The organism is Streptomyces sp. NPDC052910 (genome assembly GCF_055585605.1).
The window spans coordinates 1-43,150 of sequence record NZ_JBVJJR010000001.1 but is presented as its reverse complement, the minus strand read 5'-3'; the positions used below and the strand labels follow the sequence as shown (position 1 = coordinate 43,150).

Genomic DNA, 43,150 nt, shown 5'->3' with positions numbered 1-43,150 from the left:
TGGGGGGGGCGGGGCTTTGCCGCGGGGTGTTTGGGGGTCCCCGCGGCGGGGGCCCCCGCGGCCCCCCGGGGGGGGGGGGGGGGGGGCCCCCCCCCCCCCCCCCCCACGACCCCCCTCCCTGCATCTCTATCCATCTGATACGCACGATTCACCCCAACGGGCAGGCGCTCGGAGTGAACCACGGGGGTGCAAGGGGGCGCGTTCGGCTCGCGATCTGTCCCGCCGATCATCGGCTGCCTACCTTCGGAACGTACGGGCGTACGCACGTACGGTCACGCGGGGAGGTTCGGCGGATGAGCGGTCGGCGGACCGATGCGGACGAGTCCTTGGTGCGCATCAGGGATCTCGCCGGACGGCGGCGCGGCACGGGCTTCCCGGTCGACGACAGGTCGACCCTGATCACCAGCCACGAGGCGGTCGACGGCCTCGCCTGCCTGGTGCTGCACGCGGCGGGCGACCGGACGGTGGTGGTCGGCGCGGACGCCGTCACCCCGCTGCCCGACTGCGACCTGGCCCTGGTCAGGACCGAGGGCCTGGACCTGCCGCCGCTCGCCGTCGGCGCGGCGGAGCACATCGGCGGCGGCACCGAGGTCCGGCTGCGGGCCGGCCGCTGGCACGACGCCTCGATCGTCGGCGAACCCCTGGTGACGTACACCGCCACGGACCGCTTCCACCTGCTGCGCACCGCCCTGGAGCTCTCCCTGCCCGAGCGGACGCCGCTGCGGCTGGGGGAGGAGGCCACCGGCGGCCCGGTGCTGGACGCGCACACCGGAGCCGTGCTCGCCGTCCTCGGTACCGCGCTGCACGCCGAGCGCCGGGCGGGCGGCTACGCGATCCCGCTCCGGGCCACGGCCGCCGCCGACCCGGACGGACCGCTGGCCGCGCTCCTGGAGCGCAACGCGGCGACCGTCCCCGCCTACGGCGACGACCTCAACCTCGCCGGCGCCCTCCAGCTCACCGGCACCGCCCTCGGCTCGGTGGTCACCCCCCGCACCTGGCGGGACCCCGTCGAGCGGCCGGAGACGGTCCGCGAGTTCACCTGCTTCCTGTCCGGCGGGGCGCCCGGCGGGCGGGCCCTGACCCGGGCCGGCGGGGACGGCCCCGGCGGCCCGTACGTCCTCGGGCTGGTCGGCGAGCCGGGCACCGGCCGCACCACCGAGCTGGGCGCCCTCGCCGCCCGCCGCTCGCGCGGCGCCGAGCCCGCGCCGACGCTCTGGCTGCGCGGCGCGGACCTCCGCGCCGACGACGTAAGCCTGCGGGACGCCATCGCCCGCGCCCTGGCGGCCGCCGGGCGCATCGTCACCGCCTCGGCGGGCGCCCAGGGCACCGTCGGCGACACCTCCACCGCCACGCCGGAGGCCGTGGCCCAGCTCGCCCACCGGGTCGGCCGGCCGCTGCTCGTCCTCCTCGACGGCCCCGAGGAGATGCCGCCCCTGCTGGCCCACGCGCTGCCCGCCTGGACCGCGGCCACCGCCCACTGGCTGGAGCGGACCGGCACCCGGCTCGTCGTCGCCTGCCGCCCCGAGCACTGGGAGACGGCCGGCGCCCTCTTCCCGCCGCACGCCCTGCACTCCCCGGCCACCGCCCTCGGCACCGGCGCCCCCGCCCTCAGCGTCACGCCGCCGCCCTCGATGCCCGCCTGCGTCCGGCTCGCCGACCTCACCCCCGAGCTCGCGGACCGGGCCCGCGGTTCGTACGGCGTCCCGGCCGGCGCGCTCGCCCCCGCGGACGCCGGGCATCCGCTCGCCCTCCGCCTGCTCGCCGAGGTGCACGCCGCGCTCCCGGACGGCGCGGACCGGCCGGAGGGCGCCCCGGCGCCGGACCGGTGGGACGTCTTCGCCGCCCACCTCGACCTCGTCTGCCTGCGGATCGCCGTACGCCTGGCCGCCGCCCGCCGGCCCCCGCTGCGCGGCACGGCCGTCCGCCGGCTGGCCGCCAAGGTGGCCGGGCAGGTGCACGAGGCCGCCCGGCAGTGCCTCGGCCCCGGCCAGGGCGAGCTGGAGCGCGAGACGTTCGAGCAGCTCTTCCCGTGGCGCACCGGCTGGGCCTCCGCCGTGCTCACCGAGGGGCTGCTGGTCCCGGCGGGCAGCGGCTACCGCTTCGCCCACGAGGAGTTCGCCGACTGGCTGCACGGCACCCACCTCGACCTGGACGCCGCCCTGCACGCCCTCGTCCACCGCTGGTACGAGCCGGAGGGCCCGCCCGCCGAGGCCGCCGTCCGGCTGCCCTCCCGCCGGGGCGGCGGCCCGGCCCGGGCGCCCGAGGGGCACGTACCGCCGCCGCCCGGCTCCCGGCCCCCGACCAGACGCCGGGGCCGGCGCGGCGGTGACCGGCAGGAGCGGCCCACGCTGCTGCCCGTCCCACGGCACCGCATCGGCCCCGTCCTCCAGGCCCTCCTGCTGCTCGGCCGCCGCTCGGGCCCCACCGAGCTCTCCCGGCGGCTGACCGCGCTGGTCCACGCCGTGGAGACGCTCTCCGGCCGGGAGGGCGCTCCCGCCCCGGCGGACGGGGACGCGGTCGGCGACGCGGCCGGGGACGTGGTCGGGGACGCGGGCGACGACGGTACGGGGGACGCGTCCGGGGGCGCGCCCGGGGCCCCTCTCGAGGACGCGGAAGGCGCCGGGGGCCGTCCGCCCGTCCTCACCGACCCCGCCTGGTGGGCGGCCCACCTGCTCGCCGAGACACTCCTGCGGCTCCCCGACGCCACCCCGTACCTGGGCGTACTCCGGCTGCTCGCCGAGCGGGTCGCCACCTGCTCCCGCGCGGTCGGCGGCTTCGACGCCTCCGCGACCGGGACGCTCGGCGGGCTGACCCGGTTCGGCCCGCCGTTCTGGCTCCGGCTGCGGCTCGGCCTCGGTGACCGGCTCGACCTGCTCCGGATCCTCGTCCCCGCCGACGCCCCGCCGCCCGGCGCGGCCGCCGGGGCGCCCCAGCCGCCCGCCGCCGACCGCTTCCTCCCGGCCGCGGCCGCGCTGCTCGGCGACGAACCGTGCGCCGCCCAGGCGCACGTCTGCCGCTGGTTCGACGACGACCGTCCGCTGCTGACCGCGCCGGGCGACGACGGCGAGTTCGCCACGCCCACCGTCGCCACGGCCGCCCAGGCCCTGCTCCACACACACCGCAAACGCGCCCTCGACGACCTCACCGACGCGCTGGTCCGCGCCGCGCACCCGAGGGCCGACGAGCTGCTGGCCGCCCTCGCCGAGGACGAGCCGTCCGCCGTCTGCCGGGCCGTCGACCGCTGGGCGCACGACGACCGGGTGGAGCTGCACGTGGCCGCCGCCGCGTACGGGCCGAAGGCCGTGCCGTACGTCACCACCGAGGCCGACCGCGAACTGCTGCGCTACTCCGCGCTGGCCCTGCTCGCCCGGCCCGCCGAGGGCGCGCTGCACGGGTCGGCGCTGGCCGTCCTGGTCCGCGACCCGCTGACCCGTGCCAAGCACCTGCCGGAGGCCGTCGCCCGGTTCTCCGCCGGCGATCCGCAGGTTCCGGCCGCCGCCCTCGCCGCCGCGCTCACCACCCACCCCGAGCCGGTGCTCGGTGCCTTCCGCGCCCGCCTCTATCAGCCGGGGGACGGTCCGGCGGACGTCCTGCGGATCCTCGCCGAGGTCTGCGACCCCGCGCTGGCCCGCCGCGCGGCCTCGCTGGTCCGCGAGCACATCGAACACCGTCCGGACAGTGCCCCGCACGTGGCCGCCTTCATCGACCGGCGGCTGGAGGACGGTCCGTCCGCCCGCGCCGTCCTCTTCCCTCTCGTCACCCACCTGCTGCGCACCCGCCCCGCCCCCGTCCGCGGTGCCCTCGCCCCCGTCCTCGCCGCGCCCGGCACCGCCGCCTCCCGGGCACTGCGGCGGGAGCTGCTGGAGGTGCTGCTGGAACGAGAGGGCCAGGAGCCGTACGAGCGGGGCGGTGCCGTCCTCGACGCGCTGCTGCGGGCGGCGGCCGAAGGCGCCTCCGACCGCGCGGAGGCGCGCACCCGCGAGCTCGTGTACCGGGTCGGGGAGCTGCTGGCCCGCACCCCCGAGGGCGCGGCCCGCTGCGACCGCCGGCTGGTCCAGTTGGCCGGCGAGGTCCCGGCCTTCGGCGCCCGGCTGCGCCGCTGGCTGCGGACCGCGCCCGCGCAGTGGGCGCCGGTGGTCGGGCCGGGGGCCCGGATCCGGCTGACGGCGGGCGGCGGGGGCGACGCGCCCGGTGCGGGCGATGCGGGCGCCCCGGCCGATGCGGACCGCCGCCAACCGGCATGGCACTCTTAGACCTGCGTAATCGACAGAGACAAGAGTTCGGGTTCGGGCGAGGAGCGGGCACAGTGCAACGCTGGCGTGGCTTGGAGGACATCCCCCAGGACTGGGGGCGCAGCGTCGTCACCATCGGCTCGTACGACGGTGTCCACCGCGGACACCAACTGATCATCGGCCGTGCGGTGGAGCGGGCGCGCGAACTGGGGGTGCCGTCGGTCGTGGTGACCTTCGACCCGCACCCCAGCGAGGTCGTACGGCCGGGCAGCCACCCGCCGCTGCTGGCACCGCACCACCGGCGCGCGGAGCTGATCGCCGAGCTCGGCGTGGACGCGGTGCTGGTCCTCCCCTTCACGGCGGAGTTCTCCAAGCTGTCGCCGGCCGACTTCGTGGTGAAGGTCCTCGTCGACAAGCTGCACGCGAAGCTCGTCGTGGAGGGCCCCAACTTCCGCTTCGGCCACCGCGCTGCGGGCACGGTCGCACTCCTGGAGGAGCTCGGGGCGACCTACGACTTCGGCGTCGAGGTCAACGACCTCAAGCTCACCGGCAAGGCCGGCGGCGGCCTCCCGTTCTCCTCCACCCTCACCCGCCGCCTGGTCGCCGAGGGTGACGTGACCGGCGCCATGGAGATCCTCGGTCACCCCCACCGCGTCGAAGGCGTCGTCGTCCGCGGCGCCCAGCGCGGCCGCGAACTGGGCTTCCCCACCGCCAACATCGAGACCCTCCCGCACACCGCCATCCCCGCCGACGGCGTCTACGCCGGCTGGCTCGTCATCGAGGGCGAATCCATGCCCGCCGCCATCTCCGTCGGCACGAACGTGCAGTTCGACGCGACGGAACGGACGGTGGAGGCGTACGCGATCGACCGGGTCGACCTGGACCTGTACGGGATGCACGCGGCGGTCGACTTCCTCGCCTACCTGCGGGGGATGGAGAAGTTCGAGACGCTCGACGCGCTCTTGGAGCGCATGGGGGACGACGTGAAGCGGGCGCGGGAGTTGGTGGCGGCGGCTCGGTGAGGAGGCCCCGGCCCCCCTTGTCGCGGCTTCGCCGCTCGCCCTCAAGCGCCGGACAGGCTGATCTCAGCCCGTCCGGCGCTTGAGGACAACCGCGCGGAGCGCGGTTTCGGGGGCGCGGGGGCTTGCCCCCGCAAGAAACGGTGAAAGGGCGGGACCGGGGCAGCCCCCCGGCCCCGCCGGACCTCACTGCTGCTGCGGCCACCCCCCGGGCGCGGGGTACTGAGGCGCGGGCTGAGCGGGCGCCTGCCCGAGCTGCTGCGGCGGCTGGCCACTCGTCCCCCACAACCCCTGCTGCTGCTGAGCCCGGACGAAGTCCTCCGCCACCATCGCGGACAGAGTGAAGTACGCCTCCCGCGTCTTCGGCCGCATCATCTCCAGGTCCAGCTCCGCGCCCGCCGCGAGATGCTCGTCGAAGGGCACGACCACGACGCCCCGGCAGCGCGTCTCGAAGTGGGACACGATGTCCTCGACCTTGATCATCTTCCCGGTCTCGCGGACCCCCGAGATGACGGTGATGCTGCGCCCGACGAGCTCGCCGTATCCGTGCGCCGCCAGCCAGTCCAGCGTGGTGCTGGCGCTGCTCGCGCCGTCGACGGACGGGGTGGAGACGATGATCAACTGGTCCGCGAGGTCGAGCACGCCGCGCATGGCGCTGTAGAGCAGACCGGTGCCCGAGTCGGTGAGGATGATCGGGTACTGCCGGCCCAGGACGTCTATCGCCCGCCGGTAGTCCTCGTCGTTGAAGGTCGTCGAGACCGCCGGGTCCACGTCGTTGGCGATGATCTCCAGGCCGGACGGCGCCTGCGAGGTGTAACGGCGGATGTCCATGTAGCTGTTGAGGCCGGGGATGGCCTGCACCAGGTCACGGATGGTCGCGCCCGTCTCACGGCGCACCCGGCGGCCGAGGGTGCCGGCGTCCGGGTTGGCGTCGATGGCCAGGATCTTGTCCTGGCGCTCGCTGGCGAGGGTGGCGCCGAGCGCCGTCGTCGTCGTGGTCTTGCCGACGCCGCCCTTGAGGCTGATGACGGCGATCCGGTAGCAGGACAGGACGGGGGTGCGGATCAGCTCCAGCTTGCGCTGCCGCTCCGCTTCCTCCTTCTTCCCGCCGAACTTGAACCGGCCCGAACTCTGTTTCTTCGGCTTCGGCTTGCTCTTGAGCAGTCGCTCCGAGGACAGCTCGACCGCGGCCGTGTAACCCAGCGGCGCGCCGTGCACGGACCGCTGCCGCTGCTCCGGCGTCACCGTCGGCCAGCCGCCCGTGCGCGGGTCCACGGGGCCGGACGCCGACGGGTCGGCGGGCTGGGGCGGCGGGCAGGCCTGCTCGGGCGGGGCGGCGGGCGCGCCTTGGGCTGCCTGGGCTCCGTGGGCTCCGTGAGCTCCCTGGGCGAAGGCACCGGTGTCGGTGGGGGAGGCCGGTGGCTGCGGCGCGTAAGGGCCGGGAACCGGGGCACCCTGAGGCGCGGCGGGCGGCTGAGGCTGCTGCGACGGCGACGGCGACGGCGACTGCGGATAGGCGTACGCGTTCTGCGGCGTGGCCGACCGCGCGGTGGCCGCGGGCGCCTCGGGGGCGGGAACCCCCGGCTGCGGGAACCCGTAACCACCCTGCGGTCCGGGCGCTTCCGGCACGGGCGCGGCACCCGACGGGTGCGGGAACCCGTAACCGCCCTGCGGCGCGGCAGCCCCGGCGCCCTGCGCCGTCGGCTGCGGGAATCCGTACCCGCTCCGCGGGGCCGTCGGGGGCATCTCGCCCGTGGACGGCGCCGGGTGCGGGTGCGGAAAGCCGTAACCACCCTGCGGCGCGGGCGGGTTGACGTCCGCCTGGGGTGCGGGTGCCGCGGGTGCCCCCTCCTGCGAGGGAGCCGCGAAGGGCGCGGGCGGGGCGGCCGGGGCAGGCTGCGGGACGCCGTACGCGCCGTACGCGGCCGGTGCCGGTGCCGCCGGGGCGGCCGGTGCCGGGGCGGCGGGCCGAGCGGCGGCGGGCAGCGCGAAGTCGCCCTGCGCCGACGCCGTGTCGGGGGCGGCTGTGGGGGCGCTCGGCGCGCCGTACGCCGGGAGTGCGGGTGATACCGGCGGGGCGTACGGACCGGGCTGCGCGCCGTCCTGGGGCGCGTGCGCCGGTGCCGGGGGGAACGCGGCGCCCGTGCTCGCGGCGTACGGCGCGGTCTCCGGTCCGGGCGCCGTGGGCAGCGCGGGCGCCCCCGTCCCGTCCGTCCCGCCGTCCGCCGTGGCCGGCGCGGACGCGGGCACGCCGGAGGTTGCCGCCTGGGCGGGGGAAGCGGGCGGCTCCGGTGCCATCGCCGGGGCCTGCGGTGCCGCGTGCGGCGTCCAGGGAGCCGGGGCATCCCGGCCGTCCGCGGGCTCGGCGGGCCGGAAGTCCGGCGGCAGTGGCGGCAGCGACGCGGGCGGTACGGAGGGCGGGGTCCAGGACTCGGTCGACGCGCTGGGGGTGTCCTCCTCGCTCGCGGCCGAGGCCGGGGCCGGGGCCGGTGGAACGGAAGGCGACGAGAGGGAGGGCGTGTTCCCGGACGCGTCCCCGCCCGCCGCGGCGCCCGCCCGGTCACGCAGCGACCCGGCGGAGAACCGCATGGTGCCCTCACTGCGCAGGGTCCCACTCGTGTCGGCCGCGTCCGAAAGCTCGGGCTTTTCCGCCGCCTTGACCGCTTCCGCCGCCTTTGCCGCTTCCGCGTCCTTCACCGCTTCCATCGCCTTGGCGGCTTCCGTCTCCTCCTCCACCGCGGACGCGGCGAACGCGCCGGACCGGCCGGACGCGTCCGACTCCGGCGCCCGGGCGGCGATTTCGTCCCGCAGTGCCCCGGCCGAGAGCCGTACGGTCGCGGGCGTCGTCCCTCCGGCCGGTCCGGGCTCGGGAGCGGCGTCCGCCCCGGAGCCGTCGAGGCCGTGCCCGTCGGCAGCACCCGGCCGCGCGGCGTCGGCGGCGTCCGCGTGCCCGTCGGCGTCCTTCCCGCCGACCGCGTGGGCGTCGCCGGGCCGTTCGCCGAAGTCCCGGCCGTGCGCGGCGGGCGCGTCGGCCTCCGCCGCGTCCGGCCCGGCCGGCGGAGCCGGGACGACCGGATCGGACGCGGCCTCACCCGCCGGTCCGTCACCGCCCGCGGGCGGCGTGGGGGCGGACGACGCGGCGGATCCGTCCGCCGCGACGGGCGGTGCCGGAGGCACCGGGGGGACCGCCGGCGCGGGCGGGGACGTCTGGACGTACCAGGCGGGCGGTGTGTAATCGATGGTGAACTCGCCCGTGTGCTCGACTTCCTGGTCCGGCTCGTGGTCGGCGTCGGACCGGTTCTCGCCGCCTGTGGTCCCGGCCGCGCGGATCTCGTTCCGATCGCTGCTCACAATGCCTCCTGCTGGTGTGGTCCGGCGCTTCGGGGAATCACCTGCCGGCACCGGCCGTTCCCGGCGCACGACCGCCCGATTCCCCCATACGTCACGCTGCGGGCCCCCGGCGTCGGGTTCTCCATGCGTACGGTCATCAAGACTAATCGTCATCCGTAGCACTGCGGCAGGCCCGCACGTTCCCTCACCGCCCTCGGCGGCTCGTGGCGCGATACCGCCGCCGGAACACCCGTCACCGCCCACGCCCCCGGCCGCCGTCCGGGCCCGGCCGGCGCATGAGTAGGCTCCGGTGTCCGTCTGAATTCGTCATCCATGCGCACGACGTCCCCCGGGGAGGGGACGAGGGGGAGTGGCCGGAATGGAACCGTCGCGCCCGGGAGATCCCGGGTGGATCGGCCCGTACGCGGTGCTGGGCCGGCTCGACGCCCGGACGGGCGACGTCCCGCCTGCGGAACACCGGTTCGTCGCCCGCTCCGCGGACGGGGACCGCACGGTGCTCGTCGGCACGCCCCTGGAGGGCGCCGACCCGGAACGCTTCCGGGCCGAGGCGGAGGCCGCGCGACGGCTGTTCGGCCCGTGGACCGCCGTGGTGGACGACATCGGCGCGACCGGAACCGGAGACGCCGAAGGCACGGGCGGAACCGGAGGCATGGAAACCGCGAGCGGTGCCGGGGACCCCGAAGGCGCGGGCGGCCGGGCACGTTCCGGAATTCCGCTGCTCCCGGACGGCCCGGGGAGTGGCGCCGGTGCGGAACGCCCGGGCGGCCCCCTCGTCTGGTACACCTCCCCGTACCTGCCCGCCCTGCCGCTGCCCGCCGCGCTCGCCGCGCACGGCGGCCCGCTGCCCGAACGGACCGTCCGTGCCCTCGGCACCGCCCTCGCCGAGGCCCTGGCCGCCGTGCACGCGACGGGCACGGCACACGCCGGAATCTCCCCCGCGGCCGTCCTGCTGACGGCCGACGGACCGCGCCTCACCGGCTACGGCGCGGTGCGCGCCGCGACCCGGGCGGGAGCCGACGGCGCCGGCCCCCTCGGCCTCGCCCCCGGCACGGTTCCCCCTGAGCAACTGGCCGGCGCGCGCCCCGAGCCGCCGGGCGACGTCTTCGCCCTGGGCGCGGTCCTGGCCTACGCGACGACGGGTCACACCGTGCCCGAACGCGACGAACTCCCCGCCGGCCTGCGCACCCTGATTTCCGCCTGTCTCTCCCGCGACCCCGCCCACCGCCCGTCCGTCTCCGGCCTCCTGGACGGACTCCCCACCGCCCCGCCCGGCTTCGGACCCGCCCCCGCGGGTTTCGGGCCGCCGCCCGTCATGGGCGGTCCGCGGGCCACCGTCCCCGACGGCGGGCCCGGCCGGGCGGCGGCGCTCCTTGCCCCCGGCTGGCTGCCGCCCCGGGTGGTCGCCGCGCTCGTCCGGCAGTCCGCCGCCGTCCTCGCCGCGGAACCGGTGCGCCCGGCGGCGCCACTCCACCCCCACCCGTCCCTCTCACCCCACCGCGGACCGTCCTGATGCATCTGCCCCTTCAGCACGACGATCCGCGGCAGCTCGGCCCCTACCGGCTCGTCGCCCGACTGGGCGGCGGCGGGATGGGGACGGTGTACCTGGCCCGCTCCGCGAGCGGGCGGACGGTCGCGCTCAAGGCCGTGCACCCCCGGTTCGCGTCCGATGAAACGTTCCGCGCCCGGTTCCGGCTGGAATCCGACGCCGCCCGGGTGATCGGCGGGGAGTACGGGGCCGGGGTCGTCGACGCCGACCCGTTCGCGCCCCAGCCCTGGCTGGCGACGGAGTACGTCCTCGGCCCGCCGCTGGACGAGGCCGTGGAACTGTGCGGCCCGCTCCCCGAGCCCACCGTACGGGCGCTCGGCGCCGTACTGTGCCGGGCGCTGGCCCAGTTGCACCGCTCCGACGTCGTCCACCGGGACCTCAAGCCGTCCAACGTCCTCGTCACCGTCTCCGGCCCGAAGGTCATCGACTTCGGCGTGGCACGGGCGCTCGGCGACGGCCGGCTGACCCGGCTCGGCGCCGCGGCCGGCACCCCCGCCTACATGTCACCCGAACAGGCGGCGGGCGCCGAACACACCGCGGCGGGCGACGTGTTCGCCCTCGCCGGCCTCCTCGTCTTCGCCGCGACGGGCCACGCCCCGTTCGGCGGCGGCCAGGCCGCGGACCTCCTCTACCGGGTGCGTTACGCGGCCCCCGACCTGACCGGCCTGCCCCCGGCCCTCGCCCCCGCGCTGGCCCGCTGCCTGGACAAGGACCCCGCCCGCCGCCCCTCCACCGGCGAACTGGCCGGGCTGCTGGGCGGCACCGACGACTTCACCGAGGCCCTCCCCGACGCCCTCCTCGCCGACATCGCCCGCCGCGCCACCGAGGTCTGGCGCATCCAGCCCCACCGGCTGCCCGCACCCCCCGACCTCACCCCGGAGGCCGTCACCGGCCCCCGGCCCGGACTCTCCCGGCGCCGCCTCCTCGGCATCGCCGGCGGCTCCACCCTCGGCGTGGCGACGGCCGGCGTGGGCGGCCTGCTCTGGTGGAACGGCCGCGACAAGACCGACCGGCCCGCCGCACGCCCCACTCGTCCGACCCGCCCCGCCGGCGTCCCGGCGAGGGCCACCTGGTGGGCCCGCCTGCCCGCCATCGACGCCGGCCGCCCGCCGCTCGTCGTCGGCGACCTGGTGGCGGTGAAGTCGGGCTCGGGCCTGGTGGCCCTGGACGCGCGGACCGGCTCGACACGGTGGACGGCTTCGACGATCAAGGAGTCCTACGAGTTCACGACGGACGGTTCCCGCGTCTACACCTACGCCCCCGGTGGCTCCTCCACGATGGGGCTGAAACTCTTCGCCGTCACCGACACGGGTTCCCTGGAGATCGTCGCCGGCCCGTTCGGCGACCTCTCGTCGGCGACCCTCGCCGCCCAGCCCGTGGCCGCCGCCGACGGAGTCGTGTACCTCGCCGCCCGCAAGGGCAACGACCCGGACAAGAGCGACAACTGGCTCTTCCTGGCCGTGGACGTCAAGACGGGCAAGGAGCGCTGGCGAAAGCCGTTCACGTCCTCCTACCTCCCCGGTTGGACGGACAACAGCGCGGCCGGCGCGGTGATCGGCCGGCACTTTGTCTACGCCCGGACCGGCTACGCGGACGACCCGAGCGTCCTCAAGTCCCGTGACACGGCCGACGGCCGCGATGAGTGGGCCTGGTCCCTGTCACGGCAGGCCGGCAAGGACTTCGTGGCCAACGGCCGGGTGACGGTCGACGACCGGCGCGCCTACGCCGCCGGAACCGTCGTGCTCGCCGTCACCCTGTCCGACGGCAAGCGGGCGTGGGAGTTCGGCAAGGGCCGCGACACGGGCGACGCGTCCCCGGACTCCGACCCTTACGGCGCGCCGGTGGTCAAGGACGGGGTGGTGTACGTGGCCGAAGGCACGCGCGGCGTCGTCGCCCTGGCCGCGGACACCGGCAAGCTCCTCTGGGAGACGCCCTTCTCCGGCATGTCACCCGGCTACGGCCTCCCGGTGGCCGGACGGAAGTACCTCTACGTGCCCGCGACGGACGGGGCACGCGACCAGATCCGGGCCGTCGACCTGCGCACCCACCGGATCGCCTGGTCCGTGGACGTACCGGGCCGCATCGGTGCCCCGCCCGTGGCCCACGAACGAGCCGGCCGGCTCGTCTGGACGGCGGGCGACTACGTGTGCGCCCTGCCCCTCGAATAGGGCCGCGTCCCCGGGGGCGAGCCGCCCCGGCGACGCTCCTCCGGCGCGGCCCGGTGAGGAGCTCCCGGACACGCGCTCCCGGCCGCCCGCGGCCCGCCCGGAGCCCACCGGTTCCCGGGCCCCCTCGGGCAGGAGGCGGCGGGGGCACCGTCCGGACCGCCGCGCGGCACCGCCCCCGCCCTCGCTGCGATCCCAGCGCGGCTCACTCCAACCGCCGCGCCGCTCCCAGCAGTCCCGCCTCCGGTTCCGTCGGCGAGGTGGTGACGTACGTGCGGGACGTCCGCGTACACCACAGGGTGACGCCGTCGGGGAGGGTGGAGAGGGCCTCCATGTCCTCCCGGGGCAGGCTCATGGTGCGGCCGATCTCCACGGCCTCCTCGGGGGCGACGCGCTGGACGCCCACGAGGTCCGCCTGGGACATCAGGCGCGCGGTCGTGGGACCGGGGTAGGGGAGGAGGGTCAGCACCGGCTGCCAGGGCGCGGAGCGGACCCGGCCCAGGGGCGGGCGTATGCCACAGTCGCGGACGATCAGGACAGGGCTGAGCACCGAAGGACCCTGCGGCGGGACACGGCCCACATCGTGCAGGGTGATGGACTGCTGGCCGGTGTTGGCCGCCTGCGCCAGCGCCGTCCACACCTGCGGACGACCGCTCTCCACGGCGACCCGGGCACCCGTGCCCACCGCGCGCAACGCGACGACCTGCGCCGTCCACGCACCGCCCACCAGGACCACGTCGAACGCCGCCGGCCGGACCAGCCCCAGCACGGCCGGGGCACCCTGGGCGTCCGTGCCGACGACCACACCGTCGTCGCCGACGGGCAGGCCGAGCTCGGCGAACCGGTCGGGGGCCGGCTCGTGCCGCTCACGCCGGGGACCGAGCAGCCCGAAGCCGGGGGCCGGGCGACGGGCCGAGGGCCGTGCGGGCCCCGGAGGGGCGGGCGCGACGGGCGGCTGCGGGGCGACCCGGCGCGCTCTCGACAACAGGCCCATCAGCGCGTCCCTCCCAGCGGCAGCGTGGCGAGGACACCCGGCACCTGCTCGTGGTCCAGCCGGACCAGTCCGACCTTCACCCCGCGGGCCGTCCGCTCCAGCTCCCGCCGGACCTCGCCCAGTTCGTCCGCGCTGCGTCCGCACACCCGTATGTGCCCGCTCAGGGTCGGCACGAGCCCGCCTTCCTGGGCGCGACCGCGGCCCAGCGTCAGGCTCAGCGTCGTGGACAGCGCGGGCAGCGACGTCAGCAGCGCGGCGAGCTGCGGCAGCGACGCCGCGCCGGAACCCAACGGGGGCCAGCGGCCCACCCAGTACGCGGTGTGCCAGCGGTCGTCGCACCGCCACGTCCGGGACGTCTCGGCGGTCCGCCGGGCGCCCGTGCCGGACCGGCTCGCCTGGGCCGTGGCGGCCGGGTTGACGTTCGCGGCGGTCGACAGGGCCGACTCCAGCTCGTCCTCCGACAGCACGACCGACCGGAAGCCGGCGCTCCGCAGCCGGCTCGTCAACTGGTCCGCCGCGCGCAGCGCACACCGCCGGGCCCCCGCGACACCGCCGCCCCGGGCCGCGACGGCCTCCGGGCACAGCTCCGGATCCAGCTTGAGCGCCACCCAAGTCATCCGGACCGCGGGGGCACCCGTCAACACCTGCAGCGGCGCGTAGTTCCGCGCCGCGAGGGCCTGGGCGGACAGATGCGGGGCGGGGGAGGGCAGCGTGCTCTGCACCACCTGCACCGACTCCAGTCGCACGTCCGCCGTGTCCAGCGCGTCCCGCAGCAGGTCCAGCGGCAGGGCCTTCTCCACCCGGCGCGGACGCAGCGGCTCGTCCACCGTCTCGACCCGGAGGACGACGGTCACGAACGTCCCGTCACCGACCACGCCTATCCGCCGGCCCTCCCGGTCCGTGAACGACTCCACGCGCAGCGCCGGTTCGCACTCCACGAGCGGGGCCAGGGCGGGCGCGACATCGGCGGCCGCCGCACCGGCGGCACCGCGCGTACGGCGGCGCAGGGCGAGGACGGCACCCAGCCACTCCGGCACCGGCCGCTGCCGCCGCCGCGCGAGCGCCAACACCGCGAGGACGACGGCCACTCCGCCGGCGGGCGCGGCCAGCAGCGGATCGACGGCGTACCCCACGAGCACCAGTGCCGCCGCCACCTCCAGCAACACGAGCTGCTGCAACCGCACCGGACCCAGCCGGCCCGGCTCGGACCGCCGGCGCACCACCGTGGCCTGCGCCGATCGCACCGCGGACGCCATGGCCGCGCACCCCCTCACCCTCGTCGGACCGCCGTGGAACCGCGCTCCGGCCCCAGCGCCGGAACGGGCGCGACACGGCCGCCGCGGGCCCGTGCCCGCGCGGTGACCGCACCCGGACGGCGGAACCGGATCGTCAACAGGCATAGTAGGGGGCCGGTCTGACAACGCGGACCGAGGGCAGGTCCGACCAGCGGGTCCGGCCGGTACCGACGGCCGGCCCGGCGGCGGGCCCCGGACGGGACCCGGCGACGGGGGGAGTACTTCGGCACATGGCAACACGGCGGGACGAGCTCAACGCGTACACCTTCGCGCGCAAGCGCATGGTCGCCGCGTTCCTGCGGCCCTCGGCGGCGGCAACGGACGAGGCGGCGCCGCGCCCGGTGCGCGCCGTACTGCCCGGAATCGTCGTCGGGGCGCTCGTCCTGGCGGGATTCGGCGCCTGGGGCATCTTCAAACCCAAGGCACCGGCCGGCTGGTCGGAGCCGGGGGCGCACGTCATCGTGGGCAGCAAGTCGACCACCCGGTACGTCGTCCTCAAGACGAAGGACACCAAACGCCTGCACCCGGTGCTCAACTTCTCCTCCGCGAAGCTGCTGCTCAAGCCGGAGAAGTCGTCGGTGATCAAGGTCGAGGAGTCCGAACTCGACAACGGGAAGATACAGCGCGGCCCCACGCTCGGCATCCCGTACGCCCCCGACCGGCTCCCCGACGCCAAGGACGCCGGCAAGGAGAAGAGCTGGGCCGTCTGCGAACAGCCCGGCAGCGGCGGCAAGACGGTGCAGAAGGCCGTCTTCCTCCTCGCCGACCGCGACGCCGCCAAGGTCGGCGGCAGCCGCAAGCTGCGCGACGGCCAGGCACTGTACGTCGAGGGGCCCACCGGAGACCGCTACCTGATCGACCCCGGCGGCACCAAACACCTCGTCGGCCTGCCCGACGGCGACCACCCGTCCCCCCGCGACCAGGTGCTGCGCCGCTCCCTGTTCAGCGAGGGCGCGCGGCCGCAGAAGGTCGACAAGGAGTGGCTGGCCACCCTGCACGAGGGCACCCCCATCACCTTCCCCCGGCTCCCCGGCCGAATCGGCGCCCCCGCGGGCGCCGGCAGCCTCGAACCGCGACTGAACCGGGTCGGCACCGTCATCCGCGCCGTGGCCGGCAAGAGCATGCAGCACTACGTGGTGCTCCCCGGCCGCGTGGCACCCGTCTCCGACCTCGTCGCCCGGCTGCTGCTCACCAGCCCCGAAGCGGTGGCGCTGCACCAGAACGCGCGGGCGGAAGAGGTCGGTCCGCAGTCCTTCACCTCGTCCCCCGACTGGTTCTACGGCCAGTACAACTGGCCGGGCCTCGTCCCGACCCAGGTCAACGACGAGGGCACCGGCGTCCGCACGGTCTGCAACGTGATGCACGGCGTGGACGGCAAGGGCGTGCCCCGGCTCACCACCTGGGCCGGCCCCAACTACCCCGTCGAGATCGTGGACGGCGCCACCAGCGCCTACGTCACCCCGGGCAGCGGTCTGCTCTACCGCCAGATCAACGGCTCGTCCACAAGCGTCGGTTCGCTGTTCCTGGTCACCGACACCGGGCTGCGGTACGCCGTCCAGACCAACAACGACAGCAGCGCGGGCCGGTCGGGCATCGGCGAGGACGACAAGCCCAAGACGCCGGAGGAGCGGGCGGCCCAGGCCAACGAGGCGCAGATCCGGCTCGGCTACAAAGAGGTCAAGCCGGTGCCGGTGCCGGACAACTGGTCCGCCTTCCTGCCCAAGGGGCCGAGGCTGGACGTCAACAGCGCCGGTCAGCCGCAGAGCTCGTGAGGGGGGATCGTCCGATGACGGTGCCGGGAACGACGGTGCTGAGAACGGTCGCGCTGCCCGTCGTGGCCGTGGCGACGGCCCTGGCGTCAAGCGTGGGCATGGGGGCGGCCGAGGCGCGCGCCGGGGAGGGCGTGGGGGTGGCCGAGGCGCGCGCCGGGGAGCCGGCCGCACTGACCCTCGACGGCAACGGCGAATGCACCTTCCCGATGAGGCAGCAGATATCGGGCATGCCGTGGGCCCTGCAACGCGTCGTCTTCGACCGGCTCTGGCAGGACACCAAGGGCAAGGGCGTCCGGGTGGCCGTCATCGACACCGGCGTCGACATCGAAAACCCCCAGCTCACCCCGGCCGTCGACCGTTCCGCCGGACTGGACCTGCTCCCGAAGGACAAGAACGTCCCACAGGAGAAGGGCATCCGCACCGACGGCACCACCGACCTCGTCGGCCACGGCACCAAGGTGGCGGGCATCATCGCCGCCCGCCCGCGCGAGGGAACGGGATTCGTCGGCCTCGCCCCCGAGGCGACGATCATCCCCATCCGGCAGAACGACGAGAAGGGCACCGGCACCGAGCGCACGCTCGCCACCGCCATCCGCCACGCGATCCGCCGGCACGCCCGCGTCATCAACATCTCCCAGGACACCGCGAAACCGCTGCACGCCGACTCGGAGCTCGCACTGGCCGTCCGCGAAGCCCTGAACGAGGACATCGTCGTGGTCGCCTCGGCGGGCAACGACGGACTCCAGGGAAAGGTGAAGAAGACCTACCCCGCGGCGTATCCGGGAGTTCTCGCGGTGGCCGCTTCCGACCGCAACAACGAACGCGCGCCCTTTTCCCAGTCCGGCGATTTCGTCGGCGTGGCCGCCCCCGGTGTGGAAATGGTTTCCACTGTTCCGAAGGGCGGCCAATGCGTGGACAGCGGCACGAGTTTCTCGGCACCCTACGTCGCCGGAATCGCGACACTCCTCCGCGCGAAACACCCGAACTGGAAACAGCACCAGGTCGTGGCGCAGATCGAGCAGACCGCGGAAAGGGCCGTCAAGGGCCGCGACGACTTCGTCGGCTGGGGCGTGGCGGATCCGGTGCGTGCCCTGACCGAGGACGACCGCCCCGTCGACGCCCCGGTCCCGGACCGGGCCGTCTCCGCCGGCCGGGCCGTACCGCGGGCGGCCCCGCTGACCATCGGCGAGACGCCGCGCGAACGGGACGAACGCCTCGCGACGTACGCGCTGATAACGGCCGGAGTGCTGATCGCGGCCGTCGCCGGAACGGCGGTCGCGCTGCGGGATCGCCGCCGACGTGGTTGATGTCTGGACCAATGGCCACTCCATGCGTGTATGACACGTGCGCGAACTCACGTCAATGACATACCGGTTGGACGCGATCGTGGGAGTGGCTAGAGTGGCAGCCGACAACATCGGTCCGATGCAAAGGGGAGTCGAGCGAACGGCTCCCACAGAACATCCGATTCATGGGGGGTAGGTGCACAATGGGCGACAAGCTTCGGCTTGACGATGGGAATCTCGATTCCCTGATCAAGGACCTCGGGCACATGCACGACACGCTCGAAGCGAAGATCAACAGCCTCGCCGGTGTGGTGCACGCGGTCGAGGGCGTGTGGAAGGGCGACGCCGCCCGGGCCTACCACGGCCTGCAGTCGCGGGTGAACGACGACGTCCGCAAGCTCAAGGACCTCCTCGCCTTCACCAAGGAGGCCATGGAGGCCAGCCGCCAGGGCTTCACCCAGGAGGAGGCCGAGCGCCTCAACAGCTTCAAGGGCATCGGCGAGGGCGGCGCCTCCGGCGTGCTGGGCCGCTTCCAGGTCTCCTGACCGGCCCTCATCCCAGGTCCCGGCACCCGATCCGTCAGGAGAAGAGCACTCATGGAGATCACGTACTCCGCCGTCACCCAGGCCGCGAACCAGGTGAAGTCCACCGCCAACACCATCCACTCCCAGCTCGAGTCGCTCGACGCGCGCGTCAAGGCCGTCGTCAGCCACTGGGACGGTGAGACCCGCGAGGCCTTCCACGCCCGTCACCAGGGCTGGGACGCCAACGTCAAGGACATGCACCAGACCCTCCTGCAGATCGCGACCAAGCTGCACGAGGCCGTCGAGGGCTACGGCAGCAACGACCGCCGCCAGGCGGCCCGCTTCGGCCACTGAGGCGCGTCCGCGCACTCGTTCTCCGTCCGTGGGCGCGGATGCGGCAGACCGCAGACCGCGCCCACGGGCGTTTTTCTTAGGTTCACCACGCACAGGGCACTTCTTCAACAGGGGGTCGACTCATGGGGTCCGGGGATCCGGCACAGCACGGCGGGGGCGGTGGCAGGCCGTCGGATCTGGATGTAGGTGACGAGGACAACCTCCAGGGCCTGAAGAAACGTGTGGACGGCCTGATCGACAAACTGGACAAGTCCGCGGCCTCACACAAGACCATCGCGGCCCAGAAGGTCGCCATGGAGGCGTTCGGGACCTTCGACGAGGCGAAGGCCTTGTTCTCGCAGTACGACAGGATCCACCAGCGGCTGGAACTGCTCTCCCGGATGCTGGGCGACCAGTTGCAGGCCATGAGCCTCACGGCGGACATGGCCGACCGCGACTACAAGAACGTCGACCGCGAACACTCCGAACGGCTCGCCGCCATCCAGAAGCGATCCATCGCCAACTGGGAGCAGCAGCAGAAGCTGAAGCAGGAGGACGAGCGGAACAGGCAGCACAAGGACCACAAGCCCGGAGACCACCCCGGGCAGGGCGGGGGAGAGGAATCCTCCGACCAGGCCACACCGTGATACGGGGGGAGGAAAATCATGAGTGATGGTTCCACCAGTGTGGAGTCGATGTCCTACGAGTCCATCTACTACTCCTTCATCCATGCCAAAGGCGAGGAACTCAGCCACAAGGGCCACGCCTTGGAGGAGGCCAAGAAGGACCTCGACCACATCGGCGACGAACTGAAGAGACACGTCGGCCGGACCGAGTGGAAGGGCGAAGGCGGCGAAGCTTTCCGCGAATGGGGAGACGCCTTCGCCAAGCAGATCATCAAGCTCGCCCACGTCGCTCAGACGACCGGGCGCGAGATGATCGACGCCGGCGGAAAAATCAAACACGTCGTGGACCAGGTCGCGCGGACGCCCCTCGACCAGGTCTCACAGTGCTACGCGGACGCGGACAAGGAACAAGCCCGCATCAAGGCGGTGACCGACCGGCGCAAGCAGGTCATCGAGGCGGCCAAGTCGGCGGCGAATCAGTGCGCGACGGCGAATCGCATACTCGAGGGGCTGGAGATTCCGGAGTTCCGGCCGATGCCGGCGGATGCAGTGGGCGGTCAGGACCTGACGGCCGGCTGGAGCAAGCCGGAACCCGCGTCCGGCGGGGGAGTCGGTGGCCCTTCGGGCGGCGCGGGCTCCGGTGGCGGTGGAGGCGCCGCTGCGGGCAACGGAGGGGGCGGCGCAGGCGGAGGCGGCGCGGCTTCACACGTGCCGCCGGTGGGAACACCCGACACCTCGCCCGTCGACGTGCCCCCTCCTCACGGCACCGGCTCGGGACCGGGGCCGGTCCACGACCCTGCGGGCGATCGGGGCGACTCGGGCACCCGGATCGACGGCAGTGCGCCGCCGGTCGTGTCCACCCCGCCACCGAGCGGCTCCAGCGCGCCGTCGTTCCCGGACCACAACCGTTCCGGTGGCACTCCCCCCTCTTTCCCCACCGGCCCTTACCCGATGCCGCCGACGCTTCCGCAGAAGAGTCATTGGCCGCGTCCTGGCACGGACGGGCCCGCACCCGGCCGGAACGCAGGACCCGTCCCCGGATTGCCGGGCGGCGCAGGGCGCAATGGCCGTGTCGGCGAAGTAGGGAGCGTTCCGCCTCCGCCAACGCGACGGGCCGATCCGGGCATCGTCGGTGGCACGCCCGTGCAGGGGCGGCCGGGCGCTTCGTCCGCGAGAGGGGCGGCGCGTGGAACGGTGATCGGCGGAGAGTCCCAGCAAATGGGGCGCGGCATGATGGGTATGGGCTCTCCCGGCTCGCTCGGGGCCGGGACGCCTGCGAGAGGATCCGCCGGAGCCTCTCGACGCTTCGCCTCCGAGCCAGGTGGCGTCGTGAGCGGCCCGTCGGGAGCTCGGGGCGCGCAACGCGAGTTCACACCAGGGGGGAGCGGGCTCGTCCGAGGGGGACCCGTGGCCGCTCGGGACGACAAGTCACGGAAAGACGCCAAGAATTCCAAGGCCGCCGGGTACTTGACGGAGGATGAGGAGACTTGGAACCCCGGCGAGGCCGGTAACATCCCTCCGGTCATTCAGTAGCTCGAAGACACGCATCGGATGGTGGACAGAGAACCGTGAGAAGGATGAAAACCGGAGGCTTTGGCGGGCGAGCTCTGACCGTGGTCTTCGCGATCGGTTCTCTGCTCGCCTTCGGCACGGCGCCGGCCGGTGCCGAGCCGGTGCGTGAACGCCAGTGGTATCTGGAAACGATGCAGGCCGAGAAAATGTGGAAGGTCGCCACTGGCAAGGGCATTACGGTCGCAGTCGTCGACAGCGGTGTTCGCTCGTCTCAGCCCGGCCTGGAAGGGCGGGTCAGCACCGCTCCCAGCTTCGCTGCGACTCCGGATGACGAGAGCGGAAACAAGGTCCCTCACGGCACGGCGATGGCCACTCTCATCGCCGGGAAAGGTGAGGGAGAGCATGACGTACGCGGACTCGCTCCGGATGCCCGGATCCTCTCCGTGAAGGTCGGGGACGAGAAGCCCAAGACCGACCGTCTCATCAAGGGGATTCGGTATGCGGCGGACAGCGACGCGCGAATCATCAACATTTCGATGGGCACCGCACAGGCCGGACTGACCCCGAGGCTGGAGAAGGGGCTCCGCGACGCGGTGGCCTATGCCGTCAAGCGCGGCAAGATCGTCTTCGCTGCCAGCGGGAACGAGGGAGCGAAGGGCAACGCCATCGAGTTCCCGGCAGCGATCCCGGGGGTTGCGGCCATCACCGCGCTCGATGCCAAGTTGGCCATGGCCAAGTACTCGAACCACGGACCGCATGTGGCCTTCGGCGCGCCGGGGGAAAACGTGTTCCTCCCCTGTGACGCGCCGTCCGGCTACTGCCGGGGCGGGGGCACCAGTGAGGCCACCGCCGTGGCGTCCGCCAGTGCCGCCCTCGTCTGGTCCCTGCATCCCAAGTGGACCGGAAACCAGGTTCTGCGCGTCCTCATGGAGACCGCGGGCCGGCCGGCCAACGGCAAGGTACCCAGCGAATACGTCGGCTTCGGCATGGTTCGCCCGCGAGAGAACGTCCTGGAGAACAAGGGCAACCCCGGCCCCCCGGACGTCAACCCCCTCCTCGCCGCCGCCGACGGCAAGGACTCCGCGAAAAGCGTGAGCCCGAGCGCCCCCGTGACCCACGAACCCGCGGGTGCGACCGGCAAGAAGGACAAGCCCAAGGGCAAGGACGACAACCTGCCCTGGTTCATCGGCGGGGCCGCGGCCATCGTCGTGCCGGGGGCGGTGCTGGCGGCGCTGATGGTGCGTCGGAGCCGGCGCAAGGCCGAGGCGCGGAAGCGGCAGCAAGCACAGGCGCAGGCACTGGCACAGTCCGGCGCACCGGCGGTCGGCCCGTACGGCAGCACGACACCGGTGGAGCCCACGTACCCGGCCCACCCGCCGTACCCGCCGCAGAACGGCTCCTGAGCCGAGCGAGCGTGCCGCCGTACGCCGTGGCCCCTGCCGCCTCCCTCGGGAGGCAGCAGGGGCCACAGGCGTCTCACGTGATGTCGAACTCGCCGTCCCGCACCCCCAGCACGAACGCCCGCCACTCGCTCGCCGTGTACCGCAGCACCGTGTCCGGGTCCTCGGAGTTGCGCATGGCGACGGCTCCGCCCTCGAGGTAGGCGATCTCGACCCGCTCCTTGGTGGGGGTGTCGGGAGCGCTGAGCCATTCCACGCCGGAGATGTCCATGGCGTACAGCTCTTCCGTCTCACGCTGGGTGGCCATCAGAGGAGTTCCTTTCCGCACGGGTGACGAAACGCCGCGGGCCCACGCCTCCGGGCCCGCGGTCAGGCTACCGGCCGCCGGGCAGGTGTCACCGGGGCTTGCGGCAAGTCCCGCCGGACAGGCCGGAGGTGTGCGCTCCGCCACGGGCGATGAAATTGAGGCGCGGCAGGTTCTTGCCTAAGGTCAAGGCAGTTCGCTTCTTGACAGGGTTTGACGGGGGAAACAGAGATGGGAGTCGTCCTACCGGACAAATTGGCCTTCGTGCTCGATCTGATCGGCGTCAACTGGCCGAACGTCGACGAGGACGACTACCGCGACATGGCCAAGTCGCTGCGGAGCTTCGCGACCGACGTGGACAAGGGCCGGGGTGACTCCAACGTCGCCCTGAACCGGCTCGTCTCCACCAACCGCGGCGAGATGACGGAGGCCATCGAGGCACACGTCCGCAAGCTCAACGGCAAGCACCTCCACAACCTCGCCGAGGCCGGCCGGCTGCTCGCGGGCGGGCTGGACGCGGCGGCGGTCGTGGTCGCCGGTGCCAAGGGCGCGGCCATCGTGCAACTGACCATGCTGGCTGCGGAGGTGGCGACCGCACAGGCCGCAGCGCCGTTCACGCTGGGCTTCTCGGAGCTCGGCGCGCTGGGCGGGGTCGCTGCCACGCGCACGGTCGTGAAGCGCATCCTGAAGGGGGCGGCCGAGGCCGCCGTCCAGGAAGTGATGTCCGTGGTGACGGGGCCGGTCTTCGCGGCCCTGGACTCCATGACGCAGGACCTGGTCGTCCAGGTCGTCTCCGACGGCCTCGGCGCGCAGGACGGCATCGACCTCAAGCAGACGCTCCAGGCCGGCAAGGACAACCTGAAGATCGCGAGCGCGGGCGGCGGCGGGGGCGCCGGAGGCGGTCTCGTCCTCGCCAGTGCGGGCGGCGGGGGTGGCGGCTCCGGCGACCTCGTCTTCGACGAGCACGAGCACAACACCTTCACCGGCAAGGTGCACGACCACTCCAGACACCTCCACGAGAAGGGCGGGGAGCACCTCCGCACCTCCCGTCACCACTTCGGGCGCACTCGCGGCCGCGGCTCGCTGGCCAGGGCGATCGAAGAGGTCACCGAGAAGGCGATGCGGTCGCTGGGCGACGCCCACGGTCAGCTCAGAAAGCACCTCAACGACGTCGGAGACGGCCTGTCCGAGGCGGGCAAGGCCCAGAAGAAGCACGACAAGCACGTCCAGGAGGGCATGGACGGCGTCAAGAACCGCCACCCCGACCGGAAACCGGCGGACGGCTCCGGCGGCGCGGGCGGAGGACACGGCGGCAAGGGTGGCAGTGGTTCCGGAGGGGGCAATGCGGGTGGCAGTTCACAAGGCCATCCCATGGATCCGCAGCCGAACTGGCATGGGCGCACCGCGGGCGGCATGAAGCACTACCGTCGCCCGGCGCTGCGAGTCGACCACCTGAATGAGGATCAGCAGCATCACGCGTTGCGCCGGGAAGCACGAGAGCTGGGTGACGAGACCCAGAACGTATTCAAAGCCCGTCAGGCAGCGGGCAGTCAGGCCAGTAAGCTTGGTAAGTCGGACACAGGTAAGGACGGTCTCAAGAGCGGTTGCTCCGGTAGCCTCCTTCACAATGGTGTGATCACCTCCCACTCGAGCTTCTCGAAAAAGGACGGTATCGCGGAGCCTGATACCCATCCGGCTTTGAAAGCCATCTATGACAGAGTGCGCGATGAGATCAACGCGGAGGGCAAGCATCACGTGGGCGCCGGACACGGCCGATGTGCCGAAGTCGCGCTGATTTCCGACAGGCTTCATCAGCTCGACCCGACCGGACAGAAGATCCGAACACCCGAGCAGGTCCGCGAAGCCCTGGACGGCGCTGTCATTCATACGCAGCAGATAGGTGATCAACCGGCGAGGAAGCCAGGGGAGGAAAGTCTCCACCACGGTGACTACAAGCCGGCCTGTCGCTCGTGCAGACGTGCACTTCCCGTCATGGGTGTAAGGGCCCTCAAGTAATCGACCCGGTTGACGAAACCTCGCAAGGACCGCAAGGAGGCAGCATGCCGCCCAGAAAGAGCCCGGCTGAGATTGAGGCGTGGCTCCGTGACAACGGATGGTTTCCCGAGCGTGACATCGGTCAGGACGCCGATGACGCCATTGCCCGGCGGGAAGCGAACCTCCGCGAGCAGGGGTACCCGATGACGGCTCCCGCGACGGTTCGTGCATTCCTCCGCTCTTACGGGCTTCTTGAACTTCCGTACCCCAATGATCCGGACCTCGTGCTGTGTCTGAATCCTGAGTTGGCTTACCAGTACGACGGATCGGACATCGAGGAGCTCGCTCAGGGAATCGGCATGTCCGTCTTTCCTGTCGGTTACGAGACGGACGAAGGTGCGATCGTGGTGATGGATGAAGAGGAGCGCTTCTTCTACATCCACGACACCGGGTTTTATTACATGGGGCACGGGGTTCTCGATGCCCTGGCCACCCGTCTCGCCGGCGACGTTTTGCAGGACGCGGAGAATTTTTATGTCTGATGCCATCCCCGGCGTAGCCGCCAGCCTGCTCGTGCAAGGCAAGATCTTCAGCATGACCAACCTGTCCGGCCCGGGCACCCCCGACCTCCACCCGGCCGTACGGCACTTCTTCGACACGCTGCCCGTCGGGCTCCGCGAGCCCTACATCGGCTACTGCGCCGAATCCGCTCTCGTCTCGGACCAGTTCTGGGGGCTGGACGAGAGCCGTGGCGACGGTCGGAGTACCACCCTGGAGGAAGGGGCGCCGCATTTCGCCGGTGCGCTGATCATGTCGCGGAAGATCCGAGAGGAGGGCGACCCGGAGCACGGCGAGGTGACCCTCCCGTGCCGGTCCTGTACCGCTCTCCTCGACCGCCTGGGCGTGAGGATCAGTCGCCCATGAGCGGAAGAGGCCGCGAGGCCCTGTCAGCGGCGGGCTGGTCTCCCGACCGGGACGCCGGATACAACGCCTTGCACGGCATGCTGACGGCGGTGAGTACCGTCTCGCCGGACGGCACGGCGTCCTGGGAGCCCTTTCCGGCGGCGGAGAGCGCGCTCCGGTCGTTCCACGGGCTGACCGTGCGTCCGGTCGGGCCGGGGGCCGAGGTGGCGGCGCGCGGGTGTGTCGTCGACCCGGCGCGGGCCCGGTTCACCGTTCGCGCCGCGGTCGACTTCGGCCGGGAGATCGGGGTGCGGTTGTTCCCGCTGGGCGCCACGGACGCGGACACTCCGCTGCTCGTCGACGAGCGGGGGCGGCTGTTCGCCGCCGACACCGGTGGCTGGTGGGCCCTCGGGGAGTCGGTGGAGGAGGGCCTGACCGCGCTCGCCGAGGGACGTGCGCCGCGGCGGATCGCCGCCGCCGCGCACCAGTGGCCGCTCGGCCGCCTGCCGGACGAGGACGTGGTGGCCGACCTGGTCAAGACGGCCATGGTGCTCGTCTACGTCCTGCACCGGCACGGACTGCTCGCGACCCGGGCCGTGCGCTTCCGCGTCGTGGGCCTGCGCGGGCACGGGCCCGTCCGGCTGGACGAAACCTTCCGCCTCGCGGCGGGCTCGTTGGACGACAGCGCGGAGCGACTGCTCCAGGACGTCCGGGAGGCGATCGGTTCGATTCCCCTCGGGGCGGCCGAGAAGGCCGTCGAGCTTCTGCCCGGCATCTCCGGCAAGCGGCCGCACCCCGGAGTGACCTGCACCGTCTCGGCCGGCCGGCAGGGCGCCGAGGGCATCGGCGTGCGGCTGGCGGCGGAGGCCCGCACGGTCCTGGAGAAGGGGGACGGCCTCGCCGGCGCCCTCGGCGAACTGTCCGGTTACGCGGGCCAGCGCCCGCTCGGCCCCGCGGGCCGGCCGACGGCCGGCGCCGCCCCGGTCCCGAGCGCCTGACCGGGCGTCGAGAGGAGATCGCCCGTGCGGCAACGGGTGCGGCCATGACGGCAACAAGACCAGCCGGCGGCGACGGGCCGCCCAAGCCCCCCAAGCTCCCCAAGCCCCACGGATCAGCCGAGCCCCCCGAACCAGCCGAGCCCCCCGAACCAGCCGAGCCCCACGAGTCAGACGAGCCCCACCCGACCGAAGTCTGGCTCACCACCCACGGCTGGTTCCCCGGCCGCGACATCGGCGACGCCGCGCTCACGGCCCTCGTCGCCGAGCGCGTCCGGGACTTCCGCGACCAAGGCGAGGAACTGACTCTCACCGCGACCGCGAAAGCGTTCCTCCGGACGTATGGCACCCTGGTGCTGCCCCTCACCGACCTCGTGCGCCTGATCCTCGAGCCGAACGGCGGTCACGCCGAAATCGCCGAGGAGGTCGCGGAACTGGCCGCACACCTGGGGCAGCGCCTCTTCCCCGTGGGCTATGAGACGGACGAGGGCTCGGTCCTCCTCATCGACGAGACCGACCGCTTCTTCCTCGTCCACCCCTCCGGCACGTACTACCTCGGCACGGGCGTCCGGAAGGCGCTCGCCAACCGCCGCCGGTGCTCGGCCACCGACGCCTGGCGGTTCCCCCTCCGGGAGCCGTGAGGCGGACCCTCACCAAGCCCCCGACGTACCGGAGTCCCCGATGCCGACCCCCGCCCCCGAGCACCCCGACCGCACCCGCTCCCTGGACGAGCTCGAAGGCCGGTCCTGGGGGGATCCGCCGCCGGATGCCACGGCCCTCGTCGCCGCCGTGCACGCCTTGCGTCGCCGCCCCGTCGGCACCCTCACCGCCCAGGAGCTGGGGCGGCTGCTCGGACAGGGCGTCGGCGTGCCCCATCTCCTCCCGGTCGCCCTGGACACTCTCCGCCCCGGCCTCGCCGAGCTGACCGAGGGGGACACGGACCGACAGCCCGACGATGTCCTGCTCGCTGCCCTGCTCCGACTGGACGCGGGCGTATGGGCCGCCGCTCCCGAAGCCGCCCGCCGGATGGTCGCGCTCCTCGAGGAACTGACGGAGACGCCCGCCGCTCTCCACCGCGACATCGAGCGTTTCACCGCGGCCCTGCCGTCCGCCGTCCCCAAGCCCCGGCTGCTCCCGCCGGTGCCACCGCCCGCCCTGGGCGACTGGCTCCGCACCTGCGGCTGGACCCCCGGCCGCGACGTGGGCCCCTGGATCCGGGACCTCGTGGACGAACGCGTCGCCGGCGCCGCCCGCCACGGCCACGTACTGGACCCGCCCCCGGCCGCCCTCCGCTTCCTCGGCTCGTTCGGCCTCCTCGAACTGCCCTACCCGGAGACGCCGGAGATCCGGTGGATCGTCGACCCCACCGTCGGCTACGAGGGCGACACCGACGACATCGCCGCCTTCGCCACGGCCCTCGGCCGCCGCTTGTTCCCCGTCGGCGGCGAAACCTCCGAGGGCGGCCTCATCCTGATGGACGACCTCGGCCGGTGCTTCTACCAGCACTGGAGCGGGGACTACCACCTGGGCGACGACGCGTACGCGGCCTTCGCCACCCGTCTCGCCGGGACACCGCTGCCGGACGCGAGCCCCTTCTTCACGGCCTGAGGCGGAAGCGCGGCGCCCGAACCGCACCGCGCCCCCACCCGGCATCCTCCTACTCCTGCTCCTGCATCTACTCCGCGGCCGCCACCCATCCCGTCTGCACCAGCGAAGCCCCGCCCCGTCGCGATACGAACAGCCCTCGTCCCGGCGGCAGCGGGCGCGGCTTGACGTTGCCGAGGAGTTCGCCCTCGCCCGGGTTGCCGGACAGCAGCACACCCTGGGCGCCCAGCTCCTTGAAGCGCTGGATGAACTGCTCGTACGCCGAGCGGCCGGCGCCCGCGCTGCTGCGGGCCAGGATGATGTTGACGCCGGCGTCGCGCGCGTAGGGGAGGTTGTCGACGAGCTGCGCCATCGGGTTGCCGGAGGACGTGGCGACCAGGTCGTAGTCGTCCACGATGATGAATGCCCGCGGACCCTTCCACCAACTCCTGTCCCGGAGCTGCTGCGGGGTCACGTCCGTGCCCGGGATGCGGCTGCCGATCAGGGTGTTCATGTCGGTGAGGTAGGTGTCGAAGGCGTTCTGGGTGGTGGCGTAGCCCACCAGGTAGGGCTCCGGCACGCACTCCAGCAGGCTGCGCCGGTAGTCCGCGACGAGGAACAGCGCCTCCTCGGGCGTGTACCGCTCGGTGAGCTGCTTGATGAGCAGCCGCAGCAGCGCCGTCTTGCCGGACTCGCTCTCGCCGTACACCGCGAAGAACGGGTCGGTGTCGAAGTTGACGAAGACCGGCGCGAGGTTCATCTCGTCGAGGCCGATGGCGACCCCGCGGCCCGGCTGCGCGTGCCCGTCGGGCAGTTCGCGGGCGGACAGCATCCGCGGCAGCATCCGGACCTGCGGCGCGTGCGGGCCCGGCCAGGCGTCGGCGGACGCCTTGACGAAGTCGGCGGTGGCGTCGGAAAGGTCGTCGCCGCCGCCCGAACCGCCGTCGATACGCGGCAGGCCGGCCAGGAAGTGCAGCTTCTCGGCGGTGATGCCGCGGCCGGGCACGCCCACCGGGACGTTCACCGCGATCTTCCGGTCGAGCTCGGAGTCGAGCGGGTCGCCGAGCCGCAGCTCCAGCCGGCTCAGGAACTGGTCCTTGAGCGCGGCCCGCATCTCCAGGTAGCGGGAGACGGTGACGACGAGGTGGACGCCGAGACCGAGACCGCGCGTGGTGATGTCGGCGATGTACGGCTCCAGCATCTCGTAGTCCGTCTTGAACGTCTGCCAGCCGTCGATGACGAGGAAGACGTCGCCCCACGGCTCGTCGGGCAGCCGTCCGGCGGCGCGCAGCCGGCGGTAGGTGGCGATGGAGTCGATGTTGTTGTCGCGGAAGAACTCCTCCCGCCGGTTGAGGACGCCGGTCACCTCGGCGACCGTGCGGCGGATCTTCTCCGGGTCCAGCCGGGAGGCGACGCCGCCGACGTGCGGCAGTCCCTCGACGGCGCTCAGCCCGCCGCCGCCGAAGTCCAGCCCGTAGAACTGCACCTCGTGCGGGGTGTGGGTGAGCGCGAACCCGGCGATCAGCGTGCGCAGCAGCGTGGACTTGCCGGACCGCGGGCCGCCGACGATCAGCATGTGGCCGGCCGCGCCGGAGAAGTCCCGGACGAGGACGTCACGGCGCTGCTCGAACGGCTTGTCCAGCAGGCCGAGCGGAACCCGCAGGCCGCCGGTCGTCTGCGGGTCCGGGCAGTGCAGCCCGCGCTCGGGGGTGGCGGTGAGCCGGGGGAGGAGCTGGTCCATGGACGGCGCCTTGTTCAGCGGCGGCAGCCACACCTGGTGGGCGGCCGGCCCCTGGCCCTCCAGCCGGCGGACGATGACGTCGAGGACGGTGTCGGCGAGGGCGTCGTCGTCCGGCCGCTGCGGGGCCCAGTCGAAGTCGGGGTCCGGCGCCCGGTAGCGGACCGGCACCGGCGCCGCCGTGAAGAGCACCGGACGGCGGTCGGCGGGCAGCGGGCCGGTCCGGGTCAGGGTGCCGGCGCCGTTGCGGTAGGTGCCCGACACGTAGGCGGCCTTGAACCGCGTCATCTCGTCGGTGCCGAACTTCAGGTAGCCGGAGCCGGGGACGGACGGCAGGTGGTACGCGTCCGGCACGCCCAGCGCGGTACGGGACTCGGCGGCGGAGAAGGTCCGCAGACCGATCCGGTACGACAGGTAGGTGTCCAGGCCGCGCAGCCGGCCCTCCTCCAGCCGCTGCGAGGCCAGCAGCAGGTGCACGCCCAGGGACCGGCCGATACGGCCGATCTGGATGAACATGTCGATGAAGTCGGGCTTCGCGCTGAGCAGCTCGCTGAACTCGTCGATGACCAGCACCAGCGAGGCCAGCGGTTCCAGCGGCGCGCCCGCGGCCCGCGCCTTCTCGTAGTCGTTGAGGTTGGCGTAGTTGCCCGCGGCGCGCAGCAGCTCCTGGCGGCGCTGGAGCTCACCGGTGATGGAGTCGCGCATGCGGTCGACGAGGGTCAGGTCGTCGGCGAGGTTGGTGATGACGGCCGCGACGTGCGGCATGTCGGACATGCCGGAGAACGTCGCGCCGCCCTTGAAGTCGGCGAGGACGAAGTTCAGGTTCTCCGAGGAGTGGGTGACGGCCAGGCCCAGCACCAGCGTCCGCAGCAGCTCCGACTTTCCGGAACCGGTCGCGCCGACGCACAGGCCGTGCGGGCCCATGCCGTCCTCCGCGGCCTCCTTGAGGTCGAGCATGACGGGCGCGCCGTCCTCGCCGACGCCGATCGGCACCCGCAGCCGCTCGGCCCGGGAGCGCGGCCGCCAGGTCGCGGCCGTGTCCACCGAGGCGGCGTCGCCCAGCCCCAGCAGGTCGGTGAACTCCAGGTTGGCCAGCAGCGGTTCCTCGTCCTCCCCGCCGCCGCCCAGACAGAGCGGGGCCATCTGCCGGGCCAGCGCCTCCGCGACCGGCACCGGCAGGTCGTCGGGGACGCCCTGGTAGACGGCGGTCGCCGACTCCAGGCGCAGCGCGCCCGGCCGGACGGTGACGCACAGCCCGCCGCGCGGCTCGTCCTCCTCACCGGGGGCGATCTCCAGGACGGTGACGCCCTGCAGCCCCTCGGGCGAGGCGAGCAGCGACTCCGGCGGCACCGCGCCGCCGTCCAGCACCACCACCACGTGCGGCTGGTCCAGCAGCGGCTGGGCGTCCCGGCTGAACCGGGTGCGCCCCTCCAGCCGCTTGCCCAGCAGCTCCTCGACCTCCGGGAGGTGGTCGCTGAACAGCCGCTTTGTGCCCGCGCCGTCGGCCGTGCCGGGCGCCTGGGTGTGCGGCAGCCACTTGGTCCAGTCCCACTCCGGCGCGGCCTCCCGCTCCGCGACCACCGCGATCACCAGGTCGTCGGGGGAGTGCAGGGCGGCCAGCCCGGCCACCATCGACCGCGCGGCGCCCCGCACGGCGTCCGCCTCGCCGGTGACGACGAGGTGGTAGAAGGCGCGCATCGACACGGCCACCGGCAGCCCGTCCAGCGAGCCGTGCGTCGCCAGGAACTGCTGCATGGCACCGGCCGACAGCGGCTCCAGCTCGTCCACCGGCGCCGTCGTCGGCGCCACCAGCGGCGTCCAGAGCTGCTGCGGACCCAGCCCGATCCGCACCTGCCCGAAGTCCTTGTCGGAGACGCGCCGCTCCCACAGCCGGCTGCGCTCGGCGACCAGCGCCCACAACTGCTCGGGGCCGGGGTGCAGATAGAACTGCGCGTCCCGCTGCGCCCGCGCCGTGCGCCGTACCTTCCGCCGGGTCTGCGCCAGGTACTTGAGGTAGTCGCGACGGCCGTCGACGGCCGCGCCCTGCGAGCCCTTGCGGTAGCGGACGACCTGCGCGATGGCCATCGCGACCGTCGACAGCAGCATCATCACGCCCATGATCTTCATGAACGGCTGGGTGCCGGGCATGAAGAAGAAGACGACCGACGAGCCCATGCCGAGCATGGGCAGCAACTGCATCGCCATGCCCTCCTGCTGCCCGCGGGGCAGTTCGGGAGGGGATTCGAGCTGGAGCTCGTCCGCGTCGGGCTCGGGCGGCATGACCCGGGGCGGACGTTTGACGACGATCTGACTCACCGGCGTATCAATCCCTCGCGTGCGGGCTGGGCGGTTGCGACCGGCGCCCCCCTGGTGGTGGCCTGTCTCCGCGCGACGATGATCCTACGTGCATAACACAGCGGTGGCCCCCGGTATGGTGTCGGCCCGTCAACACGCGGGACCAGCAGCGGGAGACCGCGGGGCCGGCGGGTGGAACAGCAGGCAACGAGGGGGCCCTCCAAGGTGAGTCCGACCACAACGACCGGTTACAGCCGTGTGACGGTCGTCGCGCCCGACAGCCGGATCGACGTCGCCCTCCCCGACGACGTCGCCGTCGCCGATCTCCTCCCGGAGATCCTCCGGCTCACCGGGCACACCGCCGAGGGGACCACTCCGCCCGGCTACCACCTGGTGGGCACCGACGGCACCGTCCTCGAACCGGCGCGTTCGCTCGGCGCCCAGCGCGTGCTCGACGGCGCACTCCTGCGCCTGCGTCCGTTCACCGAGTCGCTGCCGCCCGCCGTCTACGACGACGTGGCCGACGCCGTCGCCTCCGCCGTCGCCCGCGACCGCACCCTGTGGAACGAGCGGCTGCTGCGCGCCTCCGGCCTGGCCGGCGGCTCGCTGCTGCTCGTCCTGCTGGGATTCGTCCTCTGGTTCGCCGACCCCGCGCGGCACGACATGCACAGCCTGCCCGGCATCATCGCCGCCGCGGTCGGCATCCTGCTGACGGCCCTCGCGGGCGCCCGCGCCCGGGTCTACGACGACCGGCCCTCCGCCGTCGCCATGGGCCTCTGCGCCCTGCCGCACCTGATGATCGCCGGATCCGGCCTGATCGCCCTCCGGGACGGCGAGGGCGTCGGCCGCCTCCAGTTCCTGCTCGGCTCCGTCACCGTCCTCGTCGCCTCCGTGGTGCTCGCCGCGGTCATGCCCAGCGGGGACGCCCCCTTCGTCGCCGCCGTCTTCGCCTCGGCCGTCGGCACCCTCGCCACCTTCTGCGCGATCCTGGCCGGTGCGAGCCCCACCGACACCGCCGCCGTCTGCGCCGTCGTCGCGATCGGCGCCCTCGCCTTCCTGCCCGGCCTCTCCGCCCGCGTCGCCCGGCTGCCCATCGGATACGCCGCCCCGCGCTCGGCCGGCGCCGACGGCCCCGACCGCGAGCCGGGCGCCCCGGCCGCCGACCCGGTGGACGCCGACCGGGTCGCCGCCCAGGCCCGCCGCGGCCACGAGATGCTGCTCGGCCTGGTGGGCGGCAGTGCGGCCGTCGTCGTCGGCGCCTGCGCCGTCCTCGGCTTCTCCCACGACATATGGGCGCAGCTCCTGGCCCTCGCCACCGGCGCCGCCATGCTGCTGCGGGCCCGCCTCTTCCGCTACACCGCGCAGGTGGCGTCCGTCCTCACGGCGGGTCTCGCGGGCCTCGGCCTGCTGGTGCTCGGCCTGGCCCTGAACCCGCCCGGCGAAGCGGTCCGCAAGATGCTCCTGGACGGCGACCGCGGCCCGCTCGACGTGCACACCGTGTGGCTGGCGGCGGCCGTCGCCGCCGGGGCCGCGCTGGTCGTCGGCGTGGCGCTGATCGTCCCCAGGAAGGGGCTCTCCCCGTTCTGGGGCCGCCTCTCCGACCTCGCCGAGAGCGCCTTCCTGCTCGCCCTGGTACCCCTGTGCCTCGCGGTGCTCGACGTGTACTCCGCGGCCCGGAGCATGACCAGCGGGTGACGCCCCGGCCGGTGCTGCTGGTACGCTGTGTGACGGCCGTATGTGTACGCGCCTCCGGACCGCCCTCCGCGGCGTCTGGGGACAGCGCCCAGCGGACCCCGCCTCCCGAGTAACGGAAGCTCCCCTGAGACCAAGACCAGGGGCACTCGGTGGCCAAACGAGACTCTGAAGGAGTATCGCGTGTCGCTCGACGCCGCTACGAAGAAGCAGATCATGTCCGAGTTCGCCACCAAGGAGGGCGACACCGGCTCCCCCGAGGTCCAGGTCGCGATGCTGACCCGCCGCATCTCGGACCTCACCGAGCACCTCAAGAAGCACAAGCACGACCACCACTCCCGCCGTGGTCTGCTGCTGCTGGTCGGCCAGCGCCGCCGCCTGCTGCAGTACCTGGCGAAGAAGGACATCACGCGCTTCCGCGCCCTGGTCGAGCGCCTCGGCATCCGCCGCGGTGCCGCCGGCGCCAAGTAAGACGTGACCAAGGGAGCGGTTCCCACTACGGGGGGCCGCTCCCTTTGCGTATCTCGTGGGACGGGGAAGCTTTGTACTCTGGTCCCACAACGGCACAACGCACGGCATAACGAACACGACGCATAGAGGAGGAGCGCGGACTCTCCGCCGGTCCTCGGTAGTGGCCCCCGGAACGGGGAATTCCGGGTGCTTCGATCGAAGACCGGCCCGCACAGAGCACAGCGCGCCCCTCCACCACCGTCCCGCCACACGGGCGCGGACGGCACACGGATCCGACGAGGAGATATCCCTGGTGGAGAACGAGACCCACTACGCCGAGGCCGTCATCGACAACGGCACCTTCGGCACCCGCACCATCCGCTTCGAGACGGGCCGCCTGGCCAAGCAGGCCGCCGGCTCCGCCGTCGCGTACCTGGACGACGACACCATGGTGCTGTCGGCCACCAGCGCCTCCAAGCAGCCCAAGGACCAGCTCGACTTCTTCCCGCTGACGGTGGACGTCGAGGAGCGGATGTACGCCGCCGGCAAGATCCCCGGCAGCTTCTTCCGCCGCGAGGGCCGGCCCTCCGAGGACGCCATCCTCACCTGCCGCCTGATCGACCGCCCGCTGCGCCCCTCCTTCAAGAAGGGCCTGCGCAACGAGATCCAGGTCGTCGCCACGATCATGGCGCTCAACCCCGACCACCTGTACGACGTCGTGGCGATCAACGCCGCGTCCGCGTCCACGCAACTGGCCGGCCTGCCCTTCTCCGGCCCGATCGGCGGCGTCCGCGTCGCGCTGATCAACGGCCAGTGGGTGGCCTTCCCGACGCACACCGAGCTCGAGGACGCCGTCTTCGACATGGTCGTCGCGGGCCGCGCCCTGGAGGACGGCGACGTCGCGATCATGATGGTCGAGGCCGAGGCCACCGAGAAGACCATCCAGTTGGTCGCGGGCGGCGCCGAGGCGCCGACCGAGGAGGTCGTCGCCGCCGGTCTCGAGGCCGCGAAGCCCTTCATCAAGGTGCTCTGCAAGGCCCAGGCCGACCTCGCCGCGAAGGCCGCCAAGCCCGAGGGCGAGTTCCCGATCTTCCTGGACTACCAGGACGACGTCTTCGAGGCGCTCGCCGCCGCCGTCCGCCCCGAGCTCGCCCAGGCGCTCACCATCGCCGGCAAGCAGGACCGCGAGGCCGAGCTGGACCGCGTCAAGGCGCTCGCCGCCGAGAAGCTCCTCCCGGAGTTCGAGGGCCGCGAGAAGGAGATCTCCGCCGCGTACCGCTCGCTCACCAAGCAGTTGGTCCGCGAGCGCGTGATCAAGGAGAAGAAGCGGATCGACGGCCGTGGCATCACGGACATCCGCACCCTGGCCGCCGAGGTCGAGGCCATCCCGCGGGTGCACGGCTCGGCCCTGTTCGAGCGCGGCGAGACCCAGATCCTGGGTGTCACCACGTTGAACATGCTCCGCATGGAGCAGCAGCTCGACACGCTCTCGCCGGTGACGCGCAAGCGCTACATGCACAACTACAACTTCCCGCCGTACTCCGTCGGTGAGACCGGCCGCGTCGGTTCGCCGAAGCGCCGCGAGATCGGCCACGGCGCGCTCGCCGAGCGCGCGATCGTGCCGGTGCTGCCGACGCGCGAGGAGTTCCCCTACGCGATCCGCCAGGTGTCCGAGGCCCTCGGCTCCAACGGCTCGACGTCCATGGGCTCGGTCTGCGCCTCCACCATGTCGCTGCTGAACGCCGGTGTGCCCCTGAAGGCCCCCGTCGCCGGCATCGCCATGGGCCTGATCTCCCAGGAGATCGACGGCAAGACCCACTACGTCGCCCTCACCGACATCCTCGGTGCGGAGGACGCCTTCGGCGACATGGACTTCAAGGTCGCCGGCACCAAGGAGTTCGTGACCGCCCTCCAGCTCGACACCAAGCTGGACGGCATCCCGGCCTCCGTCCTGGCCGCGGCCCTCAAGCAGGCCCGCGACGCCCGCCTGCACATCCTCGACGTGATGATGGAAGCCATCGACACGCCGGACGAGATGTCCCCCAACGCCCCGCGGATCATCACCGTCAAGATCCCGGTGGACAAGATCGGTGAGGTCATCGGCCCCAAGGGCAAGATGATCAACCAGATCCAGGAGGACACCGGCGCCGAGATCACCATCGAGGACGACGGCACCATCTACATCGGTGCCCAGGTCGGCTCGCAGGCCGAGGCCGCCCGCGCCACGATCAACTCGATCGCCAACCCGACCATGCCGGAGGTCGGCGAGCGGTACCTGGGCACGGTCGTCAAGACCACCACCTTCGGTGCCTTCGTCTCCCTCATGCCCGGCAAGGACGGCCTGCTGCACATCTCGCAGATCCGCAAGCTCGCCGGTGGCAAGCGCGTGGAGAACGTCGAGGACGTGCTCGGCGTCGGCGCCAAGGTCCAGGTCGAGATCGCCGAGATCGACCAGCGCGGCAAGCTCTCCCTGATCCCCGTGATCGAGGGCGAGAACGACGACACCGCCGACGAGACCAAGGACGAGTCCGCCAAGTGACGTCCCGTAGTACACGGAAGACGGCCCGCACCTCCTCGGAGGGGCGGGCCGTCGCCCGTACCCAAACGCTTCTCAAGGGCGAGAACGGCATCGGCACGGTCCGCAGGACCACCCTCCCCGGCGGCCTGCGCATCGTCACCGAGACCCTGCCGTCCGTCCGCTCCGCCACTTTCGGCATCTGGGCCAACGTCGGCTCCCGCGACGAGACCCCGACGCTCAACGGCGCCACCCACTACCTGGAGCACCTGCTCTTCAAGGGCACGGCCAAGCGCAGCGCGCTCGACATCTCGGCCGCGATCGACGCGGTCGGCGGCGAGATGAACGCCTTCACGGCCAAGGAGTACACGTGCTACTACGCGCGTGTCCTCGACACCGACCTGCCGCTGGCCATCGACGTCGTCTGCGACATGCTCACCGGGTCCCTGATCGAGGCGGCGGACGTGGACGCCGAGCGCGGGGTGATCCTCGAAGAGATCGCCATGACCGAGGACGACCCCGGCGACTGCGTGCACGACCTGTTCGCGCACACCATGCTGGGCGACACCCCCCTCGGCCGCCCGGTGCTGGGCACCGTCGACACGATCAACGCGCTGGGCCGCGACCAGATCGCGCGCTTCTACAAGAAGCACTACGACCCCACCCGCCTCGTCGTCGCCGCCGCGGGCAACGTCGACCACGCCAAGGTCGTCCGCCAGGTCCGCGCCGCGTTCGACCGGGCCGGCGCGCTGTCCCGCACGGACGCCGAGCCCGTCACGCCGCGCTCCGGCTCCCGCACCATCCGCACCGCGGGCCGCGTGGAGCTGCTGGGCCGCAAGACCGAGCAGGCGCACGTCGTCCTCGGCATGCCCGGCCTGGCCCGCACCGACGAGCGCCGCTGGGCGCTCGGCGTGCTCAACACGGCGCTCGGCGGCGGCATGAGCTCCCGCCTCTTCCAGGAGGTCCGGGAGAAGCGCGGTCTCGCCTACTCGGTCTACTCGTACACGTCCGGCTTCGCCGACTGCGGCCTGTTCGGCGTCTACGCCGGCTGCCGCCCGAGCCAGGTCCACGACGTGCTGCGGATCTGCCGCGACCAGCTCGACCTGGTCGCCTCGGAGGGCCTGTCCGACGAGGAGATCGGCCGCGCGATCGGTCAGCTCGCCGGCTCCACGGTCCTCGGCCTGGAGGACACCGGCGCGCTGATGAACCGCATCGGCAAGAGCGAGCTGTGCTGGGGCGAGCAGATGTCGGTCGACGACATGCTGGCCCGCATCTCGGCCGTCACCCCGGACGAGGTCCGCGCGGTGGCCCGCGACGTACTGGGGCAGCGTCCCTCGCTGTCCGTGATCGGCCCGCTGAAGGACAAGCAGGCCGCGCGCCTGCACGAGGCCGTCGCGTAGGCCGTCCGCAGGCCGTTTCGCAGGGTCACCGCTTGAAGTCCACAGGACACCGCTGAAGGAAGCAGGAACGATGAGCAAGCTGCGCGTGGCGGTCATCGGCGCCCGGGGCCGCATCGGCTCCGAGGCCGTCCGGGCCGTCGAGGCCGCCGACGACATGGAACTGGTGGCCGCGCTGGGCCGGGGCGACGACCTGGAGGCCATGACGGCCGCCGGGGCCCAGGTCGCGGTCGAGCTGACGCACCCCGACTCCGTCATGGACAACCTGGAGTTCTGCGTCCGCAACGGCATCCACGCCGTCGTCGGCACCACCGGCTGGACCGAGGACCGCCTCGCGCGGCTCCGCTCCTGGCTCGACGCCGCCCCGTCGACCGGCGTGCTCATCGCGCCGAACTTCTCCATCGGCGCCGTCCTGACGATGACCTTCGCCCGGCAGGCCGCCCGGTTCTTCGAGTCGGTCGAGGTCGTCGAACTGCACCACCCGAACAAGGCGGACGCCCCCTCCGGCACCGCCACCCGCACCGCGCAGCTCATCGCCGCCGCGCGGCGCGAGGCCGGGTGCCCGCCGCAGCCCGACGCCACCACGACGGCCCTGGACGGCGCGCGCGGCGCCGACGTCGACGGGGTGCCCGTCCACTCCGTCCGGCTGCGCGGCCTGCTGGCCCACCAGGAGGTACTGCTCGGCGACACCGGCGAGACGCTCACCATCCGGCACGACTCGCTGCACCACAGCAGCTTCATGCCGGGCATCCTGCTGGGTGCCCGCCGTGTGCCGCGGACCCCGGGGCTGACCTTCGGCCTCGAACACTTCCTGGACCTGGGCTGATCGACGATGCGCGCGAAGATCGTCTACTGCGGGCTGGCCGCCGTCCTGGTCGTCTACTTCGTCCTGGTCGGCAGCCGCGGCGTCATGCTCGTCCAACAGGGCACCGCGATCACCGTCACCTTCGGCATCGCCGTCCTGATCCTGCCGTTCATCGGCGCCTGGTTCCTCTACCAGACCACCAAGTTCGCACGGGATGCCAACCGGCTGGCGCGTGAACTGGAGGCCGAGGGCGGACTGCCCGTCGACGAGCTGGAGCGGACGCCGAGCGGCCGGGTGAACCGGGACTCGGCGGACGCCGTCTTCGCCCGCCGCCGGGCCGAGACGGAGGCCGCGCCGGACGACTGGCGCAACTGGTTCCGGCTCGCCGTGGCCTACCACGACGCGCGGGACACCCCGCGCGCCCGGAAGGCCATGCAGCGGGCGATCGCGCTGCACGACGGGAAGCCCGTGCGGTCGGCGCGCTGAGCGCACCGCCTTGGCGCGCGAAAGGGCCCGGTCGTCTCCGACCGGGCCCTTTTCGGGTGAACCGCCCTCAGCGGTCGGACGCCTGCGAACTCTGCGAGTGCTGCGTGTTCTGCGAGCTGGTGTCCATCGCGGGCAGGCCGAACAGAAGCGCTCCGACCAGCCCGGCGGCGACCGTCAGCCCCATCAGCACCCGCCCGACGATCTGCGAGCGGCTGGCGCGCTGCGGAGGCGGCGTGATGTTGCTGCGATACCGCTCGGCTTCGGCGACGAAGGCGAACGGTACGGGCTCTCGCCGGCGGAACATGTTGGGCTCTCCTAGGAACCTCGAGGTGGCTGTCACCCGTAAAGACGCTCGAACGCCCCTTTTGGTGCCCGATTTCTGTGACGCCTGTGAAAAATCTCAACCGACCCGCTCATGGGACGAGGGCGGGGACCCACGGGACGGAGTCCGGGAGCCCGGGGGACGGAGGCCGCGCGGGCCGGGGCCGCCGCCACCTCACCTCCGCCGCCGCCTCCGCCTTCGGCGCGGCCGAGCCGTGCCACTCCATGATCCGGGGCGCCCGGGGAGGGGCGGGTTGCCCCCAGGAGGCGGGTTGTCCGTATTGCGACCTTTCGACCTCTTCATTTAGGCTGAATAAACGGACCCGGCACTGTTTGAACCCCCGAGCAGGCAGTGCCGGGATCCATTGCACACTCCCCGAGGGAGTACCTCACGGTGAGCAACGAGTAGCGTGGCCCTCATGGCTCCGATCTCCACACCGCAGACGCCCTTCGGACGGGTCCTGACCGCGATGGTCACCCCCTTCACCTCCGACGGTGCCCTCGACCTCGACGGCGCGCAGCGGCTGGCCGCCCACCTGGTCGACGCCGGCAACGACGGCCTCGTCGTCAACGGCACCACCGGCGAGTCGCCCACCACCAGCGACGCGGAGAAAGCACAGCTCGTACGGGCGGTCGTGGAGGCCGTCGGCGACCGGGCGCACGTCGTGGCCGGAGCCGGTACCAACGACACCCGGCACAGCGTCGAGCTGGCCCGCGCAGCCGAGCGGGCGGGCGCCCACGGCCTACTGGCCGTGACGCCGTACTACAACAAGCCCCCGCAGGAGGGCCTGTACCGTCACTTCACCACGATCGCCGACGCCACCGAGCTCCCGGTGATGCTCTACGACATCCCGGGCCGCAGCGGCACCGCGATCGAGACCGAGACGATGGTCCGGCTCGCCGAGCACCCCCGCATCGTCGCCAACAAGGACGCCAAGGGCGACCTCGGAGCCGCGAGCTGGGCCCTCAGCCGCAGCGGCCTGGCCTGGTACTCCGGCGACGACATGCTGAACCTGCCGCTCCTGTCCGTGGGCGCGGCCGGCTTCGTCTCGGTGGTCGGCCACTTCGTCGCTCCCGAGCTGCGCGCCCTGCTGGAGGCCCACCTCTCCGGTGACGTCACCAAGGCGACGGCGATCCACCAGCGGCTGCTGCCGGTCTTCACCGGCGTCTTCCGGGCCCAGGGTGTGATCACCACCAAGCGGGCGCTGGCCCTCCAGGGCCTGCCGTCCGGGCCGCTGCGACTGCCGCTGGTCGAGCTCGGCCCCGAGCAGACCGAACAGCTCAAGCGCGATCTGGCGGCCGGCGGGGTACAGCTCTGACAGGGGGCGTGCCGACGTCCGCGCCATCGCGCGACGGGCCGCCCACAGACTTCACAACCGAATATCGCTTCACAGATGACGCACAACCGAACAACTGAACAAGCATTCAACAACCGCACACCGGTAACCCATAACTGCAAGTGCACGAATGTCACGCGCGCCATGTGTCCCCGGGACATGTGGCGTGCGTGGTGAGGAGAGTCTTTTGAGTCACCCGCACCCTGAACTCGGTCCCCCGCCGAAGCTGCCCGAGGGCGGCCTGCGCGTCACGCCCCTCGGCGGTCTCGGCGAGATCGGCCGCAACATGACGGTCTTCGAGTACGGCGGCCGTCTGCTGATCGTCGACTGCGGAGTGCTTTTCCCGGAGGAGGAGCAGCCCGGAGTCGATCTGATCCTGCCGGACTTCACGTCCATCCGGGACCGCCTGGACGACATCGACGGCATCGTGCTCACGCACGGCCACGAGGACCACATCGGCGGCGTCCCCTACCTGCTCCGCGAGAAGCCGGACATCCCGCTGATCGGTTCGAAGCTGACCCTCGCGCTGATCGAGGCGAAGCTCCAGGAGCACCGCATCCGCCCGTACACCCTCGAGGTCGTCGAGGGCCACCGCGAGGCCATCGGCCCGTTCGACCTGGAGTTCGTGGCGGTCAACCACTCCATCCCGGACGCGCTGGCGGTCGCCATCCGCACGCCCGCCGGCATGGTGGTGCACACCGGCGACTTCAAGATGGACCAGCTCCCGCTGGACCGCCGCCTCACCGACCTGCCCGCGTTCGCGCGGCTCGGCGAGGAGGGCATCGACCTGCTGCTGGTGGACTCCACCAACGCCGAGGTCCCCGGCTTCGTGCCGCCGGAGCGCGACATCTCCAACGTGCTGCGGACGGTCTTCGCCGGCGCCCAGAAGCGCATCATCGTCGCCAGCTTCGCCAGCCACGTCCACCGTATCCAGCAGATCCTGGACGCGGCCCACGAGTACGGCCGCCGGGTCGCCTTCGTCGGCCGCTCGATGGTCCGCAACATGGGCATCGCCCGTGACCTGGGCTACCTGCGCGTCCCGGCCGGCCTGGTCGTCGACGTCAAGGCGCTGGACGACCTTCCGGACGAGGAGGTCGTGCTCGTCTGCACGGGCTCCCAGGGCGAGCCGATGGCCGCGCTGTCCCGGATGGCCAACCGCGACCACCAGATCCGGATCGTCCAGGGCGACACCGTGATCCTGGCGTCGTCCCTCATCCCGGGCAACGAGAACGCGGTCTACCGCGTGATCAACGGCCTGACCCGGTGGGGGGCCAACGTCGTCCACAAGGGCAACGCCAAGGTCCACGTCTCCGGTCACGCCTCCGCGGGCGAGCTGCTGTACTTCTACAACATCTGCAAGCCGCGGAACCTGATGCCGGTGCACGGCGAGTGGCGCCACCTGCGCGCCAACGCCGAGCTGGGCGCGCTGACCGGTGTGCCGAAGAACCACATCGTCATCGCCGAGGACGGCGTGGTCGTCGACCTGGTCGACGGCGCAGCCAAGATCGTCGGCAAGGTCCAGGCGGGCTACGTGTACGTGGACGGCCTCTCGGTCGGCGACGTCACCGAGTCCTCCCTGAAGGACCGCCGCATCCTGGGCGACGAGGGCATCATCTCGGTCTTCGTGGTCGTCGACTCCACGACCGGCAAGGTCGTCAGCGGTCCGCAGATCCAGGCCCGCGGTTCCGGCATCGACGACGCGTCGTTCAACGCCGTGGTGCCCAAGATCGAGGAATCCATCGCCAAGGCGGCCGCGGACGGCATCGCCGAGCCGCACCAGCTCCAGCAACTGATCCGCCGCGCGGTGGGCCGCTGGGTGTCGGACCAGTACCGCCGGCGCCCGATGATCCTGCCCGTGGTCGTCGAGGTCTGACGCACCTCCGGTTGACGTTCCGTCAGCCACCCGGACGGCCGCGCCCGCCTCGATTTGCATCCGGGCGCGGCCGTCCAGTACGTTTACGGCTCCACCGCGACGGGAACCCTGAAGCGCTTCGGCGTGAGGGCGAGAACGTCAGGCGGTCGGAAAAGCCGACTGAATCGGATCTGATAAAGTCGGCACCGCCGGAAAGCGAAAGCGAGAAGGCGAAACCCCGCTCCAACAGGGGGCCGGAAACGGAATCCGAACCGGAAACGGAACGGAAAACGGATCTGGTAAGGTTGGAAACACCGAAGGGAAGCGCCCGGAGGAAAGCCTGAGAGAGTCTCTCGGGTGAGTACAAAGGAAGCGTCCGTTCCTTGAGAACTCAACAGCGTGCCAAAAGTCAACGCCAGACTATAA

At 72.7% G+C, this 43,150-nt stretch carries 31 protein-coding genes; 25 read left to right on the top strand and 6 right to left on the bottom strand.

The window, feature by feature from the left end; all coding sequences use genetic code 11:
• Window positions 1-293 precede the first annotated feature (293 nt).
• On the top strand, window positions 294-4,253 hold the full coding sequence (locus ACZ6X9_RS00155; protein ID WP_469775674.1) for a serine protease: 3,960 nt from the start codon (window positions 294-296) through the stop codon (window positions 4,251-4,253).
• 53 nt (window positions 4,254-4,306) lie between these two features.
• Window positions 4,307-5,254 carry a bifunctional riboflavin kinase/FAD synthetase gene (locus ACZ6X9_RS00150; protein WP_469775673.1) on the top strand — a complete coding sequence of 316 codons (948 nt, stop codon included), beginning with the start codon at window positions 4,307-4,309 and terminating at the stop codon, window positions 5,252-5,254.
• A 183-nt stretch (window positions 5,255-5,437) separates the two neighbouring features.
• Here the strand turns inward: ACZ6X9_RS00150 and ACZ6X9_RS00145 are convergent, their stop codons facing one another.
• A complete protein-coding gene (locus ACZ6X9_RS00145; RefSeq protein ID WP_469775672.1) occupies window positions 5,438-8,602 on the bottom strand; it encodes an SCO5717 family growth-regulating ATPase in 3,165 nt (1,054 codons plus the stop codon).
• A gap of 358 nt (window positions 8,603-8,960) precedes the next feature.
• Here ACZ6X9_RS00145 and ACZ6X9_RS00140 point away from each other — a divergent pair, with 358 nt between their 5' ends.
• Window positions 8,961-10,112, top strand: coding sequence for a protein kinase family protein (locus ACZ6X9_RS00140; protein WP_469775671.1), 1,152 nt, complete (start codon window positions 8,961-8,963; stop codon window positions 10,110-10,112).
• Complete coding sequence (locus ACZ6X9_RS00135) at window positions 10,112-12,316, top strand: protein kinase domain-containing protein (protein WP_469775670.1); 2,205 nt, start codon at window positions 10,112-10,114, stop codon at window positions 12,314-12,316. Before ACZ6X9_RS00140 ends, ACZ6X9_RS00135 begins: the two co-directional genes overlap by 1 nt.
• Window positions 12,317-12,518: 202 nt before the next feature.
• On the opposite strand, the gene ACZ6X9_RS00130 is transcribed toward ACZ6X9_RS00135, so the two are convergent.
• Entirely contained in the window at window positions 12,519-13,307 is a 789-nt protein-coding gene (locus ACZ6X9_RS00130) for a hypothetical protein (protein ID WP_469775669.1), read from the bottom strand.
• A complete protein-coding gene (gene eccE / locus ACZ6X9_RS00125; protein ID WP_469775668.1) occupies window positions 13,307-14,563 on the bottom strand; it encodes a type VII secretion protein EccE in 1,257 nt (418 codons plus the stop codon). Before eccE ends, ACZ6X9_RS00130 begins: the two co-directional genes overlap by 1 nt.
• A 269-nt stretch (window positions 14,564-14,832) precedes the next feature.
• Here eccE and eccB point away from each other — a divergent pair, with 269 nt between their 5' ends.
• The 7 genes from eccB (at window position 14,833) to ACZ6X9_RS00090 (ending at window position 22,058) form a co-directional block, all read left to right on the top strand.
• Window positions 14,833-16,374 (top strand): type VII secretion protein EccB, encoded by a 1,542-nt coding sequence (gene eccB / locus ACZ6X9_RS00120; RefSeq protein WP_469775667.1) that lies wholly within the window; start codon window positions 14,833-14,835, stop codon window positions 16,372-16,374.
• Window positions 16,375-16,388: 14 nt separating this feature from the next.
• Window positions 16,389-17,681, top strand: coding sequence for a type VII secretion-associated serine protease mycosin (gene mycP / locus ACZ6X9_RS00115; RefSeq protein ID WP_469775666.1), 1,293 nt, complete (start codon window positions 16,389-16,391; stop codon window positions 17,679-17,681).
• A gap of 164 nt (window positions 17,682-17,845) precedes the next feature.
• Window positions 17,846-18,205 (top strand): WXG100 family type VII secretion target, encoded by a 360-nt coding sequence (locus ACZ6X9_RS00110; protein WP_469775665.1) that lies wholly within the window; start codon window positions 17,846-17,848, stop codon window positions 18,203-18,205.
• 51 nt (window positions 18,206-18,256) lie between these two features.
• Window positions 18,257-18,538, top strand: a complete 282-nt coding sequence (locus ACZ6X9_RS00105) for a WXG100 family type VII secretion target (protein WP_469775664.1) — start codon at window positions 18,257-18,259, stop codon at window positions 18,536-18,538.
• Between the two features lie 122 nt (window positions 18,539-18,660).
• The gene (locus ACZ6X9_RS00100; RefSeq protein ID WP_469775663.1) at window positions 18,661-19,164 is read left to right on the top strand and encodes a hypothetical protein; all 504 of its coding nucleotides are present in this window, start codon (window positions 18,661-18,663) and stop codon (window positions 19,162-19,164) included.
• An 18-nt stretch (window positions 19,165-19,182) separates the two neighbouring features.
• Window positions 19,183-20,676 carry a WXG100 family type VII secretion target gene (locus ACZ6X9_RS00095; RefSeq protein ID WP_469775662.1) on the top strand — a complete coding sequence of 498 codons (1,494 nt, stop codon included), beginning with the start codon at window positions 19,183-19,185 and terminating at the stop codon, window positions 20,674-20,676.
• A gap of 44 nt (window positions 20,677-20,720) precedes the next feature.
• Entirely contained in the window at window positions 20,721-22,058 is a 1,338-nt protein-coding gene (locus ACZ6X9_RS00090; protein WP_469775661.1) for a S8 family serine peptidase, read from the top strand.
• A 73-nt stretch (window positions 22,059-22,131) separates the two neighbouring features.
• Here ACZ6X9_RS00090 and ACZ6X9_RS00085 read toward each other — a convergent pair whose 3' ends face one another.
• The gene (locus ACZ6X9_RS00085; protein WP_469775660.1) at window positions 22,132-22,362 is read right to left on the bottom strand and encodes a DUF397 domain-containing protein; all 231 of its coding nucleotides are present in this window, start codon (window positions 22,360-22,362) and stop codon (window positions 22,132-22,134) included.
• 261 nt (window positions 22,363-22,623) lie between these two features.
• On the opposite strand from ACZ6X9_RS00085, the gene ACZ6X9_RS00080 reads away from it, so the two are divergent.
• Genes ACZ6X9_RS00080 through ACZ6X9_RS00055 form a run of 6 tightly spaced genes read left to right on the top strand, consistent with a single transcriptional unit; the run spans window position 22,624 to window position 27,860 of the window.
• Window positions 22,624-24,375 (top strand): YwqJ-related putative deaminase, encoded by a 1,752-nt coding sequence (locus ACZ6X9_RS00080; protein ID WP_469775659.1) that lies wholly within the window; start codon window positions 22,624-22,626, stop codon window positions 24,373-24,375.
• Between the two features lie 44 nt (window positions 24,376-24,419).
• Entirely contained in the window at window positions 24,420-24,896 is a 477-nt protein-coding gene (locus ACZ6X9_RS00075; protein WP_469775658.1) for an SUKH-3 domain-containing protein, read from the top strand.
• The gene (locus tag ACZ6X9_RS00070) at window positions 24,889-25,278 is read left to right on the top strand and encodes a YwqJ-related putative deaminase (protein ID WP_469775657.1); all 390 of its coding nucleotides are present in this window, start codon (window positions 24,889-24,891) and stop codon (window positions 25,276-25,278) included. The genes ACZ6X9_RS00075 and ACZ6X9_RS00070 overlap by 8 nt, the downstream gene beginning before the upstream one ends.
• Window positions 25,275-26,255: an SUKH-3 domain-containing protein gene (locus ACZ6X9_RS00065; RefSeq protein WP_469775656.1), complete on the top strand. Its 981-nt coding sequence runs from the start codon at window positions 25,275-25,277 to the stop codon at window positions 26,253-26,255. The genes ACZ6X9_RS00070 and ACZ6X9_RS00065 overlap by 4 nt, the downstream gene beginning before the upstream one ends.
• Before the next feature lie 44 nt (window positions 26,256-26,299).
• The gene (locus ACZ6X9_RS00060; protein ID WP_469775655.1) at window positions 26,300-26,893 is read left to right on the top strand and encodes an SUKH-3 domain-containing protein; all 594 of its coding nucleotides are present in this window, start codon (window positions 26,300-26,302) and stop codon (window positions 26,891-26,893) included.
• 40 nt (window positions 26,894-26,933) lie between these two features.
• Entirely contained in the window at window positions 26,934-27,860 is a 927-nt protein-coding gene (locus ACZ6X9_RS00055) for a contact-dependent growth inhibition system immunity protein (protein ID WP_469775654.1), read from the top strand.
• A gap of 67 nt (window positions 27,861-27,927) precedes the next feature.
• Here ACZ6X9_RS00055 and eccCa read toward each other — a convergent pair whose 3' ends face one another.
• Window positions 27,928-31,890: a type VII secretion protein EccCa gene (gene eccCa, locus ACZ6X9_RS00050; protein WP_469775653.1), complete on the bottom strand. Its 3,963-nt coding sequence runs from the start codon at window positions 31,888-31,890 to the stop codon at window positions 27,928-27,930.
• A 204-nt stretch (window positions 31,891-32,094) separates the two neighbouring features.
• On the opposite strand from eccCa, the gene eccD reads away from it, so the two are divergent.
• From eccD to ACZ6X9_RS00020, 6 genes are all read left to right on the top strand, one after another.
• Window positions 32,095-33,564, top strand: a complete 1,470-nt coding sequence (eccD, locus tag ACZ6X9_RS00045; protein ID WP_469775652.1) for a type VII secretion integral membrane protein EccD — start codon at window positions 32,095-32,097, stop codon at window positions 33,562-33,564.
• Window positions 33,565-33,744: 180 nt separating this feature from the next.
• Entirely contained in the window at window positions 33,745-34,032 is a 288-nt protein-coding gene (gene rpsO / locus ACZ6X9_RS00040) for a 30S ribosomal protein S15 (protein ID WP_185945964.1), read from the top strand.
• A gap of 292 nt (window positions 34,033-34,324) precedes the next feature.
• Complete coding sequence (locus ACZ6X9_RS00035; RefSeq protein WP_469775651.1) at window positions 34,325-36,550, top strand: polyribonucleotide nucleotidyltransferase; 2,226 nt, start codon at window positions 34,325-34,327, stop codon at window positions 36,548-36,550.
• On the top strand, window positions 36,547-37,926 hold the full coding sequence (locus ACZ6X9_RS00030; protein WP_469775650.1) for a M16 family metallopeptidase: 1,380 nt from the start codon (window positions 36,547-36,549) through the stop codon (window positions 37,924-37,926). Before ACZ6X9_RS00035 ends, ACZ6X9_RS00030 begins: the two co-directional genes overlap by 4 nt.
• A 70-nt stretch (window positions 37,927-37,996) precedes the next feature.
• A complete protein-coding gene (dapB, locus tag ACZ6X9_RS00025) occupies window positions 37,997-38,749 on the top strand; it encodes a 4-hydroxy-tetrahydrodipicolinate reductase (protein WP_469775649.1) in 753 nt (250 codons plus the stop codon).
• 6 nt (window positions 38,750-38,755) lie between these two features.
• The gene (locus ACZ6X9_RS00020; RefSeq protein WP_469775648.1) at window positions 38,756-39,214 is read left to right on the top strand and encodes a hypothetical protein; all 459 of its coding nucleotides are present in this window, start codon (window positions 38,756-38,758) and stop codon (window positions 39,212-39,214) included.
• A gap of 67 nt (window positions 39,215-39,281) precedes the next feature.
• Here the strand turns inward: ACZ6X9_RS00020 and ACZ6X9_RS00015 are convergent, their stop codons facing one another.
• The gene (locus ACZ6X9_RS00015; protein WP_469775647.1) at window positions 39,282-39,518 is read right to left on the bottom strand and encodes a hypothetical protein; all 237 of its coding nucleotides are present in this window, start codon (window positions 39,516-39,518) and stop codon (window positions 39,282-39,284) included.
• 436 nt (window positions 39,519-39,954) lie between these two features.
• Between ACZ6X9_RS00015 and dapA the strand changes: the two genes are divergently transcribed.
• Window positions 39,955-40,854, top strand: a complete 900-nt coding sequence (gene dapA / locus ACZ6X9_RS00010; RefSeq protein ID WP_469775646.1) for a 4-hydroxy-tetrahydrodipicolinate synthase — start codon at window positions 39,955-39,957, stop codon at window positions 40,852-40,854.
• 205 nt (window positions 40,855-41,059) lie between these two features.
• A complete protein-coding gene (locus ACZ6X9_RS00005; RefSeq protein WP_469775645.1) occupies window positions 41,060-42,745 on the top strand; it encodes a ribonuclease J in 1,686 nt (561 codons plus the stop codon).
• Window positions 42,746-43,150 lie beyond the last annotated feature (405 nt).

Coding starts and splice junctions, on each gene's coding strand:
- ACZ6X9_RS00155 (WP_469775674.1), top strand. CDS start 294: ATGAGCGGTCGGCGGACCGATGCGGACGAGTCCTTGGTGCGCATCAGG.
- ACZ6X9_RS00140 (WP_469775671.1), top strand. CDS start 8,961: ATGGAACCGTCGCGCCCGGGAGATCCCGGGTGGATCGGCCCGTACGCG.
- ACZ6X9_RS00135 (WP_469775670.1), top strand. CDS start 10,112: ATGCATCTGCCCCTTCAGCACGACGATCCGCGGCAGCTCGGCCCCTAC.
- ACZ6X9_RS00130 (WP_469775669.1), bottom strand. CDS start 13,307: ATGGGCCTGTTGTCGAGAGCGCGCCGGGTCGCCCCGCAGCCGCCCGTC.
- eccE (WP_469775668.1), bottom strand. CDS start 14,563: ATGGCGTCCGCGGTGCGATCGGCGCAGGCCACGGTGGTGCGCCGGCGG.
- eccB (WP_469775667.1), top strand. CDS start 14,833: ATGGCAACACGGCGGGACGAGCTCAACGCGTACACCTTCGCGCGCAAG.
- mycP (WP_469775666.1), top strand. CDS start 16,389: ATGACGGTGCCGGGAACGACGGTGCTGAGAACGGTCGCGCTGCCCGTC.
- ACZ6X9_RS00110 (WP_469775665.1), top strand. CDS start 17,846: ATGGGGGGTAGGTGCACAATGGGCGACAAGCTTCGGCTTGACGATGGG.
- ACZ6X9_RS00105 (WP_469775664.1), top strand. CDS start 18,257: ATGGAGATCACGTACTCCGCCGTCACCCAGGCCGCGAACCAGGTGAAG.
- ACZ6X9_RS00100 (WP_469775663.1), top strand. CDS start 18,661: ATGGGGTCCGGGGATCCGGCACAGCACGGCGGGGGCGGTGGCAGGCCG.
- ACZ6X9_RS00095 (WP_469775662.1), top strand. CDS start 19,183: ATGAGTGATGGTTCCACCAGTGTGGAGTCGATGTCCTACGAGTCCATC.
- ACZ6X9_RS00090 (WP_469775661.1), top strand. CDS start 20,721: ATGAAAACCGGAGGCTTTGGCGGGCGAGCTCTGACCGTGGTCTTCGCG.
- ACZ6X9_RS00085 (WP_469775660.1), bottom strand. CDS start 22,362: ATGGCCACCCAGCGTGAGACGGAAGAGCTGTACGCCATGGACATCTCC.
- ACZ6X9_RS00075 (WP_469775658.1), top strand. CDS start 24,420: ATGCCGCCCAGAAAGAGCCCGGCTGAGATTGAGGCGTGGCTCCGTGAC.
- ACZ6X9_RS00070 (WP_469775657.1), top strand. CDS start 24,889: ATGTCTGATGCCATCCCCGGCGTAGCCGCCAGCCTGCTCGTGCAAGGC.
- ACZ6X9_RS00065 (WP_469775656.1), top strand. CDS start 25,275: ATGAGCGGAAGAGGCCGCGAGGCCCTGTCAGCGGCGGGCTGGTCTCCC.
- ACZ6X9_RS00060 (WP_469775655.1), top strand. CDS start 26,300: ATGACGGCAACAAGACCAGCCGGCGGCGACGGGCCGCCCAAGCCCCCC.
- ACZ6X9_RS00055 (WP_469775654.1), top strand. CDS start 26,934: ATGCCGACCCCCGCCCCCGAGCACCCCGACCGCACCCGCTCCCTGGAC.
- dapB (WP_469775649.1), top strand. CDS start 37,997: ATGAGCAAGCTGCGCGTGGCGGTCATCGGCGCCCGGGGCCGCATCGGC.
- ACZ6X9_RS00020 (WP_469775648.1), top strand. CDS start 38,756: ATGCGCGCGAAGATCGTCTACTGCGGGCTGGCCGCCGTCCTGGTCGTC.
- ACZ6X9_RS00015 (WP_469775647.1), bottom strand. CDS start 39,518: ATGTTCCGCCGGCGAGAGCCCGTACCGTTCGCCTTCGTCGCCGAAGCC.
- dapA (WP_469775646.1), top strand. CDS start 39,955: ATGGCTCCGATCTCCACACCGCAGACGCCCTTCGGACGGGTCCTGACC.